Source organism: Leptospira weilii serovar Ranarum str. ICFT (assembly GCF_000332415.1).
Classification (GTDB): Bacteria; Spirochaetota; Leptospiria; order Leptospirales; family Leptospiraceae; genus Leptospira; species Leptospira weilii_A.
Genome location: NZ_AOHC02000018.1, coordinates 1 through 55,000, shown reverse-complemented (window position 1 = coordinate 55,000; position 55,000 = coordinate 1). Strand labels below are relative to the sequence as shown.

49 protein-coding genes and 1 tRNA gene (1 of these 50 cut by a window edge) are annotated in these 55,000 nt (G+C 43.6%); 37 read left to right on the top strand and 13 right to left on the bottom strand.

Translation table 11 applies throughout. From position 1 onward, the window contains the following. The 3 genes in view from LEP1GSC060_RS05145 to mdoH are tightly spaced (each overlapping or abutting the next) and all read left to right on the top strand, a layout consistent with a single transcriptional unit that may run on beyond the window. A protein-coding gene (locus LEP1GSC060_RS05145; protein ID WP_002997480.1) for an OpgD/OpgG family glucan biosynthesis protein crosses the window boundary here: on the top strand, positions 1-1,249 show its 3' portion. It extends 359 nt beyond the left edge of the window; the window shows 1,249 of its 1,608 coding nt (coding positions 360-1,608); the start codon falls outside the window, past its left edge; its stop codon occupies positions 1,247-1,249. After that, a complete protein-coding gene (locus tag LEP1GSC060_RS18900) occupies positions 1,233-1,655 on the top strand; it encodes a hypothetical protein (protein WP_002997358.1) in 423 nt (140 codons plus the stop codon). The genes LEP1GSC060_RS05145 and LEP1GSC060_RS18900 overlap by 17 nt, the downstream gene beginning before the upstream one ends. Further along, positions 1,652-3,787: a glucans biosynthesis glucosyltransferase MdoH gene (gene mdoH, locus LEP1GSC060_RS05135; RefSeq protein ID WP_002997491.1), complete on the top strand. Its 2,136-nt coding sequence runs from the start codon at positions 1,652-1,654 to the stop codon at positions 3,785-3,787. The genes LEP1GSC060_RS18900 and mdoH overlap by 4 nt, the downstream gene beginning before the upstream one ends. Here mdoH and LEP1GSC060_RS05130 read toward each other — a convergent pair. From LEP1GSC060_RS05130 to LEP1GSC060_RS05105, 6 genes are all read right to left on the bottom strand, one after another. Beyond that, on the bottom strand, positions 3,784-4,908 hold the full coding sequence (locus LEP1GSC060_RS05130; RefSeq protein ID WP_002997429.1) for a hypothetical protein: 1,125 nt from the start codon (positions 4,906-4,908) through the stop codon (positions 3,784-3,786). The genes mdoH and LEP1GSC060_RS05130 overlap by 4 nt on opposite strands. Beyond that, a complete protein-coding gene (locus tag LEP1GSC060_RS05125) occupies positions 4,905-5,768 on the bottom strand; it encodes a TrmH family RNA methyltransferase (protein ID WP_051061401.1) in 864 nt (287 codons plus the stop codon). The genes LEP1GSC060_RS05130 and LEP1GSC060_RS05125 overlap by 4 nt, the downstream gene beginning before the upstream one ends. Further along, entirely contained in the window at positions 5,735-6,715 is a 981-nt protein-coding gene (locus tag LEP1GSC060_RS05120; protein WP_002997461.1) for a class I SAM-dependent methyltransferase, read from the bottom strand. Before LEP1GSC060_RS05120 ends, LEP1GSC060_RS05125 begins: the two co-directional genes overlap by 34 nt. Beyond that, positions 6,687-8,117: a class I SAM-dependent rRNA methyltransferase gene (locus tag LEP1GSC060_RS05115; protein ID WP_002997364.1), complete on the bottom strand. Its 1,431-nt coding sequence runs from the start codon at positions 8,115-8,117 to the stop codon at positions 6,687-6,689. The genes LEP1GSC060_RS05120 and LEP1GSC060_RS05115 overlap by 29 nt, the downstream gene beginning before the upstream one ends. Before the next feature lie 38 nt (positions 8,118-8,155). After that, complete coding sequence (locus LEP1GSC060_RS05110; protein WP_002997381.1) at positions 8,156-9,445, bottom strand: citrate synthase; 1,290 nt, start codon at positions 9,443-9,445, stop codon at positions 8,156-8,158. A gap of 269 nt (positions 9,446-9,714) precedes the next feature. After that, complete coding sequence (locus tag LEP1GSC060_RS05105) at positions 9,715-11,964, bottom strand: lytic transglycosylase domain-containing protein (RefSeq protein ID WP_002997436.1); 2,250 nt, start codon at positions 11,962-11,964, stop codon at positions 9,715-9,717. A 57-nt stretch (positions 11,965-12,021) separates the two neighbouring features. Between LEP1GSC060_RS05105 and LEP1GSC060_RS05100 the strand changes: the two genes are divergently transcribed. From LEP1GSC060_RS05100 to LEP1GSC060_RS05070, 7 genes are all read left to right on the top strand, one after another. Further along, on the top strand, positions 12,022-13,383 hold the full coding sequence (locus LEP1GSC060_RS05100; protein WP_002997442.1) for a tetratricopeptide repeat protein: 1,362 nt from the start codon (positions 12,022-12,024) through the stop codon (positions 13,381-13,383). A gap of 186 nt (positions 13,384-13,569) precedes the next feature. Further along, a complete protein-coding gene (locus tag LEP1GSC060_RS05095; RefSeq protein ID WP_002997394.1) occupies positions 13,570-14,214 on the top strand; it encodes a hypothetical protein in 645 nt (214 codons plus the stop codon). A 409-nt stretch (positions 14,215-14,623) separates the two neighbouring features. Next, a complete protein-coding gene (locus LEP1GSC060_RS05090) occupies positions 14,624-15,391 on the top strand; it encodes a hypothetical protein (RefSeq protein WP_002997407.1) in 768 nt (255 codons plus the stop codon). Between the two features lie 109 nt (positions 15,392-15,500). Continuing rightward, positions 15,501-15,941 carry a bactofilin family protein gene (locus LEP1GSC060_RS05085; RefSeq protein WP_001229815.1) on the top strand — a complete coding sequence of 147 codons (441 nt, stop codon included), beginning with the start codon at positions 15,501-15,503 and terminating at the stop codon, positions 15,939-15,941. A 59-nt stretch (positions 15,942-16,000) separates the two neighbouring features. Beyond that, the gene (locus LEP1GSC060_RS05080) at positions 16,001-16,972 is read left to right on the top strand and encodes a PdxA family dehydrogenase (protein WP_002997493.1); all 972 of its coding nucleotides are present in this window, start codon (positions 16,001-16,003) and stop codon (positions 16,970-16,972) included. 88 nt (positions 16,973-17,060) lie between these two features. Then, positions 17,061-17,504, top strand: coding sequence for a hypothetical protein (locus LEP1GSC060_RS05075; protein ID WP_036095407.1), 444 nt, complete (start codon positions 17,061-17,063; stop codon positions 17,502-17,504). Between the two features lie 19 nt (positions 17,505-17,523). Beyond that, on the top strand, positions 17,524-18,024 hold the full coding sequence (locus LEP1GSC060_RS05070; protein ID WP_002997433.1) for a tetratricopeptide repeat protein: 501 nt from the start codon (positions 17,524-17,526) through the stop codon (positions 18,022-18,024). 318 nt (positions 18,025-18,342) lie between these two features. Here LEP1GSC060_RS05070 and LEP1GSC060_RS05065 read toward each other — a convergent pair. Beyond that, positions 18,343-18,414 (bottom strand) — tRNA-Arg (locus LEP1GSC060_RS05065). A gap of 122 nt (positions 18,415-18,536) precedes the next feature. Here LEP1GSC060_RS05065 and LEP1GSC060_RS05060 point away from each other — a divergent pair. Both LEP1GSC060_RS05060 and LEP1GSC060_RS20810 read left to right on the top strand, forming a co-directional pair. Further along, positions 18,537-18,917 (top strand): LIC10421/LIC12816 family protein, encoded by a 381-nt coding sequence (locus tag LEP1GSC060_RS05060; RefSeq protein ID WP_036095406.1) that lies wholly within the window; start codon positions 18,537-18,539, stop codon positions 18,915-18,917. Positions 18,918-18,948: 31 nt separating this feature from the next. Beyond that, positions 18,949-19,257, top strand: a complete 309-nt coding sequence (locus LEP1GSC060_RS20810; RefSeq protein WP_002997449.1) for a hypothetical protein — start codon at positions 18,949-18,951, stop codon at positions 19,255-19,257. 290 nt (positions 19,258-19,547) lie between these two features. Here LEP1GSC060_RS20810 and tmk read toward each other — a convergent pair whose 3' ends face one another. After that, positions 19,548-20,162, bottom strand: a complete 615-nt coding sequence (gene tmk / locus LEP1GSC060_RS05050; RefSeq protein ID WP_002997465.1) for a dTMP kinase — start codon at positions 20,160-20,162, stop codon at positions 19,548-19,550. A gap of 105 nt (positions 20,163-20,267) precedes the next feature. Here tmk and LEP1GSC060_RS05045 point away from each other — a divergent pair, with 105 nt between their 5' ends. The 6 genes from LEP1GSC060_RS05045 to LEP1GSC060_RS05020 all read left to right on the top strand — a co-directional run bounded on the left by LEP1GSC060_RS05045 (position 20,268) and on the right by LEP1GSC060_RS05020 (position 25,002). Beyond that, a complete protein-coding gene (locus tag LEP1GSC060_RS05045) occupies positions 20,268-20,903 on the top strand; it encodes a trypsin-like peptidase domain-containing protein (RefSeq protein WP_002997431.1) in 636 nt (211 codons plus the stop codon). 216 nt (positions 20,904-21,119) lie between these two features. After that, on the top strand, positions 21,120-22,283 hold the full coding sequence (locus LEP1GSC060_RS05040; RefSeq protein WP_002997332.1) for a S1C family serine protease: 1,164 nt from the start codon (positions 21,120-21,122) through the stop codon (positions 22,281-22,283). Beyond that, the gene (gene ruvB / locus LEP1GSC060_RS05035) at positions 22,284-23,309 is read left to right on the top strand and encodes a Holliday junction branch migration DNA helicase RuvB (protein WP_002997386.1); all 1,026 of its coding nucleotides are present in this window, start codon (positions 22,284-22,286) and stop codon (positions 23,307-23,309) included. Next, a complete protein-coding gene (locus LEP1GSC060_RS05030; protein ID WP_002997334.1) occupies positions 23,284-24,201 on the top strand; it encodes an energy transducer TonB in 918 nt (305 codons plus the stop codon). The genes ruvB and LEP1GSC060_RS05030 overlap by 26 nt, the downstream gene beginning before the upstream one ends. Before the next feature lie 55 nt (positions 24,202-24,256). Further along, positions 24,257-24,553, top strand: coding sequence for a type II toxin-antitoxin system Phd/YefM family antitoxin (locus LEP1GSC060_RS05025; RefSeq protein WP_002997410.1), 297 nt, complete (start codon positions 24,257-24,259; stop codon positions 24,551-24,553). Between the two features lie 11 nt (positions 24,554-24,564). Beyond that, positions 24,565-25,002, top strand: coding sequence for a PIN domain-containing protein (locus LEP1GSC060_RS05020; protein ID WP_002997426.1), 438 nt, complete (start codon positions 24,565-24,567; stop codon positions 25,000-25,002). A 13-nt stretch (positions 25,003-25,015) separates the two neighbouring features. Here the strand turns inward: LEP1GSC060_RS05020 and LEP1GSC060_RS05015 are convergent, their stop codons facing one another. The 4 genes from LEP1GSC060_RS05015 to LEP1GSC060_RS05000 all read right to left on the bottom strand — a co-directional run bounded on the left by LEP1GSC060_RS05015 (position 25,016) and on the right by LEP1GSC060_RS05000 (position 29,129). Then, a complete protein-coding gene (locus LEP1GSC060_RS05015) occupies positions 25,016-26,854 on the bottom strand; it encodes a sensor histidine kinase (protein ID WP_002997361.1) in 1,839 nt (612 codons plus the stop codon). Continuing rightward, the gene (locus LEP1GSC060_RS05010; protein ID WP_002997338.1) at positions 26,855-27,556 is read right to left on the bottom strand and encodes a response regulator; all 702 of its coding nucleotides are present in this window, start codon (positions 27,554-27,556) and stop codon (positions 26,855-26,857) included. It abuts the gene before it with no gap. Positions 27,557-27,665: 109 nt separating this feature from the next. Further along, complete coding sequence (locus tag LEP1GSC060_RS05005) at positions 27,666-28,106, bottom strand: LIC12806 family lipoprotein (RefSeq protein ID WP_002997345.1); 441 nt, start codon at positions 28,104-28,106, stop codon at positions 27,666-27,668. 24 nt (positions 28,107-28,130) lie between these two features. After that, positions 28,131-29,129 carry a hypothetical protein gene (locus LEP1GSC060_RS05000; protein ID WP_036095402.1) on the bottom strand — a complete coding sequence of 333 codons (999 nt, stop codon included), beginning with the start codon at positions 29,127-29,129 and terminating at the stop codon, positions 28,131-28,133. Between the two features lie 105 nt (positions 29,130-29,234). On the opposite strand from LEP1GSC060_RS05000, the gene LEP1GSC060_RS04995 reads away from it, so the two are divergent. The 9 genes from LEP1GSC060_RS04995 (at position 29,235) to LEP1GSC060_RS04950 (ending at position 41,462) form a co-directional block, all read left to right on the top strand. Beyond that, entirely contained in the window at positions 29,235-29,420 is a 186-nt protein-coding gene (locus LEP1GSC060_RS04995) for a hypothetical protein (RefSeq protein WP_002997487.1), read from the top strand. Beyond that, positions 29,417-29,998, top strand: coding sequence for a tetratricopeptide repeat protein (locus LEP1GSC060_RS04990; protein ID WP_036095400.1), 582 nt, complete (start codon positions 29,417-29,419; stop codon positions 29,996-29,998). Before LEP1GSC060_RS04995 ends, LEP1GSC060_RS04990 begins: the two co-directional genes overlap by 4 nt. Continuing rightward, positions 29,995-30,639, top strand: coding sequence for an RsmD family RNA methyltransferase (locus LEP1GSC060_RS04985; RefSeq protein ID WP_002997476.1), 645 nt, complete (start codon positions 29,995-29,997; stop codon positions 30,637-30,639). Before LEP1GSC060_RS04990 ends, LEP1GSC060_RS04985 begins: the two co-directional genes overlap by 4 nt. Positions 30,640-31,430: 791 nt before the next feature. Continuing rightward, positions 31,431-34,001 (top strand): sulfatase-like hydrolase/transferase, encoded by a 2,571-nt coding sequence (locus LEP1GSC060_RS04980; RefSeq protein WP_002997372.1) that lies wholly within the window; start codon positions 31,431-31,433, stop codon positions 33,999-34,001. A gap of 41 nt (positions 34,002-34,042) precedes the next feature. Further along, a complete protein-coding gene (gene carB / locus LEP1GSC060_RS04975; protein ID WP_002997389.1) occupies positions 34,043-37,363 on the top strand; it encodes a carbamoyl-phosphate synthase large subunit in 3,321 nt (1,106 codons plus the stop codon). An 86-nt stretch (positions 37,364-37,449) separates the two neighbouring features. Next, positions 37,450-37,986 (top strand): DUF1564 domain-containing protein, encoded by a 537-nt coding sequence (locus LEP1GSC060_RS04970; protein ID WP_002997472.1) that lies wholly within the window; start codon positions 37,450-37,452, stop codon positions 37,984-37,986. A gap of 440 nt (positions 37,987-38,426) precedes the next feature. Continuing rightward, positions 38,427-39,269, top strand: a complete 843-nt coding sequence (gene lp30, locus LEP1GSC060_RS04965) for a plasminogen-binding receptor Lp30 (RefSeq protein ID WP_002997485.1) — start codon at positions 38,427-38,429, stop codon at positions 39,267-39,269. Between the two features lie 395 nt (positions 39,270-39,664). Then, positions 39,665-40,216 (top strand): thioredoxin family protein, encoded by a 552-nt coding sequence (locus LEP1GSC060_RS04955; RefSeq protein ID WP_002997348.1) that lies wholly within the window; start codon positions 39,665-39,667, stop codon positions 40,214-40,216. A 4-nt stretch (positions 40,217-40,220) separates the two neighbouring features. Beyond that, positions 40,221-41,462 (top strand): hypothetical protein, encoded by a 1,242-nt coding sequence (locus LEP1GSC060_RS04950; RefSeq protein ID WP_002997463.1) that lies wholly within the window; start codon positions 40,221-40,223, stop codon positions 41,460-41,462. 166 nt (positions 41,463-41,628) lie between these two features. On the opposite strand, the gene thiL is transcribed toward LEP1GSC060_RS04950, so the two are convergent. Then, entirely contained in the window at positions 41,629-42,561 is a 933-nt protein-coding gene (gene thiL / locus LEP1GSC060_RS04945; protein ID WP_036095398.1) for a thiamine-phosphate kinase, read from the bottom strand. A gap of 41 nt (positions 42,562-42,602) precedes the next feature. Here thiL and LEP1GSC060_RS04940 point away from each other — a divergent pair, with 41 nt between their 5' ends. The 10 genes from LEP1GSC060_RS04940 to LEP1GSC060_RS04895 form a co-directional block, all read left to right on the top strand. Continuing rightward, positions 42,603-43,232 carry a YceI family protein gene (locus tag LEP1GSC060_RS04940; protein WP_002997439.1) on the top strand — a complete coding sequence of 210 codons (630 nt, stop codon included), beginning with the start codon at positions 42,603-42,605 and terminating at the stop codon, positions 43,230-43,232. A 188-nt stretch (positions 43,233-43,420) separates the two neighbouring features. Then, on the top strand, positions 43,421-44,872 hold the full coding sequence (locus LEP1GSC060_RS04935) for a DUF3375 family protein (RefSeq protein ID WP_002997474.1): 1,452 nt from the start codon (positions 43,421-43,423) through the stop codon (positions 44,870-44,872). Further along, positions 44,865-45,458 carry a DUF4194 domain-containing protein gene (locus tag LEP1GSC060_RS04930; protein WP_002997413.1) on the top strand — a complete coding sequence of 198 codons (594 nt, stop codon included), beginning with the start codon at positions 44,865-44,867 and terminating at the stop codon, positions 45,456-45,458. Before LEP1GSC060_RS04935 ends, LEP1GSC060_RS04930 begins: the two co-directional genes overlap by 8 nt. Beyond that, positions 45,427-48,792 (top strand): ATP-binding protein, encoded by a 3,366-nt coding sequence (locus LEP1GSC060_RS04925; protein WP_002997445.1) that lies wholly within the window; start codon positions 45,427-45,429, stop codon positions 48,790-48,792. The genes LEP1GSC060_RS04930 and LEP1GSC060_RS04925 overlap by 32 nt, the downstream gene beginning before the upstream one ends. After that, positions 48,789-49,958 carry a Wadjet anti-phage system protein JetD domain-containing protein gene (locus LEP1GSC060_RS04920; protein WP_002997454.1) on the top strand — a complete coding sequence of 390 codons (1,170 nt, stop codon included), beginning with the start codon at positions 48,789-48,791 and terminating at the stop codon, positions 49,956-49,958. The genes LEP1GSC060_RS04925 and LEP1GSC060_RS04920 overlap by 4 nt, the downstream gene beginning before the upstream one ends. A gap of 150 nt (positions 49,959-50,108) precedes the next feature. Beyond that, positions 50,109-50,558, top strand: coding sequence for a 50S ribosomal protein L13 (gene rplM / locus LEP1GSC060_RS04915; RefSeq protein WP_002997400.1), 450 nt, complete (start codon positions 50,109-50,111; stop codon positions 50,556-50,558). Positions 50,559-50,572: 14 nt separating this feature from the next. Then, complete coding sequence (gene rpsI, locus LEP1GSC060_RS04910) at positions 50,573-50,971, top strand: 30S ribosomal protein S9 (protein ID WP_002997318.1); 399 nt, start codon at positions 50,573-50,575, stop codon at positions 50,969-50,971. A gap of 85 nt (positions 50,972-51,056) precedes the next feature. Then, complete coding sequence (gene alaS, locus LEP1GSC060_RS04905) at positions 51,057-53,882, top strand: alanine--tRNA ligase (RefSeq protein WP_002997423.1); 2,826 nt, start codon at positions 51,057-51,059, stop codon at positions 53,880-53,882. Then, positions 53,879-54,370 carry a YajQ family cyclic di-GMP-binding protein gene (locus LEP1GSC060_RS04900; RefSeq protein WP_002997419.1) on the top strand — a complete coding sequence of 164 codons (492 nt, stop codon included), beginning with the start codon at positions 53,879-53,881 and terminating at the stop codon, positions 54,368-54,370. Before alaS ends, LEP1GSC060_RS04900 begins: the two co-directional genes overlap by 4 nt. Positions 54,371-54,646: 276 nt before the next feature. After that, positions 54,647-55,000, top strand: a 354-nt coding sequence (locus LEP1GSC060_RS04895) for a Uma2 family endonuclease (RefSeq protein ID WP_002997355.1), incomplete at its 3' end; no start/stop codon positions are given.

Below are 55,000 nucleotides of genomic sequence, written 5' to 3'. Positions count from 1 at the left end.
ACATCTCTACAATACGAACGTGACTTTGCACGAGATCCGATCGGATTACTCAAGACAAATTCCGTACGACCAATCCTACTTTGATCTTTCCAATTTGAAAGTGCAGGGGGAAACGCCTGAAAATCTGGGATATTCCGGATTTAAAATTCATTATCCGCTGAATACGGAAGAACATACGGACGAGTTCATGGTCTTTCAGGGCGCGAGCTATTATAGAATGGTTTCTAAAAAACAAGTCTACGGACTTTCGGCTCGGGGAATCGCGATCAATACGGGAATGCCCTATCCCGAAGACTTTCCGGGGTTTACACATTTTTGGATCGTACATCCGGACAAGACCGATTCTACCGTATTCGTATATGCACTGTTAGACGGTAAAACCGCGACGGGAGCCTATGAATTTCAAATCTCACCGGGAAAGGTTTCCTCCGTTCACGTAACCGCGGAAGTAACTCTTCGAACGAAAGTGGATCGATTCGGAATCGCACCTCTTACTTCTATGTATTGGTATTCCGAAACGAGAGGGATTCCGGAAGGAAAGATTTATCCGGAGTCTCATGATTCGGACGGACTGATGATCGAGTCGAGTAAAGGAGATTGGATTTGGAGACCTCTCGATAATCCGAAACGAGTTACGATGAATTCTTTTCAAGACGAGAGTCCCCGCGCCTTCGGTCTCATTCAGAGAGATCGAAACTTTGCGAGTTATCAAGACAATTCGATGAAGTATCATCTTCGTCCGTCCGCTTGGGTGGAGCCGGAAGGGAACTGGGGAAAGGGAAGCATACAACTTTTACAACTTCCCACGGTCAAGGATTCGGACGATAACATAGGCGCGTTTTGGGTTCCGGCGGCGTTTCCGGCCCCCTTACAACCGTACGAATTCAGTTACACCATACGCTGGTTAAACGAAGATCCTTTGCCGGATGAATTGGCAAAAACCGTATCGACGAGAATTGCGTCCGTTCCGGGAGAATCCGATATGCGCGTGTTTTACGTAGACTTCGTAGGGGAGAATTTAAAAGCCCTCGATGCCTACACGTATTTGCAAGCGGCGATCGATACGGGAGATAACGCAGAATTAACGGATTATAATATTCAAAAAATTGAAGAAACGGGAGTTTGGAGACTTACCTTTAGAGTCGTTCAAAAAAATAAGAATAAACCCGCAGAACTCCGCGCCGTATTGAAAAGAAATCAGGAAGACCTGAGCGAGATTTGGACGTTCACTCTTGAATCCACGATCTGACGTAAATCTACGTTTTTCAGAGAACCGGGAAAAACTTTCCAGAGTTTATTCCAAGGTTAAATTGTATTGCCTCGCGTCCGGGGTCGTAGATTCCATTGCGCTCCATATCAAACTCACTGAATTCTTAAACTTAGTGGAAAAAGAAACGAGCGGAAAAGAAAATTCCGATTTCGAAACGGAAGCGATGAAACTTTTTTTACGCTCCGGAATTCTACATTCCCAAAAGAATAAGTCTTTTGATCTTCCCGCTATCGAACCATCCAGGATGGTTCCAAATCCAGTCGACTTCGGGCCGCTTGGAGAATTGGCGGAGCCGAAGGAAAAACTGGAACCGGTTGCGGTCTTTCTCTCCGTAATCTTTTGGGGAAGTGTCTACGCATTTTTACTCTACGGACTTTTACGGTGAACGTTTCTGAAAAAGATAAACTGGGAACTCTGATCGATTCCAAAACACAGAGTTATCGCCGTTTGAGTTTTGGAGGTCTCGTATTCTTTTTCGTAATCATCGGGGTCTTTTTAGAAGTTCAGTTTTTATCCTTTCAATCCATCAGTCCCTTCGAATGGGCGACTCTGATTTTATTTTGTATTTTGTTTCCGATCATCTGTTTTGGAGCGGCAACAGCGATCATCGGATTCGTTCAGAAAATTCGAGGAGGCGATCCGCTTCGAATTTCTAAAATATTAGAAAAGAATACGATTCTGGAAGGCGATATTCCGCCGGTTGCGGTTGTGATGCCGGTTCACTGCGAGGAAGTTTCCCGAATTTTTGCGGGAGTCGAGCTGATGATGGATCAGATCACGGAAACCGGCCTCGGTCAGAAGACGGATTTTTTCATTCTATCCGATACTTCGGATCCGAATCTTTGGGCCTTGGAAGAAAAGGCTTTTTCGATCCTCAGTCAAAAGCCAGTAAACAAGGGAAGAATTTACTACCGAAAGAGAAGGGTCAATCTGAACAAGAAGTCGGGCAATATCGCGGACTTCTGTAGAAGATGGGGAAAACGATACAAATACATGATCATCCTGGATGCAGATAGCATTGTCACGGGAGAATGTATGAAAAATCTAATACACCTCATGGAAAAAATTCCGAGCGCGGGGATCATTCAAACCGTCCCGGAAGTGATCCGAGCCAAATCGATCTTTCAAAAACTTTCCGCGTTCGCGGCTTGGGCGGGCAATCCGGTTTTTGGAGCGGGTTCCTTTTTTTGGCAGCTTCGTTCCGGACCGTTCTGGGGACACAACGCGATCATTCGACTTCAGCCGTTTATGAAATACTGCGGACTTCCTGGATTGCCCGGAGAAAGCGCAATCGGCGGAAAAATTTTAAGTCACGATACGATCGAGGCTGCTCTCTTTCGAAAGGCGGGTTACGGTGTTTGGTTCGCGACGGATCTAAAAGGTTCTTATGAGGAAGCGCCGCCTAACGTGCTAGAAACTTTGAAACGGGACAATCGTTGGTGTCAGGGAAACCTTCAGCATTTTTGGTTTTTATTCGGGGGCAAACTCCGTTTTTCGAGCCGGCTTCAAATCTTATTCGGAATTTTTTCGTATTTCAGTTCTCCTCTTTGGGCCTTGCTCCTTGTTTCTTCTTCTCTTACCACGATCGAGGACGTGGATTTTTTCAGATTGGCTCTTTTGCCGGAAGACTGGATTGCGTTTCGAGACGATCTCTATCTTCCGGTCGCATATACGTTGCAGGCTTATACTTTGTTCATTTTGTTTCTTCCTCGGATCGTCTCCTTTTTGGATGTATCTTTTTTTCGAAGAAAAGAATGGGGATCCTCGTTTGTTTCTTGGGTTGTTTCTTTTATTTTAGAATTTTTCCATTCCGTTTTGCTTGCTCCGGTTTATATGGTTCAGTATTCGAGATTCATTTTTCTTACATTCTTAAATCGTAAAATAGTATGGGGACCTCAGAATCGGAACGCAGAATCCGGATTGGACTTGGGAGCGCTTGCATACACGGTTTTGCCGGCATGTTTTTACGGATTGGGAATCGGAGTATGGATGTTTGTGACGTATCCGATTTTATTTTTTTGGTTTTTACCTTTGCTCGCGGGTTGGATTTTTGCGTATCCATTGGCGGTGTGGACGGCGTCTGCGTCTTCCAAACTCGGTGAGTTTGGAATCTTATCCAATCCGCCCGAACTCGATCAGAAAGATTTATTGAAACGATTGAATCTCTATCAGGAAAAATATTCTCGGGATCTGGGAACGGATGAGAATCGGAGAGGAATTTTTTTGGCGATCGCGGATCCTCTGCTCAACGAGTTTCATCTTTCCAGATTGAGAAAACGAAAAAAGGAAACACCGGGCAGAAAAAAATATCTGGAAGAACTTCGGGCAAAACTCAAAACCGAAGGAGCTTCTTCTTTTTCAAATCAGGACTTACAAAGAATTTTATGGGATTACGAATCCGTATCGTATCTTCACTCCTGGTTTTGGACGGAAGGAATTCCGGGAAGATCCGCTTGGTGGAAAACTTCGTATCTCAACTATCAAAAAGAAATTCTGCTAAGAAAAATCGTTTCTTAAACCAACTTTAAAAAAACGGCAACCGCGTGTTTTACGTCCTCTCTTCCGTCTCTTTCAAATTGCGGGGACGTTTTTCCTTTCCAGGTTTTTGCGTTTCCAATCGCCTTATCCAACCGAAACGAAAACAATTCTTCGTTGGAGATATATGCGGAAGGAATTTCATCGTTTAAACTTTTGTGAAGATAAGGAACTTCGGGAAAGTTTCCGCGATCCGTGTAAAGAACCGGGGTTTTGGCGTAAACGGCTTCGCTCATAATTCCGTAACCCGGTTTGGTGATCACAAAATCGCAGGCGGTCAAAAGATCGGGATAGTGAACGTCGGAGAGTTTTAAAATTCCGTCTTTTTGTTTATTAGGGATTTGTGTTAAATCGAAATCGGTTCCGGAAAGAACGATCGTATATTTTTCCGGATCAAATCGTTCCCAATCAAACCGAGAGGTTTCCACGCCGTACGCACCGAACGAAAACAAAAGATGAATTTTGTTTTCGGAAAGTTTGAAGAATTCTTTCGCTGCGCTTTTACTTAAATGTGGTCTTCGGCCTACGAGTCCGATGGGTTTTTGTTCGGCCAAGGAAGGAGCGGGACAGGAAAACGGAAGCAATAATCCGAACGTCGCGTGATAGTATTCTTCGTAGAGAGTTTTTGCGGCCCGTTCAAAAACGGAGGATTCTTTCGTATAACCCGCGTAAATAAAATCCCAGGTAAAGTTTCCCACGAATAACGAAGGAATTTTGATCTTGTCCGCGATCATAAAGGGTAGGGACGCCGAGTCCGAGACGATCAGTTCAGTTTCGAAATCCAAACAGGATTCAATTTCAGAAATTTGAATATACGATTTTTTTAAATCGAATTCTTCGAGATTTGCTGCCGTGGCGCGGATATCGACGGAAAGAGAATCTTTTTGAACCATTCCCACGTCCAGGATCTTATTTCGGACGTGTAAACGTTCGAGGTTTTTGGAATCCTCCTCCGAATGTGAAAGAGTGGATAAAAATTCTTCCCGAACGGTTACGAGATCGATTTCCAATTCCGGAAAACTGCGGAGCAGATATAAAATGATTTCCATGGATCGGCTGATATGACCGAATCCGTGACCGCTAACGTAGTATGTGATTTTCATTTTTTGGAACCCTGCCGTATCGTTTCGTACATTACGATTCCCGCGGACATCGCGAGATTGAGGGAATCCGCTTCTCCGAACATCGGAAGGGAAATATACTCATCGGAATGATTTCTTGCATAAGCGGAAAGTCCGTACTGTTCCGACCCGAACACGAGGGCTACTTTGCCTTTGAGTTCGGCGTTAAAATAAAGTTTTTCCGCTTCCGGTGTTACGGCTAACGTTCTGTAGTCGTTTTTCCTTAAAATTTCGTAGATCGTTTCCGTTTCCCCGAGATAAACGTCCAGAGTGAACAAGGCTCCCGTCGAAGCGCGGATCACGTTCGGATTGAACAGATCCAATCTGGGATCGGCGACGAGCACCGTATGAAATCCGGCGCCTTCCGCGGTTCGAAGGATCGTTCCGAGGTTTCCCGGTTTTTCCACGCCTTCGATCACGAGAATCGGTTTCAAATTTTTGAATGTGTTTGATTCTTTTTGAAAAGTGTCGAGTCCGATCGGAAAAAAACGAGCGGTTGCGATGAGTCCGTCCGGTCTGTCCCGATAGGAGATTTTTTCAAAAATCTTTTTCGGGACCTTGATGTTTTTGGCGCCGATCGAACCGATGAGGGAAAATTCGTTTTCACCTAAAAAACATTCGGGAGAATAGAGTACATTTTGAAACCGAACCTTGCCCGATTTTTGCGCTCTGAAAATTTCACGATAACCTTCTATAAAAAAAAGCCCCGAAGACTCCCTGTGTTTTTTATCCTTGAGGTTGGAAATATATTTCAGCTTCTCGTTGGAAAAGCTGGTGATCTCCAAAAACGAAATGTCGGTCTCTTCGTTCAAAACGAAAGTCTCTCCGAAACATAAATACAATTCGAACCCGCAGGGTAAAGTCTACCGCTTGTTTCCGGAATGGAAAGTTCCCCGAGATGAAAGCGGCCTTGGTTGCGAATCCTCCCTTCCAAAATTCGCCGAAGCGCGAGCGGACTAAAACCCGTGGAGTGACAGGTAAGAACGATAAAATCAGGTTTGTTACCGCAGAGTTGCATCAGAAGATCCATGAGTTCGGGCAGATCTTTTTCGATCTTAAAAACTTCGCCGCTGGCGCCTCTTCCGAAAGTCGGGGGATCCAAAATAAAACCGCGATAGTCCTTTCCTCGTTTGATTTCTCGTTTTAAAAACTTCAATACGTCTTCCACCATCCACCGCACTTTTTTGTCGGCGAGACCGGAGGCGTTCGCGTTATCCCGCGCCCAGTCCACCATTCCTTTCGACGAATCCAGATGGCAAACCGAAGCTCCTCCGTCTAACACGGCCAAGGTGGAAATCCCCGAATACGCGAACAGGTTTAAAACCTCCTCCTCTTTTTTTAGCCCGGAGGAAAGTTGTTGGATCTTTTTCCAGTTTTCCAATTGTTCGGCGAAAATTCCGAGATGACCGAAAGGAGTAAATTTAATCTTAATAGAATATTCTAAAATTTGAATGTAAAATTCCTCCTCCGTTTTTTTGTTCCAGGCCCATGCGCCTCCTCCTTTGTCCGAACGGACGTATTCTCCGTCGGCGTTTTTCCAAAGCTGGGGTTTTGTCGCGGGCCAAGCGGAAACGGGGGAGGGACGGATGATCGTATAAGGGCCGATTTGTTCGAGTTTTCTAAAATCTCCGGAGTCGAGTAGTTTATAAGAACCTGCTTCTACCCCCGCGTTGTGACTTCTTGAAACTCCGGATCGTTCGGTGGGAGCTTCGGATCGTTTGGCGGAAGGCGGATTTTTTTCCGAATTCGTTTTTGATGGTTTAGGTTCCGTTCTTCTTACAGTTTTCATAGATATGTACCTTAAAATAATTTCCTTCGGGGAAGTTTTTTCTTACCGGATGATCCGCTTCCGGTTTTAAACTCGTAAAACGTTCAAAACTCCAACCTTTGGACTTGAAAATGTTTTTCGCGAGTGATTCCAATTCTTCCGATCCAATTCTTCCCGAACAAGAACAGAGAATGATCGTTCCCGATTCTTCCAAAGACGTAAGGCTGTTTTCAAAAAGATAAGAATAGGATTTGAGCGCGTTTGTTTTGGACTTTGCGTCCGGAGTTAGATTCGGCGGATCGATTACGATCAAACCGAATTTACGATTTTCTAATACTTCTTCCAATTCTTTGAATAGATTTTTTTGAACGAACCTGTGTTTGCAATGGCTTTGGTTTTTTTTCAGACTCAAAACTCTTTGAAATCCATCCAAAACCTCTTTCGATCCGTCCGCGGAAAGAACGGAAGCGGCGCCCGCTACGTCCATACAAATCGACGTTAGTCCCGTATGGGAAAAAAGATGAAGGCAGTTTTTATCTTGGCTCAGTTCCTTCTTTTCAAGTAAAAATCGGCGTAGGTTTCTGAGATCTAAAAAGATTCCACCCTTTTGGCCGGGGAGTTCCACTGGAAATCGTATGTCGTAAAGTTGGATCGTTTCTCGGATTTTAAGCGGTTCGTCGTCGGCGAGCGGCTTGCTTTGAGTCGACGTGTCTCGGCTTGCCGCTAAATCCGATTTTTTTTGGTTCGCTTTCGCTTCTGCATGGTTCGATTTTGTTTTCTGAACAGCGGGAACGGAGTTTCTCCCCCTCCACAATCTTTCTGCGGATTTTTTAACTTTTAAATTCGATTTTTTGAATGTATCATCTTGTAACGTTTCTACCGAATCGAAAATCGTTTGTGTAGAAGCCGTCCCATTCGCTTTTTTAGAACCGATTTTGTCGGTCCCGGTTTTTTCGGGAGGATCGAATAAGATCCGTTTCGGTTTCGGTTCTCCTAATTTAGAATTTTTGCATAGATCGTAGAGATTCCAAACGAGCCATCTTCCGTACGAAAGTAAAGAGGAAGAATAAATTCTCACAACCCAGGTTTCATTCAATCGGTCGATCGTTATACCCGGAAAAAAATCGTTTTCTCCGTGTAAAATTCTGTATGCGTTCGTGGTTTTTCTGAGTTCGTTTCTTTTTTGCAGAGAGGAGATTAGATTCTCTCGAATCTTTTTTTTGGAAAATTTCGGCAAAAACTGTATCACTCGAATTGCCACGAGTCCGGTGTTCGAATAGATTCCGGTTGCGATCGGTACGTTTTTTGTGGAAACGAGATTCAACCATTGACCGTTGACAAAAGGCGCGACCGCCGAGGAAATATTTCCGCTGAAGATCCAGGGATGTTTGCGTCGGATGGAAAGTTCACTCTTCCGGTTCAACTGGTATCTGCGGAACCGGAAGGTTTTCGAGGGAGAGTTCAGGCTTTTTTCTTGGCTTCTTTGTAAGAAGTTTCGGTGGCTCCGACGTAGATCTGTCTTGGACGACCGATTTTCATATCCGTAGATTCGATCATTTCCTTCCACTGAGCGATCCAACCCGGAAGACGTCCCATCGCAAACATTACGGTAAACATGTTCACCGGAATTCCCAGCGCGCGGTAGATGATTCCCGAATAAAAATCCACGTTCGGATACAGTTTCCTTTCCACAAAGTAAGGATCGTGTAACGCGGTCTCTTCGAGTTCTTTAGCAATATCTAATAAAGAATCCTGAACCCCGAGTCTTTTCAGAACGGAATCGCAGGCCTTTTTGATGATCTTGGCGCGGGGATCGAAATTCTTATAAACCCTGTGACCGAATCCGGAAAGACGGAAAGAATCGTTCTTGTCTTTCGCTTTTTCCACGATTTTTTTAACAGACAATCCGCTCGCTTGAATCTCTTGCAACATTTCTAATACTTCTTGGTTGGCTCCTCCGTGTCTCGGACCCCAAAGAGCGCAGATTCCTGCGGAAACCGCTCCGTAGAGGTTTGCGAGAGAGGATCCCACCAAACGCACCGTAGACGTGGAACAGTTCTGTTCGTGATCCGCGTGTAGGATCAATAATAAGTTGAGCGCCTTTACGATTTCGGGGTCCACTTTGTAATCTTCGCTCGGAACGGAGAACATCATGTTCATGAAGTTTGCGCAATAGTCGAGGCTGTTCAGAGGATGGATCGTAGGTTGTCCGATGGATTTTTTATACGCGAACGCGGCGATCGTCGGGAACTTTGCGAGAAGACGGATCATGGAGATATGTCTGTGTTCCGCGTTTTCAGGATCGTAAGAATCCTGATAGTAAGTGGAAAGAGATCCGATCATGGAAGACATGATCGCCATCGGGTGACCGTCTTTCGGAAATCCGTTGTAAAGACGTTTGAGATCCTCGTGAATGAGAGTGTGCATCGTAAGTTCTTCGTTCCACGTCTTTAGTTCCGCGTCCGAAGGAAGTTTGCCGTAGATCAGTAAGTAGGCGACTTCGGTGAAAGTGGAATCTTCCGCGAGTTGTTCGATCGGAATTCCTCTGTATCGTAATATGCCGAGTTCTCCGTCCAAAAAAGTCACCGCGCTCGTACAGGCTCCGGTGTTTAAGTAACCGTTGTCCAAGGTTACGTATCCGGTCTGTTGACGGAGTTTTGAAATATCGACTGCTTTTTCGTTTTCACTGCCTACGATGATCGGGAGTTCGTATTCTTTCCCGTCGATTTTCAGAATTGCTACCTCTGCCATTTTTTTCTCCTAAAGAAATTGTTCGTTGTTTTGCCGAGTTGTCGATCGTTCAAAAATTGCGTTCTAAATCGTTTCAGATTCCTATCCTATTCCTTCGGTTAGATAGACAATCTAAAAAATCAGAATGACTCAAGAACTTGATTGAAGATTCCATTTGTATTTTAGAATTTCTTAATACTATACAAATGAATAGTTTTTAATTGTAGAGAATTTGATAGAGTATAAAATCGGAATGTACCTCGGGTATTTGAAATCAACGGATCTTCACGTTAGAGGTTCTTATATCTCCGTAAATTCTGATAGTTATAGTAATTCGAACTAACGATTCTGCAATAGTCGCGGGGTTCTTTGACGGGGAGTTCCTCCAAGAAGTGATTGAAGTCGCCGTGATAATGATTTCGTTTCCATTTGCGGAGATTGCCCGGGCCGCCGTTGTAAGCGATCGAAGCCCACTGAAGATTTCCGTTCGAAGCGACAAGATAACGTAAAAATCGCGCGCCCATTTCGATCGAAACCTCCGGATCAAAAAGAGAATAAGAATTCAGATTCATTCTTTTGGCGATTTCTTTTCCGGTGGGCCCCATGATCTGCATGAGTCCTCTCGCGTTGGAAACCGAAATTGCATTCTCTTTAAAAAAAGATTCCTGACGCATGATCGCGTAAACGATGTCCTCGTCGATTCCTACGTTTTGGGAAACGGAAGCGACAAGTCCTCTATGGGGTCTCGGATAAATTCTCGCAGCGAGTTTGGACGGAAGAAGAATCACGTCGTCGCTGAGTTTTTCCTTTTTCATCAGGGCTCTTGTGTGAAAGACGGTCAGGTAAGGAGTTCCGGTTTGTTCGCCGAGAGCCGCGAGAATTTCTTCCTTTTCTACTTCACCGATTCCTTGCTGAACCTTATATCTCTGAACTAAAAAAAGAGCGTAGGCCATCTCTCCCACTTCCAGATATTCTTTTGCCGATTGCAGATAACGGTTCCCTCGAATTTTAGAATGAGCGGAATCGATTCTCACGTTCAACTGAAACGCCGCGGCCTGAGTCGCAAAGCCGAGATCCTTTCCTAAAATTTTACCGGAGAGTTCCGGAATTCCCGCGGTTAAGGAAAGATACTCGAAGAGATTGTCCCGATTCCAAGTCGGATCGGAGGGAAGCGGGAAAGAGGAAATCTCTTCCTGAAATTCCTCCCGAATGACGCGGGTATAATAAGAACCGCTAATGTGTTTGTAATACGATTTGAGCCAAGAGTTCAACTCTTCGGTTCTTCCGTTTTTTTTGAGAAAACGAAGATACCAATACACGAGTCTGCCTTTGACGGGAAGATCCGGAATTTTGCGAAGGGCGTCCTTCCAATACGCGTCGCCTAAAAAGTTCTCGTGATTTCCGGTGAGAAGATCGATGAGTTCGTCTTGTCGGATTAAATTCGTGGGATTTTTTTCGAGGGAGTCTATTAGATTTTTGAAATATAGATCCTTGTTCCCCCGTTTTTTAAAGGCTCTCGCGTAACTGTAAAGGACCTCGTCGTTTTTCTCCAAGCCTGTGTCGTTTAACAAATCCAGAGCCTTACCGGAAAAATTTTGGTTGGTCAGTTCTCTCGACATCGCCGCGGTAAAATCCGGATTGGATTTGGCGAGATTTGTATTTCTTTTAAAAAAATGCGGAAGCGATTCCGGTTCGTAGGCGACGATCGCCCTTGCGGTATTACGAAACGCTTCTCCCTTGGAAAAGGAAACGTTTGCGAGGTCTTTGGAATGGATCAGATGTTTTTTTTCGGAAGAATCCAAAAAGGGAAGGAACAAGGCCGCTCGTTCGGGAGTGAGAGAAACAAAATAGGAATTTCCCTTCCATATCTTCAGGTCTTCTTGGATGAATTTTTTGACGGAAGAAAGAACGGAAGGATCCTCCAGGATCGAATAAAAAACGGACTCTGCTTTTTCCGTGTTCCCCGATTTATAGAGAGATTTCGCATAACGGTACAAAATCATCGGAGAAAAAATTTCCGCCTGCTCCCGATCGGAAAAACTTTTGGCGAAGTCCAGACATTCCCGGATCATACCCGCCTCGTAGTAGATTTTAAAAATTTCGGAGATAGCGTTTTGACTGAGAGGATCGTTTTCCCTGGGAAACTTTTTTAAAAGACCGACGAGTTCCTCTTTATCCAAAATTTTTCTGTGAGAGGTTTCCTCGTAGAGTTTCCAGAGAGAAAGTTTCGTGATCACCGAGTTCGAGGGCAGCGGAGAATTCAGGATTTCGAGAAGGTCTTGTCTTCCGGGAGAAGGAACGATTCTCCCTTTGAGTAGGGAAACCAGATGGGAAAATCTCGCGTCCTTGTTTCCGTCCGGATGTTCTTCGTGATACTTTACAAGAGCGTAAACTTCCGATTCCGTACCGGGGCGGCGGTCCCGGAAAATACGATGGATTTTTTGAAGGTTATAGGATTTGATCAGGTATTTCAGATCATCGTTTGCGTAAAGGTTGCCGAAAATGAAGAGGACTAGGCTGGTCAGGGCGAATTTTTTCATTCGTATTCTTTACTTAACTTTTCGGCCTAAGGATTCAATCTCAAAAAGGAAATTCCCATGCAAATCCTGGAAAAAGAAAAAGGGAACGATTTGTGGCCCGAGATCACGTTATCCTCGTATGCGGAGAAAGTTTCTTTCGAAGGGAACGTTTCTTCCGAAGTGGAAGTATCGGTTCCGGAAAAAATTTTTCCCAAGAAAAAAAAGTCGGAAGGTCCGGCGCCTCGTAATCCCGAAATCATCCGGCTCAAATCCAAAATTTTGGAATATTTTTCCGGGGCCCTAAACAAGGTCCATTCTCCTTTTTTCAATCTGAGAATCGATTTGTTCGGAGAGTTTCGTTTTCAATCCGATAAAACTTCTCCTTTCGAAGAGGAAGGACTTTCGGAAAGGGAAAAAAATCTTCTCAAGATTTTTTTCGAGGAACTTTTGGACCGGGCCTTGGAAGAACACCAGGCCGATCCGGAGGTCTTTCAGGTTTTGGAATCCTTTCTTTTACACGAACAAAAACTGGACGAGTATCTGGAACTGACCGGAGTTTTCGACCCGGATCTTCCGTTTATCGTGGAAGCGAAACGGTTTTTGTCGCTTATGGGAAAAATTGAATATTCGGATTTTCTAAAGGACAAAAGTTCCTCTCGTTTTCAAAAATACGGAGCCCTTTGGAAATTCGGGGGCCTCGGTCTGGAAGACAGGGAAACGATCTACGATCTTGTCGTTACGGGCGAGGAGCCGGGTTTACTCGGACTTGCGTGGCTTCTTTTCAAACACGAGACCTCCGGTTTTAGAACCGTATTCCCGATCGAAAGAAGGATTCTTACCGTAATCGAAACGTTTAGCTCCGAAGAAAAAGAATCCTTTTTCAAAGCTTATTCTTCCCGTCACGGTTATCTGGAAAATTATTTCGTTCTGAGGAAGATTCGTCCTTTGGAATATAGAAAGGCCTGGCTCGAAGGCGAAAAACAAAAGAACGGCAGATCGGTTTTGTTGGGTTCTTTGCAGGAAAATATTTTAGCGGGTCAGGACGAATCCTTGGAGAAACGTTATGCGATCTTAAGACAAAATCGTCTCGTTTATACCTTGAGCCCTTTCGAACTTTTAATTCTGCTGAACTCCACGGAATCTTCTAACGTTCAAAAAGAAATCGGAGGAGTGGAGGAAAGGCTTCCGGATTCTTATCTGACGAGAAGGGCCCAGTCGGTTCTTCATTTTTTTAAAAAAGAATATGAGGAATTTTTAAAGTCTCTCGAACGTTGCGGCCGTTTCCGTTTTGCTCCGGAAATGCTCTATCTACAAGGTTCGGCTCTTGTAGAAATCGGTAGAACCGCCGAGGGAATCGGGCTTTTGGAAAGTCTTTTGATGAAGTTTCCCGACGCCGATTATCTCCGTTTGGTTTTGGAACGTTATAAGAAATTGTCTTAAACGTTTGTATAACCGAAAGAAACGTTATGACATTAAGAGTTTGTCCGCCAACCGTCCGATTTTATCGGAATGGCCGCAAATCTCTGCGATTGTTTTAAGTTTTGGGACAGGCTCTAAACTTTAAAGAAGTCGAATATTACGTTTAGAGATAAGCTCTTACTAAAAAAAGGAATTCGATTATATACGATGAAAAAAATCATACTCTCAGTCTGTCTTGTATCGTATTCGTTTTTATTCGCAAAGGACGTAAAAATCGATAACTTGTCCGGCGGAAAACTCTCCGACTTATCCGCGTCCGAAATCCTATCCCGATTGGAAACTGTGGAGCAGGATCCTAAAAAACTGAATTCAAATCAAATCGGATATTTGGATCGGTTAAAAGAATCCTTGGAATTTAGAACGGAAGAAACAATCGAGAATTATAAGAAAAATCATACGAACGATTTTTACTATTACGACCCTTCCGCGAGTTATATATACAGACGATGGAACGCGAACTTAGATTTGATTCGGAGAGGGGCTAAAAAAACGGAAGTTCTTAAATATTTAAAAAATGTATACCAATGGGATCGGTCGGAAGGAGAGGATAACGTAGATCCGGTTGCGATACCGGTATTATCCAAGAAGACGATTTATGAAAAATACTTTTATACCGAATATACGAAATACTTATATTACAAAGTGCATTGTAAAACAAAGGCTTTTGAGGCAGCGGGAGAAGATTGCGGACCTTGGCCTGAATATCAAGAGGAACTACGTCTTCTATTAAAAAAATATAAAATCAAAGAAACTCAACCCTTGGAAAAAGACTGCGAATGTTTCGGTTGTTAAACCGTATGACGACTGAAAAATTCGGCTTTCCGTTCTCGGATCCCTTTGTCTAACTTTCGATTTTTCGGCGCCATAGATCGGCTCGCCCTAGGCGCTCCCTGAAATCGGTTTGGAAAAGTTTTTTCGATCTAAAAAATTCTGACGAACTCTTTCGTGTTCGGGTTTTTCTAGAATTTCTTGACATAGGTTCCGAATCCATGAGAAACTACATTCATCCTTCGATGCGAGAGTAAGTTGTTGAGTTTTCAATACGATTACTCATAACGATACAATCAAAATACCTAATATTTTGTATTGAATCAATGTTTTGCGATAAAAATTAACGGTACTCAATTTTATAGAGATCAATATAAAGGACAAATCAGGAGCTTGCCCCGAGTGGGACAGTCCGTACCGAGGCGGAATCAGAATGGCAATCAGTCACGAACAAATTCTAGAATTGCAGAAATACCAGAAGATGATCCTCCAACTGGAAAAAATCGCGAAGGGATCTCAGAACGACGAACAACGTTATCGAGTTTCCAGAGATTTGGAAAAATATAAAACGAAGATGAAGGACATTTCTCCCGAAGGAATTCCGGACAATCTCGACGTGACGGCGGAACAGATAAAACGTTACAAGGAAAATCCGAACGAAGCCGGTCGGGTACTTGCAAAATATCCGATTATGAAAATTTCTCCGAACTCGAACGACCCCGAGGTCAATCAGATCGGAACCTGGATCAACGTGCTGGATCGGGAATATCTTCCCGTATTGAACGAAACCCACGTCCGTTTCGACTTTTCTCATACGAACGAAAAAGACGGAGTTGTGAAATACATGGAAAACATTCGAAGGAACGTCAAGGTTCTCACCGAAACCGTAGAAGAATTTCACGCTGCGGAAAAACAGGAGTTCAGAGAACAGTTGAGCAGGATGAAAAACAAACAGACCCGAATCTTCATCGCGGAGGCTTACGAGATGTTTCAAAAATTCAACGAATTTTTAAACAGGGTCATCAAAGAGGCGAAGGAAGTCGGAGGTGTCATCATGAATCTGGAAGATTCGATTCGGTTCAATCCGAGATTTGAAAGGGCCACCGAATTGGAGGGAAAAAGTATCATGGACGCTCTTAAGGAGTTTCAAGAGTTCACATCCGAAGCCCTCAGTCGAATCAACGTTCCGAATATCCGTTGATTTTCCTCTTCGCCAATTTTCAAGAATAAGTCCTGAAAAATCCTTTTCCGTTTGGCGGGATCTGCATATTTAGTGATTTTAACTCCCTCCGAAAAGGACACACAGGCGCATGGCACTCGTTAAAAATTCATCCGAAGTTACGAACTCCACCATCGGAGAAAATTCCTACTTCAGCGGAAAATTCTTTATCAACGGATCTCTTAAGATCGACGGAAAGTTCGAAGGTAAGTCCTTACAGGCCGAACAACTTTATATCGGCGTTACGGGTAAGGTAAAAACCAACATCACCGCAGCCAGTGTTATCATCGAAGGAATCGTAATCGGAAACATCACCGCAAGAAACAGGGTGATGCTCCTTCCCACTTCTAAAATTCTCGGAGATATCCGCACACCGGAATTGATCATCCAAAACGGAGTGATCCTTGAGGGACGTTGTATGATTTCGAACGACCTCAAACATTCCGCGAAAGACTTGATCGATCTCGAATATTCCAAGGATTCTCTCAGCGTTGAAAAAATCTTCGGAAAACAATCCGGGGCGAGAGAATAATTCGAAAGGTTTTCGTTTCGGGAAAGAATTTCCGGAATGAAAACCGACTTCCAAAAACGGTGAACCGGATCCTGATTACAGAAGGCGACCCTTGTGGAATCGGTCCGGAAATCTTCCTGCATACTTTTTCTCTTTTAAAAAAAATCTCCAGAACAAGGCCGGTCGTCTATTTTCATTCGGGTAAGTTTCCGCTTCCGAAAGAATTCGTTTCGATTGCGGCGAACGCTGCCACTGCGTCGACTTCCGTAGAGGCCGAAAAAAAAGGTCTGTTCGCGATTTCTCATAACGTGCTTTCCAAAAAGGAGATCTCTTCCTTGAAGTTCGGCAAACCTTCTTCTTGGTCCGGAAAATCCGCGTTAGCCGCTCTTTCACTCGCAGTCGAGTTTCAAAAAGAAGGGGGTGGGGATCTCATCACTCTTCCTCTTAGCAAAGAATGGGTGATCGCATCGGGGGCTGCAAACTTTCGAGGTCATACCGAATTCTTGGCCGAAGCCTATCGGACAAAAACGTTTATGCTCATGTCCGGAAAGGATCTTCAGGTTCTTCCGCTGACGACTCACGTTCCTCTCGTAAAAGTTCCCGAGTTTTTGAAAGAGATCGATCTGAAATCGCTTGCGGATTCCATTTTTTCCTGCGAGAAAATCGATCTTAAAAAGCCGATCGCTTTTCTCGGTCTAAATCCGCACGCGGGAGAAGGCGGTAGGGTCGGTCGGGAAGAAGCGGAGATTTTAGAACCGATGATCCGATTTTTAAGAAAGAAAGGTTTGAAAGTGGAAGGCCCTCTTTCCGCCGATTCCATGTTTGGTGAGTCCGCTCGAAAAAAGTTCGGTCTACATCTTGCTTGTTATCACGATCAATGTTTGATTCCGTTTAAAATGTGGGAAGGGAAAAAAGGCGTGAATCTGACATTGGGTCTTCCGTTTATCCGAGTTTCGCCGGATCACGGAACCGCTTTTGATATCGCCGGGAAAGGGCTTGCAGATTCGACCAGCTTTGTAGAATGTCTGAACCGGATTGTGGAAATTCCTTGAGGTTTTCCACGCAAACGTTCCAACGAAAAAAAGTTTGGCGGGATCGGAACGGAAATTTGTCGACGTTAAAAAACAGAAACGAGGGTTTATGCCTGGACTTTTAGAACAAATCGTATTTCCGATTTTCCTTTTTTGGTTCTGCGGATTGACTCTGGTTTTGTTTCGTTCCGACTTCGAATTCGTCTGGAAGATCGTTTTTGTTTTCATTTTTATCTTTTATTTCTTTCAATACTTTCCGGAATTGAAGGCGAGTTACGAGCGTCTAACGGTGAGTTATCCCGTGGAAATCGTTTCCTGGATTTACGGAATCGGAAAAGGTTTTTATTTTTTTCTTTTGTTTCTTTGGCCCGCAGCGTTGTTTCGAATTTTTTATTCCGCTTCTCCTCATGTAGGTAAGTCTCTTGCAAAAGCGCTTATAAGTGCGACTTTGATCTATTGGTGCGGTTTTATTCTTTACAATCACTTTTCTTCGGAAGTGGACGGCTTTTTAAATATCGGTTTTCTAAAATTCTTAAATTTTTCCGCAAAGTGAGATCCGTCTAAAGTATAGAATGAATCCGCTCTACTTACAGTCCTTCGGTGAATCGGAAGAAGCGAAGAAACACTTTTTGACCGCTTACGAATATCAGACCAAGGGAAATTTGAAACTGGCTTCCAAACATTATAGAATGTCCATTGCCGCAAAACCCACCGCGGAAGCTTGGACGTTTTTGGGTTGGTCTTATTCTCTCGCCGGTAAATTGGATCGTGCGATCGAATTCTGTAGAACCGCGATCGAGACGGATCCTACATTAGGAAATCCTTATAATGATATCGGGGTTTATCTGCTTCAACAAAAACGTTTCGAGGAAGCGCTTCCTTGGTTTGAAAGGGCGAAATCGGCTCCTCGTTACGAGGTTCCCGTATATCCGTATTTCAACTCGGGTTCTTGTTTGGAAATCTTAGGCCATATCGAGTTGGCTCGTTTGGAATATGAAAAGGCGATTCGGATTCAGCCGAATTATCCTCCGGCAAATCTCGCTCTGAAACGGATTTATATTCGTTACAATTGACGGAGCTCTCTCGCGAGAAAGCTTCGAGTCCCGCGCGTCGAGCGGTTAGTGATTAGAAATCAGAGGGATTTTTCGTAAAGATGGATCAGACTTTAACAAAGGCTAATTTTCCTCTTCTGTAAATGATTCTAACCCCTAGTACGGACTCGCCGTTACGCAATTCGTCATCCTGACGAATTAAGCTCCACGGCGTCTTTCTCGCTCATTCGCCATCCATGGCTCATGTCGCATTTGCGACGCTCTCTAAGGATCGCTGCAAATGCTCTCGCGAGAAAGCTTCGAGTCCCGCATAAATATTCTGTAATACAATAACTGAACTGTACCTACCGGGACTCGAACCCGGACCCCAGGCTCCGGAGGCCTGTACTCTATCCGTTGAGCTATAGGTACGTTTACAAATGAGTCTTTTGGAGAGGTTCGGGGTGTCAAATGCAAATCCCGGACGGGTTGAAAGGAAAGTCCTTGAAAAAGAAATCGGGCATGAAATCGTCCTCCTAAAGATAGAGGTAGGGATGAAGGTTTCACATTCATGGGAAAGGCTTTTTTTTCGGAAGGCCGTTTTCGTTTTTATATTGGTTTTGGTATGTGGAGTTTTTTCTCCGATCTTTTCGGTGAGCGAAGAGGAAGAAGAAAGACTTTTGGAAAAAGCGCTCGTGGAAAGTGCAATTACTCCGGGACAAAAACAAGCGATTGCGAATTATCTCAGAGCGACCGCACTCGCCAAAAGAGCCAGAGCCGAAGAACTTAGAGAGTTGGCAAAACTTTCCAGAGGAGAAAAATTTCTTCAGGCGAGAGTTCGAAAAGAAAAACTATTTAAAATGGCGGATTCCTTGGAACGTCAGGCGAATCGTCACGAAACGACTCTCAAAGAATTTCAGATCGAAAGCCGTTGATATTACACATCAAAGAAAAACGAATCTGAGAATGGCTTATAGACGACGGGCCGATCACGAGAAATTAAAAGTTTGGAAGAATTGGATCGATCAAAACCGTCTCCATTTAGAATCCATTGGTTTACCCCTAACTATTTATCAAGACATGGATCATTGGGAAGATTTTTTGGAAAACGGACATTTACATTGGCATATAGACGGCCCATCGTTTGACGTTAAAGATCTTACGATGGATTCTATAAAATTATTATATAACTTTCTTGAACGTAATTATTTGGAACAACCGCCGACGTTGTTACAAATGTTGAGAATGCGGTTAGGTAAGAACGAAATCATATAATACTTTGATTATATTTCAAGGAACCAACCAATCGGACTTGAGGCATCTCAAAGTTTTAAAAGAATACGTCAACCAAACGACAATTTTATGCGGGAATTTGATTGGGTGAATTATTTTTAGATTCTATAAAAAATTTATCCGGAACTTTAGAACGATCGTTTTTGAATCTTCAATAAATGTTGGAGTGCGCATAAAAACCGTCATATTAGGTAATTTAAAATTTTTTAATATTATAGTTCCTGCATTTATTCGGAAGCTTGATCTCTCGCTTTTGCGGTCACTCAACGATCCTAAGATTGCCTTTTGATGTTTGTAAGAAGAATTTCCAGACATTCCTGAACGATGGAATCCGGTCCTTTTTCACCGTTGACTCGAATCGTTTCTGCGGGAAGAATCCGCTCATAAGCGGAATGAATTTTTTCGAGTTGAACCAGGGTTTCGAATCTTTCCTTTTCCTCCTTTCTTCGGTTTAACCTTTCGAAGGCGATTGCAGGACTCAGATCCAAGTAAAATAGAAGATCGGGAATTTTAAAGTTTCTCTTTAAATTTTTTTCGATGATCGTTTCCGGAGATAAATGGTCTCCGCTCTGATAGGCGGCGGTGGAATACATGTAACGATCCAGTAGAACGTTTTTTCCGGAGTTTAATGCGGGAAGGATGTTTTGTCTTAAGGATTCTTCTCTATCGTTTAAAAAGGCTTCGATCTGTTCTTCCTTTCCGAGTTCGATTTCCCCTCTTAAGAATTTTCGGAGATACTTTCCGGTTTCCAAGTTTGTGGGTTCGGTAAAGGCCACGGAAGGGATTCCGCGTTCCACGAGTTTTTCGACCAGTGATTTGCAAAGAGTCGATTTACCGCTTCCGTCGATTCCTTCAAAAACTACAAAGATTGATTTTTGGATCTTCATTCTTACGGTTCCGATTCAATTCTTGACAAAGGAGGATTTGTACGAAATCATTCTTTCATCTACAAGAATTCTTTTGGAAATTAAGAATCCAATGAAAATTCCGTCATGAACTTATATTTTTCGCTTCTGAAACATTTCGGATTCATTTTTTATCTCGGGTTCTTTTCTTTTTTTTGTATTTCACAAACAAAGACGACCGAATCGGAAATTACAACCGTTCTTTCCGAAGAATCCGTTCCCGCAGATTCTCACCTTCCTTTTCGGAACCATCCTAAGGATAAAATTCCAGTGTATCATATCTTTGAAGAAGTTTATCCGAGTTCCTCGGCGAGTTCGGTTTCGATTCATACCGAAAAAACGGTTGAATCTAGGTCGGTTCCTTCCAAGGGCGGATCTCTTCTGGAAAAAACTTTGGTAACCCTCGGTTACGGAATCGTTTTGAATCCACAGGGTTACATTCTTACCAACGCTCACGTAATCGGAACTTACAATCATCTTATCGTAAAATCCAAATCCGGTAAATCCTACGAAGCGATCGTAGTAGGCCGGGATAAAAAAATCGATTTAGCGATTTTGCAAGTAACTCCGGACGAGGATATCGTTCCCGTGGAAAAGTTGGATTATTACACTCTTCAAAGAGGAGAGGCGGCGATCCGGAGATACATCAACGCAAAAAATCAGATCAAAAAAAATCGGGAATCCAATCATCCGAAATTCAAAACCCATGGATCCTCCATGTAATCTTCCGGTTTTGTATCGTGAAAACGGAAACTCTTGGATGGTGTTTCCGGTCTAACAGGGAGACGGAAGGGATTCTTTCTTTCGTCCAAATCCGATTCTTTTAACCGAATGTGTACACTCGAAGACTCGCTTCCAAATCTAACTTGACAGTCACGAAAGCGGGCCGATCCTTTCAGGTACCAAGCGGAAATTCATTTTCAAAAGGGATAGAATTCAATGAAAAACATGGAAAAATTGAAGTATGTTGCGGTCGTTAGTATTTCACTTCTGCTGGGAGCCTTCTTATCTCCCGTGATGTTTTGTGGAACCGGCCGAAACAGCCCGCTTTTTCTAAACGCGAAGGGGGATAAGGAGCCGAGTCCGGCGACTCGTCAGGCGATTACGATTCAACAAGCTTTTGAAGAAGTTTATCAAACCGCATCTCCGAGCGTAGTTTCGATCGCTACGGAAAGAACACAAAACGTTCCCGCTCATCCCGGACCTTTCGGGGATCCGTTTTTCGACCAATTTTTCGGCAAAGGTCAAGGCGGCGGTAGAGTGATGAAACAAAAACAAACCGGACTCGGTTCGGGGATCATCCTCAATACTCAAGGATATATTTTAACCAACGAACACGTTGTGCGCTCTATGGACAAGCTCACCGTTCGTTTGAAAACGGGTAAGACGTTTAACGCGGAACTGGTCGGCTCCGATCCTGTGATCGACTTGGCTCTTTTGAAAATCAAATCGGAAGCCGAGATCGTCCCGATCGAACTCGGAGATTCTTCCGCGGTAAAAGTAGGGGACTGGGCGATCGCGATCGGCGCTCCTCTCGGTTACGAACAATCTCTCACGGCGGGGATCGTAAGCGCCGTCGGTAGAACCGGAATCGATAACAGCGGGGTTCATTATTTGCAAACGGACGCCGCTATCAATCAGGGAAATTCAGGCGGCCCGCTTCTCGACATCAACGGTCGTGTGATCGGTATCAATCGTATGATCGCTTCTCAGAGCGGGGGTTCTGTGGGAATCGGTTTTGCAATTCCGATTAACGAAGCGAAGGCGATCATGGAAGAATTAAAAACCACGGGTAAGGTAAAACGTCCCGCACAAGCCTGGCTCGGAGTCGGAGTGGATTATCTTCATGAAGAAGACGCGAAGAAGTTGAATATTTCCGGAGGTGCGGTTGTCGTTCAGATTATGAATGATTCTCCTGCGGATCGGGCGGGGATTCAATTGATGGACGTGATCACTGAAATTTCCGGAGCTAAGATCAATTCTCCCGAAGAAGTGGTGAGCACGGTGAAAAAGAATAAGGTGGGAGATCGGATTACGGTTACGGTTGTGCGTCAAGGAAACGTTTCTAGACTGTCGATCCAACTCAAGGAAAGACCGAACTGATTGGCAAAATCCCATACGCTCAATCCTGAAGAAGAATTTGAAGAAGAGTCGGGCCTTCGTCCTTCTCTTCTTTCCGAATTTATCGGCCAGAAAGAAGTCCTCGATAATCTTACGGTTTACGTTCAAGCCGCTAAAAATCGAAAACGCGCACTCGATCACGTTTTGATTTCCGGTCCTCCCGGTCTTGGAAAGACTACTCTTGCGGGAATCGTTTCCAACGAACTCGGAACCAGACTTACCATCACCTCGGCCCCCGTGATTACCAAAGGTGCGGATCTGGCCCGCCTTCTTACGGGTATGGGTGAAAATGAAATCCTATTCATAGACGAGATCCACACTCTTCATAAAAAGTTGGAAGAGATTCTTTATCCCGCGATGGAAAATTACATGATCGACCTCGTGATCGGAGAAGGGGTCACCGCTCAGATGGTTCAGATTCCTCTGAAACCTTTTACCTTGGTCGGAGCTACTACAAGAAGCGGATTGATCAGCGAACCTCTCAAAAGTCGTTTTGGAATTCAACTCAGACTGGACTATTACAACGACGAGGAGATGAAAACGATCGTTTTGCGTTCTTCCAAAATTTTAGGAGTTAAAATCGATGACGATGCGGCTTTGGAAATCGGAAGGCGTTCTCGGAAAACTCCTCGGATCGCAAATCATCTTTTGAAAAGAATTCGGGACTTCAGCGAAGTGGAGGGAAATCTTTCCGTAAAAAAGAACCTCTGTCTCAAGGCATTCGAAAAGATGGGGATTGACGACCTGGGACTGGATGTTATGGATAGGCAGATACTCGGTTGTATGATCGATCGTTATAAAGGCGGTCCGGTCGGGCTCAAGGCGATTGCAGTCGTAGTCGGTGAGGAAGAAAAAACCATCGAGGATACTTACGAATCGTTTATGGTTCGGATCGGTCTGATCAATCGAACTCCCGCAGGTCGGGTGGCAACCGAAAAAGCCTATCGTCAATTGAAGCGGATGGAAGATTTTTCCGGAAACCATGGACAAGACCCGACTTTATTCTGAATATTCCGGAATCCCCGAAGACGATAAAAGGCTGATCTATGCGTCCTTTTTAGTTCTCGCGTTCGCGTCTTTTTTTACGGCGCATTTACTCACACGCAACATGCTCTGGAAAATTCTCGGCAGCGAACCCATGGTCAAAATGGAAAGCAACGAGGAAAAAGAAAAAATCTACGAGGTTCTTCTCGAACAAGACTTTGTGGATAAAAACGTAAAGGACGAATATAAGGCTCTTTCCAACGTGGACGCCGCCGGAGCCGGTGGAATTACAAAGAAGGAAGGGTTTCATTCCGCGAGTCCCTTTCGCGAATTTATCATGGGAAGTGTGGCGAGAAGAACCTCCGAAACTCAAAAACAACAATCTCAAGAAAAGAACGATGAAAAGGTTTTTGAAGTCGGGATTTATAAGATCGATCCGGTTCAAACGTCTAACACCGATAATACGAAACAAAACACTCAAACCTACGGAAGAATGACGAAGATCCCGTTCAACTATCGATTTGAACAGGACTTTCTTTTTCGTTGGGACGGAAATCAGGCTCTTTCGATTCCGAGAAAAAAACTCGCGGGTTACGAATACTTCAAACGGATGTTGAAACAGATCGAAGGCAGTTTTGCTCCTCCCGGCGGCGGTAATTACGCGTATCGTGACATGGCGGGAACCGTAGTTCGAGAAGGAATTCTTCCGGGGCAGGTCAAAGTTCTTTTTATGTTAAGCGAAGGCGGTCAAGTTTTGGATACGAAACTCGTTTCGAGCCAGGGTCAGGACGTGGTCAGTCAGGCTTGTGTCGATTCCATCCGAGGACAAAATTTCGGAAAGGTTCCCGATGAAGTGAAAGCGCAAGGCATGATCTTCGGAATCAATTTTATCTTTCCGATGATGCGGACTCGTTGATTTTTTTTTGCAAAACTGGTTGACTTAAATTTTTTCAAGGTAGCTTAATAGTTTTATGAAAGCGGTTGGAGCTAAAATACTCAAAGATAACTTCAACGACTTTTTACGTCTTGTAAAAGAAGGCGAAACGATTCTCGTCATGGAGCGCAATCAAGTCGTGGCCGAAATCAAAAAACCTTCCTCCGACTCTCTAAATTCGGATCTAACCGTCGAAAGTTATATTGAGAAAGAGCAAAAAAGCGGCCTTCTCTTAAAAGCAAAAAGAAAATCTACGGTTCTTCGATCACCTTCTAAAGTGAAAGAGAAGTTTCAATTGGATTGGATGAAAACATACTACCAAGATCGGGATTGATTTTCGTTTTCATGCCGATTTACATCGACACTAGCTTTTTTCTATCCATCATTTTTGAAGATACCGATTACGACCGATCCTATGAAAGTTGGACGCGAGACAATTACAGATTTTCCTCCAATCTGATCGAAATCGAATCCTTTGTTAATATTCATAAAATCTATCGAGAAAATCGCAAAGTTTTAGGTAAGGGTTGGCTGACCGAAAAACTCGCCAGACAACACGATCTTTTATCGGAAATCAATTTGAAAAGAATCGGTTCCGAGGTTTACGAAAGGATTCAGAAGGACGAGAAACTGACTTTTTTGAAATCCTTGGATGCAATTCATTTGAGCACCGCTTTGCTGATCGCAGACGTTTTGAAAGACCGGCTTACGATTTGCACTTACGATAAGAATATCAGAAAAATTGCATCCGATATGAATTTCAATCTTTGTAAAATTTCGTGACGGAGAAGTCGTATTAAGAAATTGGAATGCGAAGAACGAACGAGTTTTCAAGATTTTCGGATTGAAAATCGTAACTCGCTCCCAGTTTTTCGGATCGCATTCGGATGCTGTTCATTCCAATCCCCGAAGGTTCGTCCGAATCGATTTCGAATTTTTTTCCGTCGTCTGTCATTTTTAAAATCAGGGCCTTTCCTTCTTTATTCCATAAAATCTTAATGTTCTTCGCTTCGGAATGTCTGAGAATATTGGACGCGACTTCTAAAAAGATTTTTTGAACGTGCAGACATTGATCCAGATGAATGAAATCCGAGACTTCCTCGATTTCCATTTGTACTTCCATACTTCCCGTGCGTTGGATTCGTTCTCCGTATCTTTGGATTACGTCTTCCACGAGTTCTTTGTTGTTTCCCTGATGATGCATTAGGAATACGATATCTCTTACGTTTGCAATGAGCTGATTCACTTCCGATTTGAGCTTTTTTAATGTGGAATCGTTTTTGTCTTTGGATTCCAATTCGAAAAGAATGGCCGTAAGTTCGGAACCTATCGAATCGTGAATATCCGAAGCGATCCTGGTTCTTTCTTGCGCCTGTAGTTTGAGTTGTTCGTTGTATTTGATTTGGAGTTGCGCCAATTCTTTTGCCTTTTCCAAATCTTCCGCAAATCTCGAAGAAATAATATAAGAATTTAATGCGACAAAGGATACAAGTCCCAAAGGAAAACTGTAGGGATATAAGGCGTAAATTTCGTATAGGCCGTAAATTCCGTCGTTCATCATCGTAAACGCAAAAACGAAACCAGTAAGTAGTTCCTTGGTTTTGAATGCGGTCGCCGTGCCTATAATCAAAACCAACGCGTAAAGCGGCGGAAAATACATAAACCAAGAATAAGACGCGACTATATTACGTTCGTTTAATGAGAAAATTCCGAATAAAAAAATCGCACTCGTTCCGATCGCGATCCGGATCCATTTCCGATCGAACTGAGTCGGGAACATTTTTCGAAGCATCAGAAAAGAGGTGGGGAAGAACGCTACCTCGCAAAAAAATTTAATTCGTATTCTCAGATCCAAAGAAAGACTCGGGAGAGCCGTAAATTGAAGTTCCGAGGTGATAAACGAATATCCGGAAACTAAAAAACAAAACGCTGAGAAATATAAAGGAATTGGATCTTTTCTATAAGAAAAATAGAATACGATATGATAGATTCCGAAAGAAAAGATAACGACGATCAAAACGATCTCTCTCCATTCTTCCTTTTTTTCCTCCAAATCGATCGCATCTCCGGCTCCGATCCGGAACGGTTTTCGAATTCCACCTTTCAGATAATTTCCTTTGAAGGTGGAAACGGTTACCGTGATATAAAAATCTCCGGAAGGAACGGCGACGTTCGTAATCAAGGGATGAGCTGAAAACGTCGTGTCCGAAGAACCCGTTCCCGTAACACCGTTGGAATAAACTTTTTGTTCGTCTAAATAGACTTCGTAAACTCCGGGAAGCCTGGGAATTCTGATTTTTAAATCGGATCGTTTATTCTCGCATAACACGCGCAGACGATAGGTCGCATAACCTTCCGGAGTAAAATTAGGATCGTAATCTCTCCAGATTCCGGGAACCGGAAAGTAAGACGGGTTTTTCGCGATCGGACGATTTCCGTAAGTCGACTCCCTCCAATGGAATTCCCAGTTTCCGTTCAGTGCGGTAATTTTTTGATCTAGATCGAAGTTTCGGAGATCGATGACGCCTTTTTCCGCGATCGGAGCGTCTTTTGAGGTTTGAAAAAGGGAACATCCCGTCAAAATCGCAGCAAATATAAGAAAAACAGAAAGTACGAATATTCTCGCCGCGTACATTTAAGGATATCCGGGTACGTCTCGGATGATTCCCATTCTTCTTCCTCGGATAATGGCTTCGGATTTGGAATGTACTTCCATCTTTTTATAGATCTTTTCGATATGTCTGCTGACCGTATGACTGGAGATATCGAGTTCGTCCGCTATGTCCGGAACCGTCATCCCAAGCGCGATAAAGTTGAGAATTTGCAGTTTTCTTTTTGTGAGTCCCAGTGTGTTGACAATCGGCGGATTTTGGATTTCTTCTTTTTTTGTGAATTCGCGGATGATTTTGTCGGCGATTCTGGGAGTAAGCGGCGCGCCTCCCAATACGATGACTTTGAGTTCGGCGAGAAACAGTTCGGGAGACGTGTCCTTCAAAAGATATCCGGACGCTCCGCCTTGGATCGCTTCTACGATTTTGTCTTCGTCTTCAAAAACGGTAAAGATCACATATTTGGTGTTAGGTGTTTTTTTCTTGAGTTCAGCGAGACATTCCAGTCCGCTCCTTCCGGGAAGCCCTATATCCAAAATTACGATATCGGGTGCGTTTTCGGGAACGTGTTCGATCGCCTTTTGAGCGTCGGGATAGTGTTTTAAAAATTGAAAGTCGGAGGACTTGGAAAGAAGTTCCTGGAGATTGAGAGCTGTGTGTCGATTGTCTTCTACGATGGAAACCAGATAAGGTGATTTGGTTTCCTGCTGAATTTTTTGTCGTATCATCGGGTTTGATTATACGAATCCGTTCAAGTCGGTAAATTATTTTTTTCGGTCACAACAGGACCCATAGGGAGTGTTGTGGCCGAAAGCCGCCCTAACCTCTAATTCCCGATCATTCGCTACTCGAAGCGTTCGATCGAAACAAATCGTTCCATTCTTGTTTTGCTTTTTCCCATCTTCGTTTACGGTCCTTTGGATCTTTGATCTTAAGATACAGTCTAGGCTCTTTTCCGGGAAACGTAATTCTCACTCTGTGTTCGTGAAGGACTTCGATGAGAACGTTATGCTTGCTTTCAATGTCGATCTGATAGAGCACGACGCTTTTCATCCGCATGGGAAGGGCTCCTTGGCCTAAGTCGCCGATTCCGTCTCTAAAATTCAATTCCACACATTCGACGGGTTTGTGCCAGACGTCGCAGAACCTTCCTTCGGGAGGAGGAACCGGTTTCAGTCCGCAGAAAACGATCCAACTCGAAAGGAAACACGCGGATGTGATTGCAAAAAATCTTTTCAAGACTTTTCGGAGGAAAAAATCGTTCACTTCGTTTAACATTGAATATTAATTTTTCCGAAAGTTCTACCGATCCGATTCCAAATTGAGTTTGGTTTTGAGAGTCGGTTTTTCCTCTATGATTTCTTTTGCAAGTTTTACGATCTCCTCCCTTCTATCTTCGGACTTCGGATAAAGTTCCTCTAAAATTACAATCGATTTGGAATGTAGATTTTGAAGTCTGAAAATCTTCGCCTCTAAGATCCAGGATCCGATCGTGATAAAGTCTTCGTTTTCGTTTCTAACCTTACGGATAAAGTTGAGGGAAGAAACGTATTGGCCCGCGCGAAACTCGGATAGTCCGGTTAAAAAGTGAGCTTCTCTTTCGGTAAGAAGGATCGATCCTGTGGATTCGGGGCTTCCGAGATTACGTTTTAAAAATTCAGTATCTCCCGATAAGGACGCTCCTAAAATCGCAATCCAAGTATAACCGATTTTAAACTCGGGGCTGATCTTATCGTACGGAATCGAATTCAAAAGATGTGTGAGGGACTTTCTGGAAAGATGTTGTTTGATCGTTTCTCCGAACGCGATCATCGTTTCGTTATCCGGATTTTCGCTCATAACGGGATCGATCGCCTTTGCGCGGAGTGCGTTACGATACATTTCTTCCAAAATCGGAAGATACGATCCGTCTTCTTGGAGAAAGTCGTTGAACCCCGAGTAGGCGAGTTTTACCAGAGTTCCCGAATCGAAGGAAAATCCGTTGAGTAAAAACGAATTATAATTTCCTAATGCAATGTAAAAGTACCCCAATTCGTCCGAAGGATTCGCGTGAACGTAATCCTTGGCGGCGTTTTGAAAATTTTTCACGGCGCCTTCTTCGAGGGTTCCCGAGGAAATCTGCTGTTGAATGTTTTTTCTTTCTTTTTCGAGAAGAATTTTTCTATCACCTGCGAATAAATTCTTAATACTCTGCCGTAAAAAAAATCCCGTCCCGCCTAATAACAGCATAAGAGCGGCGAAAATATAAGGTTTATAACTGGTTTTCTTTTTGTAACTTTTCAGGCCGGATTGATACAACATACTTCGTCGATTTTTTATCCGCCTATTCAGGGTTCACGTATTTTTTGAATTCTGTTTAACCCCTAAAACTTGACACCGAAGGCTCCGCTGATTCCGTTGGATTCTATGCCTTATGATTACGATTTTGACGAAGATTTTGAAGTTGAGACCGGCGACTCAGGTTCTGCCGCCGGTGAAGAGGTGTTAGCGTTTGCTTGTGAGGATTGCGACCATCGTTGGGAAGAGGACTCTTACGAAGCCGAAGACGCGATTTGTCCGATGTGCGGTTCCTCCGTAGTCATCGAACTTTGAAAAATACCCGGCCGGTTCGGCGAAAGGATTTTGTCTTCCGGTTTTTCGGGTTGGTATTCGTTTCATTTATTTTATTTCCTCAAAGTCCTATCGCTCCGACCGATTTCAGCGACGTTTATGATTTTTACAAAAAAGGAAACTATGATACTTTAGTAAAGGTTTCTCGGACCGCTCTTCGAAAGGAGGAAGTCGATTATAGAATTCTGCTTTTATACACCGCCGCAGAAAAAGATCCGGAAGAAATCGATAAAACGTTAAGAAGCATTTACGAGAAGAAGGAATCTCATCCCGGAATTTTTTACAACGCGGTATTTTTGTTTTTGGAACGTTGTCTGGTATTGGGAGACGATTCTTCCGGGATTTATTGGGGAAAAATTTTTACAGAATACGGAACGTCTTCGGTGCGTTATGCGGAGGGTCTTTACACCTACGCTTGCATTTTGTACGAAGCCGGAAAATTTTCGGAGGCGAGACAGATTCTTTCCAAGCTCAAGGAATCGAAATCGACCGAAAAACTCGTGAAAAAAATTCGAATCTTGGAATTGAACATCGAAAAAAAAATGGAGGCGCAGACGTGAAAGTACTCAAAGTACAAACCGGAAAACTCAAAGGTAAGTCGATCGAAACGCCTCCCGCAGTCGCGGGTAATACGAACTTTACTCCAGCGGTAATTAAGAAATCCGTTTTTGATATTATAGGTTCTTTGGTTTTAAAAGGAAGATTGATTCCGGAAGAATCCGCCTTTGTGGATTTTTTTGCGGGTTCGGGGCAGATGGGTTTGGAGGCCGTAAGCCGGGGATTTGTTAGAGTCGTTTTGTACGAATTGGCCTGGGAAAGATCGGACGGTCTCCGAAAACTTTTTGCAAAACTCGAAAACAAATGGGAAGTTTATCGAAAAGACGTATTCCGTTTTTATGATAAACTGGATCTGCCCGAAAAGTCGAAGGTCTTTTTTTTGGATCCTCCCTATTCTTTTTGGGATAAGAAGAACGAAAAGATCAAATCTGTTTTGGATGGATTGTTAAACGACGAGACTACAGTGGTCGTTTTTGTTCAGTCCCCGACCGATCCGGGTTGGCCCGATTATCAAACCCGCAAGTTCGGAAAAAATTTTTTGACTTTCCGAGTGAACGGAGGCTCGTTTGCACAAGTGGAAATTTCCGAAACATCGGAAACGGATTTTTTGCAGGAGGAAGAAGGAAACTCGGAAGAAGAATGAGTTTGGAATAACCAATGCGAAGCGATTGTAGTTGAACGCAAGCAAAGCGCTCTCCACCATAACCAACGCCACAAGTTACTTGGATCCGAAGAAAATCTGTCGGAATTACGACAAATCTTCTGTGAAATCTACTCCCCACCCTGATTTTGGGTGGAAAACTCAATGAATTGCTTCCTGCCGAATGATCCTTAGAAAATGAGGCACCTATTTCAATAAATCGTTCTCAGAAGTAAGTGAAACGCTTTCTACGGATCGCGTTTCAGGGGCGCAATTCAGGGAAGAAACTCAATTTCGCTCTCTATGAGTCGCGAAAAGGGAAGAAACTCAATTTCGCTCTCTATGAGTCGCGAAAAGGGGTGGGAAGGCTCGGGAGGTTTTTCTTTATCAGAAAATCATACTTTTTGCAAGTAAAAAACTCCATTCTTGTCGAAACATTCTAGTGGATAGATTTCAGGGATCGGATTTCAGTGTAATTTACAGAAGAGGGAGATTGTACATTGTTAAAGTCTGATCCATCTATTAGGAAAATATAACTGAACTCTGATTTCTATTCACTGACTCCTAACACATGTGCGTTTTTGATTCTTCTGATTCCAAAAACATTCTTAACTTGTGGGTAACGTTATGACTCTCCACGGATCGTTCGACAGGCAGCAACACGTTAGTTTAAGCGCGTCCGGCCAAAAACCCGAGCGGCGCTGCTCTCTATGGATCGCAGCGCCGGGCTGGATTCGCCCAAACTTTCAACCGCCGAACTCACGTTTTCTTAGGATAAAATTTACAAAAGAATCATGTTGAAAAAAATCAAAGTTCTATTCGCCGAAAAATCGGTTCGACTTTATCTCCGATTTTTCGGGATCGGGATGGGAATTTCTTTTGCGACCTTGATCTTAAACTCCTCGTTTCAGGTCATGGGAGTGGATCTTTCCGAGTTTAAGTCCCTCTTTGTATCCTTATTACCTTTATTCTTAAAAGATTATATTCAAACTTTGTTTACGAGCGGGGTTTTGTTCGGTGCGATCGGTTTGCTCCTTTCTTCGGCGTTTTGGAGAGAAGATCAAAAAGAAACACAAAAGAATGAAATCCAAAAACAAAAAGAAATTCAAAGTAAGATAGGGGACATCGGAGAAAAACGAACGTTAGATCGCGAACATAAACGATCCGGCTCATTCAAAAAAGAACTTTTGATTTTTGGAATATTCATTTTTCTTCTTTGGTGTCACTCCGTAATTTTTTATCCGCAACTCTACGGGGAATTTTTCTTTTATCGATTTCCGTTTTTACGTTTCTTTTTGTTCTTTCTGACGGACTGGATTCGCCCCGAAGTTCCGCAATTTCTCGCGCTTGCAACGTTGGCGCTTTGTATCGGCGCTCGTTGTGTTTTTTTGATTTCCGATCGTGTTTGGTCGAAACTTCTTACGTTTTTATTCTTTTGTTTCTTTTTGTTTTACGCTCATTTATCGGGAAGTTCTCTCGGGATTTTTATCATTACTTTAGAATATCTTACTACTTTCATATTCTATAAACAAATCGTTCCTCCGGGCGGCGACGTTGAAGTCGCAAAACGAAATCGGATTCGACTCGTTTTACTTTTTATTTTTTGTTTGTTTTCGATTTATTTTTACTCTTTAGGGAGTTTGTTCGGAATTTTGATCGTGTCGTTCGCTTGTTTGGCGACTCTTCTATTTCAAAATACGAAAAGTTTGATTTTTGCATCCGGTATTGTCGCGCTATTTTCCATCTTTCCGTTTTGGAACGCAAAAAAGGAAACAAGTCCGAATTCTTTTCCGATCGTTTCTTTTTTAAACGTAAAAACGAGAACCAAAACGAACGTCCCCGAAAATCTCCCGAACATACTGATCTTGAGCGCGGACAGCCTTCGCGCGGATAGGATGGGTTACGCTCAAGGAAAAAAAGGTTTAACTCCGCATATCGATTCTCTATCTAAGGATTCCATAATATTCCAAGATCATCATACTACGATCCCTAGAACTTTTCCGGCTTGGGCGGATTTGCTCACCGGACAACCCGGTTTTGTACACGGGATCCAGGATATGTTTCCGGATGCAAAGGATCGCGGCGGTCTTACGGGGAACCATTCCAAGACGCTTCCGGCTCTTCTTTCCAAACTCGGATATCGTACGAACGTGGTTTCTTCTTTTGCGGGAGATATTTTCCCTCGGGCCGATTGGGGATTTCAATCGGTTAAGGCGCCGATCTTTCACGCGGGAACTCTGACGGCTCAGAGAATTTTGGAATCTCAGATTTTTTTGCTTCCGATCCTGACCGGATCGATTCCCGGAGCGGGAGAATATTTCCGTGTGATCCGCGGGTTTCCGAGTTTAGGAGACGATTCTAAAATTCTTCCGGATCTTTTTGGCGACCTTAAAAAAGACAAAAATCCTTTTTTTACCGTATTCTTTTCCTCGGTGACTCATTTTCCTTTCAGCCCGCCGTTTCCGTTTTACAAGAAATTTACGAATTCTGAATATTATGGAAATTTTAAGTATTTTAAGTTTGTGGATCCGAGCGATTCCTCCGAACTTGCGCGAGCCGATCAGGAACAGATCCGCGGACTTTTTCAGGCGTCGATCGCGTCTTTCGACGAATCGGTCGGTGCGATCGTTCATAAACTGAAAGAAGAAGGAACGTACGATTCCACGTTGATCGTTTTGACGAGCGATCACGGAGAATCTTTGTTCGAAGCGGATCATAGTCACGGACACGGAGAACATTTAAGGGGAGAAGGTGTGACTCGTATTCCTCTTCTCATTAAATTTCCGCAAAACGCCGGCGCCGGCCGCAAGTTCGGAGGAATCAGCAGTTCCCTGGATTTGTTTCCGACACTTCTTACTTTTGTTTCGGAAAAAATACGGGATGTTTCTCTAAGAAAAAATTTTTTGAACGAACTTACAAATCGATCCGGAAGGGATCTTTCTTTCGCTTTGAATTCGGCGACTTGGAAGGATTCCAGGAACGTCTACGGAGAAACGGGGATCTGGTTCAGCGACCTGGGAAATCATTTCTTTCAAAAGGAAAGAATTTTCTATCCCAATATTCTTCATCTGCATTCCATCGAACCGGGAGAAATTCCCTGGATCGTAATCGGAGATTCTTACGCAAAAGAAAGTGTCATCGTTTCCAAACATAGAATGTTTCAGAACGGAACCCGCAAGTTAATTTACATTCCCTCAGAGGACGGAGTTCGCTGGCGTTGTTACGATCGGATCGCCGATCCCTGGAACACAAAACCTCTTTCGATTTCCGAATGTTCTTCTTTGAAGGATTCTCTCGTTTCGTTTTTGACCTCTTCCGGAAAGTTCAAGAAAGCGGGGGAGTATTTGTTTCCCTTGTCAAATTGATGCTTGAAGGATTGAGTTAAACTAAAAATCTGTATTTTCGTATGCCAAGAAGAGAAGATATTCGCTCTGTACTCATTCTGGGTTCCGGTCCGATCGTAATCGGGCAGGCGTGTGAATTCGATTATTCCGGAACTCAAGCCGCCAAAGCCCTGAAAGAAAAAGGGATCCGTGTTATTTTACTGAACTCTAATCCGGCGACCATCATGACCGATCCGGATCTTGCGGACGCCACTTACATAGAACCGATGACGGTTAACGTGGTTCAAAAGATTCTCGAGAAGGAAAAACCCGACGCAATTCTTCCCACGGTCGGAGGTCAGACCGCTCTCAATCTCGCCCTCGCTTGTAACGCCGCGGGTATTTTAGAAAAATATAATGTAGAATTGATCGGCGCCAAAGTGGACGCGATCAAAAAAGCGGAAGACAGGGAACTTTTTAAAAAGGCGATGGAAAAAATCGGAATCAAAGTTCCCGCATCCGGTCTCGCAAACAATCTCAAAGACGCGGAAGAAATCAAAAAAAGACTCGGTCTTCCGTTAATCGTTCGTCCCGCGTTCACTCTCGGTGGAACCGGAGGTGGGATCGCCTACACGGAAGAAACCTTCGAAGAAGTCGTTTCCAAAGGTCTCAAGGCTTCTCCGATCAGTCAGGTTCTTTTGGAAGAATCGGTTCTGGGTTGGAAAGAATTCGAACTCGAAGTGATGCGCGATCTAGCGGATAACGTGGTTATCATCTGTTCCATTGAAAATATCGATCCGATGGGAGTTCATACGGGGGATTCCATCACCGTGGCTCCTCAACAAACTCTTTCCGATAAGGAATATCAAAACCTGAGAGACATGTCGATCGCGATCATCCGGGAGATCGGCGTTGAAACCGGCGGTTCCAACATCCAGTTTGCGGTTAATCCCGCAAACGGAGACGTGATCGTCATCGAGATGAACCCGAGGGTTTCGCGTTCATCGGCTCTCGCTTCCAAGGCGACCGGTTTTCCGATCGCAAAGATCGCGGCTCTTCTTTCCATAGGTTATACGTTAGACGAAATTAAGAACGATATCACCCGAGTGACTCCCGCTTCCTTCGAGCCTTCGATCGACTATGTCGTAACAAAAGTTCCGCGTTTTGCGTTCGAAAAATTTCCCGGCACCGACGACACACTCGGGGTTCAGATGAAGGCCGTGGGCGAGGCGATGGCGATCGGTAGGACGTTTAAGGAAAGTTTTCAGAAAGCGCTTCGTTCCTTGGAAATCGACCGTTACGGTTTCGGTTCGGACGGATACTTTCAAGAATTATTATATGCAAGAAGTTTAAACTCTGATCAAAGAAAGGAATGGATCGATTCTTTCTTAAAACGCCCGAACGACAAACGTATTTTTTACATCAAACTCGCTTTTGACGAAGGTTATACCGTGGATCAAATCCACGACCTCTGTAAGGTGGATCGATGGTTCCTCTGGCAGATGGAAGACCTTCTCAAATTGGAAAAGGAATTTTCGGAAAAAGGAAGTCTTCTACTTTCCAAGATGAAACAAGCCGGTTTTTCAAACAGACAACTCGCGTTCTTGAAGAATCAAAAACGGATTCTGGATTTGCTCGACGGCGGGCTTAGGGTGGATGTGAAAAAAACGGAAATTCAGAATCTTCTAAAGAACTCGGAAGAAGAAATCGAATCGGAACTCGGCTCGAAAAAAATTTTTCCCGTTTACAAAAGGATCGATACCTGCGCCGGAGAATTCGAGGCTTACACTCCTTATTTCTATTCTTCCTATGATGAAGAGGACGAGTCCGATGTGACTAACGCGAGGTCCGTGATAATCCTCGGAGGAGGTCCGAACCGGATCGGTCAAGGGATCGAATTCGACTATTGTTGTTGTCAGGCTTCTTACGCGCTCCAGGATTTGGGAGTGGAGTCCATCATGGTCAACTCGAACCCGGAAACGGTTTCGACCGATTACGACACTTCGGATCGTCTTTATTTCGAACCTCTGACCTTGGAAGACGTATTTCGCATTTATCAAAACGAAAAACCGGAAGGTGTGATCGTTCAGTTCGGCGGTCAAACTCCTCTCAAACTTGCGAAGGATTTGGAAAGAAAGGGAGTGAAAATTCTCGGTACAAGTCCGGACTCGATCGATCGCGCCGAAGACAGAAAACGTTTCGTAGAAGTATTAGAAAAATTGAAACTGAATTCTCCCGAAAGCGGAATCGCGACTTCCATGGAAGAGGCTAGAGAAATCGCACAAAAGATCACATATCCGGTTTTGGTTCGTCCTAGTTACGTCCTTGGCGGAAGAGCGATGCTCATCATCAACGAAGAGAAAGAACTGGATCGTTACATGGAAAAAGCGGAAGAGATCTCCAAAGACAGACCTCTTTTGATCGATTCGTTTTTGGAAGACGCCGTGGAAGTGGACGTGGACGCTCTTTGCGACGGAAAAGATGTTTTTGTCACGGGGATCATGGAACACATCGAAGAGGCGGGGGTTCATAGCGGGGACTCGGCCTGCGTTCTTCCTCCGCAAACACTTTCCAAAAAGATGATGGAAGAAATCCGCAAAGCGACGGTCGCGCTTTCTCTCGAACTTCAAGTTAAGGGTCTGATCAACATTCAATACGCGGTCAAAGAAGAAGTTCTTTATATCATTGAAGTCAATCCGAGAGCTTCGAGAACCGTTCCTTTCGTTTCCAAGGCCCTTGGACATCCGATCGTAAAGTATGCGACCCGGATCATGATGGGAGAATCTTTAAAGAGCCTGCCTCTTCCGAAAGAGATGGCCTTCTCTCAAGTTTGTGTAAAGGAAGTCGTTCTTCCGTTTAATAAATTTCCGGGAGTGGATACGATTCTCGGACCGGAGATGCGTTCGACCGGGGAAGTGATGGGTATCGCTTCCACCGCGGGCGAGGCGTTTTTAAAATCCCAATACATGGCCGGGGACGAGTTGCCTTCTCAGGGGACCGTGTTCGTGAGTATCAACGATAAGACGAAATCGGAACTTCTTTCTTATATCAAGGACCTTTCCGAACTCGGTTTCAATTTGATCGCCACTTCGGGAACTCATAAATTTCTTTCGGACAACGGTATTCTTTCTTCCAAGATCAATAAGGTCTACGACGGAAAATTTCCGACCGCCCTCGATTATATTCGCGAGAATAAAATTCATCTCATCATCAACACTCCTCTTTCCAGGGTTACGAGAGACGATAGTTTTACGATCCGTCAGGCTGCGATTCGGTTTAAAGTGCCTTGTTTGACTACGTCTAACGCGGCTAAGGCGCTCATCAAAGGAATGGTGGAAATGAAAAACAAGGGTTTTACGATTCATTCTCTTCAGGAAATCCACGCGATGCCGAAGGTTCTTTAAGTAGAATTTTATAATATTTTTAAGTTTTACCCGTTTTTTTCTTTATACGGCATCCCCTGAGAGCGATTGGCGGAACCGCTTCGGGTATGGACATTCTTTTGTTGAGTTCCGATAAAAAGATTCAATCCGCTTTGAACGAGGGGTTGGTCGGTTCCGATTCTCTTTTGATTCCTATGAGTTATTGGAATCAGTTGAACGCGGTTCAAAGAAAAGCTCTTTCTAAGAAACTTCCGTTTTTGCTCAAGAGGTATACGAAATACGTCGCCTCCTTGAATCGACTTCACTGGAGAGGCGGTAAGATCAAGTACAATTGGGGCGTTGGTGAGCTGAAGAAAATGACGATTCATGTGAATTCGGGCGTTTGGGCCGTTTTGGGGGTTTTGGCTGCGGCGCACGGTGTTTCGAGGTGTTATCTTTTTAACTATCTTCTGTGGCTTGAAGAAACTGGAGTCGGGGATTCTATCGAAGATACGATGAACCGGGGAGTTCCTCGGTTTCATGGAATTTACAGAATGATCTGGACCTTAGATCTACGAAAAAATCAAATTTCTAGAAAGTTACATTTCAAACCAAACCCGTTGAGTAGCGAAGATATTTACTCATTGCCTCAGCCGGACCTCTAAAAAAGCAATTCGGCAGAATTACAAACGAAATCGCCTCGTTAAATTCCGAAAAATGGGCGTTCGGTAAATGTTGTCTTTTGGCTGTCTCGCTCGACATGCCCAAACTTTCTTATACCGAACTCAGGATAAACTATTAAAGTTATGATAGATTTGAATTTCAGAATATACTCAATTCCTAAAGCGCGCCGACGAGGAATTTTCGAAGATTGTCGTTTCCCGATTGAGAGATATTTACTTGATTTATCGAATCCGGATTTACGTTGCTCCGAAAATCACCGACGTTTCTTGCAATCCGGGGCCGAGTTAGGGGGAAGTTCTTTTACGGTTGCCGTTAGACAACCTTGTAAAAGAAAACATATAAGGATAAAAAGGACTCGATTTTTCAAAATGATTGGCTTCTAAGACAAAATGATTTTCATTGGTAAAAAGGAGACAGGTTAATGACAAGCTTTTTAAACAGATTTGTATTAGTTGCATTTTTTGTAATGTTATCCGATTGCACGAAAGATGTCGTGCGTGTATACAATCCTATAACGGATAAGGATAAGAAATCTTACGGAATTATGGCATTCGGACTTTATGCGTACAACCAAAATCATAAAAGTATATTGAATCTATTCGGTAAGGATTCGGGGACGGTATTTTTCGATCTTGAAAGACGAGGGGTCAAGTTTTCCGAAATCCTTACAAAAGACGCAAAAAAAAATCCACAGAACATAAGTCCGTATCCGATTGAGGAACCTGTGATGGCGGAAAAAACGGATTCCATTCAGTACTTTGATGGAAGGGCGGGATATATATCTCCGTTTTATCTTTTACTTTCCCTGGATCCAGCGAAAGAATATGCGATTACCGGTGTAACTTATACTTACCAAGTAAGTTGCGGTCAGAAATGCCGACGAACGGTTTTCCGTGATTTTCCGGTAGATCCGTCCAAATCGTTTAAGACCTTTCCGATCAAAACAACGGCGGGGGAAATAACTTTTGGCGGGATCTTAATGGCAAGAGTGCTTCCCACAACGAAAGACGATCCTTATGGAATCGGAGACGACATGCCGAATCTCAGCGACCTTTTCGCCGGAAATAAAGTATCGGTGAATCTGGAACCCGGGGAGGAATATATCAAAGGAATGGAGTCCGATTCTTTGAGGGAATTTTTTTACGGCGGAGTGGTGGATCTTAAGAACGCGGAAAAATTGTTTTATGAGAATCTAATCAAGGCTTACCCGGAAGGTTATTGGAAAACCCTTGCGGAAAAAAAGAGAGCCGCTTTGGGCAATTGAATTTTATCCGGAGTTTGTCCCAAAACGAAAACGATTGCGGAGATTTGCGGCCATTTCGATAAAATCGAAACCTTTGAAAACGTTCGCCCGTTTTTGGAAATGCGGGAGGCAAACCGAAAAAAGAAAATTCCCGGAAACACAATCGGGTTTTTAGGGCGTCGTTATTTAGGAAATAAAAACCGGAAGCTCAAGCGAAGGATTCGTATCGGTTGTTAGACGAAATCGAAACAAAAGCGCAAAATAAAATTTAGAGAAGAGTCGATTTAACGCGGAACAAGGCGTCGGAAAATGAAAAACATACGAAAGAGCTCCTCGTCTTTTGTAAAAAACTTATTATTTAAAATAAAAAAAATAATTTCATGAAATGAGGCGGATTTCACTCTAAGATTAAAACGATGTCTCTTCTTGAATCCGAAAAATTACCTTTAGGAAGTTTACTTCCCGACTTCCGTTTGGCGGATCCGAACGGAAATATGTATTTGTCCGATCAGTTATCGGGTTCGACAGGATTGTTGTTGGTTGTTACTTGCAATCATTGTCCATATGCCCAAGCGATTTGGCCTAGACTGATCCGTTTTGCCGGAGAAATTCTTTCCCTTGGGGTCAGAACGGCCGCAATCAATCCGAACATACACCCCGATTATCCGGACGATTCTCCCCGGATGATGCTTTCGAAAATTAAGGAGTGGGGAATTTCCTTTCCTTATTTGGCGGATGAAACTCAAGAAGTCGCCAAAAAGTTAGGGTCGATTTGTACTCCGGATATATATCTTTATGACGGGGAACAAAGGCTTTATTATCACGGAAGAATGGATGATAACTGGAAAAATGAGAAGCAGGTATCGAGAAGGGAACTCGAATACGCGGTCCATCAACTCGTAAAAGGAAATCCCGCTCCGATCAATCAAATGCCTTCTATAGGTTGTTCCATCAAATGGAAGGAATAAATTCTTGCCCTCGATAACACCCGATCATACTCCGATCACTGCGGAATCCTTTCAAGACGCGGACGTAATTAGCGAACACTATCGCGAGGTCGAAACGAAAACGCTGGATCATTTTAAGAATGAGTTTAGAAAAAACGAAAGTTCTTTGGACAACGTTCCCACTACCGCTCTGACAATTTTTTTGAAAAGGAGCGGGAATCTATATCAGGATTGGAGAATATTAAAAAAGAATCTTACGGATAAATACGCGGAACTTCAGAAAAGCCGGAATGCGGAATACGAGTTGATTTATCGTAAGCTTGTGGCCAATAAAAGCCGTAAGATGAAACCGACGGGGCTGATCGGGGATATTTTTCAGTCCGTGGTCGACGGCGTTTTAAATACCGTATATATCTGGTTCGATTTGGAAAAAAAAGCGGAATCCGGACCTCCGCCCCGACCGATAGACCCCCGCGTTTCATCCCCAACGGACGAGAATGTTAAAAAACTTTATCGGGAGATGATTCAGAAAAAACTGAAAGAGAGAGATCGAAGTTTTTCGTTATTTCAGGATTTATTGAAGGATTCGGCTCTGAATTGGAACCGATCCTATCGGAAAAAATTCCATCAAAGTCTCGCCTCCACGGTCGAACGATTGGAGTCGTCTAAGGCGAGTAAGGCGGAAATCTTAAACAAAAAAAAGACGGCTAAAAAAGTGATTCTGGGTTTTCACGAGGAGGATACGATCCAAAGATATTCCATTTTTATGATAGACTTTTTTTTGGATCGTCTTCTTAAAAAGGAACCGATCCTCGAAGACAAGATCGTCGTATTTGAAAAGCCGGAAAACACGAAAGCGGAAGAATCTAATAATCAAGAAAACCGCAAAGGCGCCGTTGCGACCGAGAAAAATTCCGAGGTTCCAAGGACGTTTGATCCGATCGCTCCGAAAAACCAAAAATCGAATTCTTCTAAAAAAGAATGTCCGATCACCGATCTTCCCGATCACCTGATCAAAGAATGTTATTCCGACTATTTGATCGTGGATTTATCCACAAAGGAAAAACGTCTCGAATTACATCGAATCCGTTTAGGAAAGGAAAATCAAAACACAAGAGCCGAAGCCATAGAATTCTTCAGTCAATGCACAAACAAGGATTCCGCCGCGGTACTTTTGGCCGAGTCCGTTCTGAAAAAACACAATATCACCCGGGAAGAAGAGAGTAGGCTGAACGAAATGATTCGCAAACAAAGGGCCTGCAAGTAGTAAGTCGACTCTTGTAAAGTCCTAAAATCAGGTTGACAGAAATCATGATGCTTGATGAACGAATTCAGAAGTCAGATTTCTGAGATTTTACAGAAGAGGAAAATCAACCTTTGTTAAAGCCTGATCCCTCTCTATTAGGAAAATATAACTGAATTCTGAATTCTATTCACTGACCCCTAAAATGTTCGAATCCGGGATGTTCGAAGGTTCTTTCCGAGTTTCCTTGGAAGAACTTCACTCCTTTCCAATCCGTGGTCGCGTATCCGATTTTTGTGATTGAAATTTCGTCTAACGTGTTCGGCAATTCGTCCGAGCTTAAAAAGAGAAGTTCCAATTCTTCCCCCGAGCCTAGGGCCTCGTCTAAACTCAAAAAGGCGGAAGAACCGGAAGGAAGAGGAATTTTTTCCAGATCGATTTTGAAACCGAGTTCCGAAGAAGAAGCCAACTTGGGAAGATCTTGTAAAAGCCCGTCGGTAAGATCCATACAACAGGAAACCGAAAAACGTTTTGAAAGCGCTTTGGCAACGTTCAGTCTCGCTTTGGGTGTGAGATGTCTTTCCAGGGCCGGACTTCGGAGAGGTTCCGGAACGTCCAGGCGTTCCTTCAAAAGTTTGTAACCGAGCAGAGAAAGACCGACCGAACCCGTGAGGTATAGAAAATCTCGATTTTTACCGCCCGAACGTTTCCAGGCTCGGGTCGTAACACCGATCAAGGTCAGGGTCAGATTAAGTGAAGGAGAACGATACGTATCACCGCCGCAGAGTTCGATGTCGTAAAAGGATAATGTTTCCCGCAAAGAAGAAGAGAAGGGGAGAATCCATTCTTCCTGCGAACAGGGGGAGCTGAGACCGAGATTTAAAAACGCCTTGGTCGGAACTCCACCGCCGGCGGCGATATCGGAGACGTTCACTTCCACGAGTTTTTTTGCGATTTCTTTCGGGCCGCTCCACTCGGTTCTAAAATGAGTTCCTTCGCAAATCGTATCGGTGGTAAAGATCCGACCTTCTTCGTCCAGATAACAGTCGTCAGTCTGAACGATTCCGGGAGGATAGAGGATGCGGATGATATCCGATTCTTTCAAATGTAAATTTTCCTTCAAAAATCTTGACTTTCTTCGATTTCAAGCCAGTCTGAAAGACTATGAAACGAAACATTCTATTCTATTGTTTGATCCTACTTCCTTTTGTCGCCGGATTTTCTCAAGGCGCGGATAAAAACCAAACTTGTACGTACTCGTATGATCACACGAGTACGAAGTTCGGTTGGAAGGCGTTTAAGTTTACCGAAAAAACCGGGGTCGGCGGTTCCTTCGATAAGATCGAAGTGGTCGGAACTACGGCCGGAAATTCACCCGAAAAAGCCATCCAAGGACTGAAGTTTACGATCGATCCGAACACCGTCAACAGCGGGAACAACGATCGGGACGCAAAGATCAAGTCCGCGTTCTTTTACCCGTTGAAAAAGAACGGAAAGATCGAAGGAAAGGTCGTTTCAGCGAAATTGAATTCCGACAAAACTACCGGTAAAGGAGTGATCGCACTCACTTTCAACGGGGTTGTCAAAAATTTGGACGTAAGTTTTACTCTTCAAGAAGGAAACCGGCTCGACGCGAATGCAAAGTTGGAACTCGGAGATTTTAAGGCCCTGACTGCGGTCGAGGCGCTCAATCAAGTATGCAAAGATTTGCATAAAGGAAAAGACGGAGTCTCCAAACTCTGGCCCGAAATCGAACTTACGATTTCCACACAATTCAAAGCTGACTGCAAATGATTATCAGTGGAAAGGTTTTAGTCCGACCAACCCCGCAAATGACAAAGAGTATCCTTCTAAAACCTGGGAACTCCTGTAAAGTCCTAAAACCTATTTCACTAACCCTAGTCACCGGAAACGTGTAAACTCCTAACATCTAAAATCTAACCGCTGACTCCTAATACTCTGACCCTAATTACATAAGCGAAATGGAATATTCTAAAATCAAATACTTGCTGAAGTCGTCTGCAATTCGGATTTTGCGAAAGGATTTCGCCGGGGTAATCGTATCGTTTCTTTACGACCAATTCAAAACCGGAAACCGATTTTGGATTCCCACAGCCGAAATGAGTCTAAACCTACGAAATTTTTTGGAAGATCTCAAAGACGAGGGAGACGTGGAACCGACCGATTTTGTCAGGAGTTCGGACGTATATATAAACGAATGGGTTAACGAAGGTTTTTTAACCAACCGCGTACAAATCGTGGACGGGTCGGAGGAAATTATCCTGGAACTCACGCCCGAAATGGAAAAATTATTTTCCTGGTTGGAAGACTTAAGGGATTTGGAAAGTAACGAGATCGTCGGAACGGAATCCCGATTTTTTTCGATACTCAATAAACTCAAGGAAATCGTAGAGGAGACCGTATCCGGACCCGAGGAAAAAATTCGACAATTGGAAAAGAAAAAAGAGGAACTGGATTTGGAAATAGCACAAATACGGGAGAGCGGTCGTGTGGACGTTTTTCCGAGCGAAAGAATTCAGAGTCAATTTTTGTACGCAAAGAAGGAAGCCTTAAGTCTGTTAGGCGATTTTAAACAGGTGGAGAGTAATTTCCACGATATGACACAATCCATTCATCGAAAGTATTTGGAGATCGCCGAAAAAGGGGATATTTTGGAATTCGTTTTGGGAGAAGATACGGAACTGTTAAAATCCGCACAAGGGCGAAGCTTTCAAACTTTTTGGGAGTTCCTTCGTTCCGAAAAACACCAGGACTTTTTGGAAAAGCTGATTCAAACTTTGTATTCGATGACGGATGTTCTTACGGTGGATCCCGAATATTTTTTTAAAAAGTTAAGAAAAAATCTCAGGGAAGCGGGCGCCAGAGTCAATACGGTCGTTTCTCAGATGTCGGAACAACTCAAGAAAACTCTCGTGGATCAAACTATATTAGGAAATCGTAAAGTTAAGGAGTTGATAAACGAAATCAAAAATTCCGCGTTGAACTCCGATTTTTCTTCCGAGTTTGCCTTTTACGGTTTCGAGGAGCCGGAAGTTCGGCTTACGATGGAAAGACCGATTTGGAAAGGGGATGATTTTGATTCTTCCCGAACCGTATTTGTGGAAGAACAGCAGGAAAGTTTTTTTGATTGGGAAACGTTGTATCCGATGATTCGAGGAATCGATCCGGAAGAATTGGAAGGGAATATTCGATCCTTATTACGGTATAAACCGGAGATCGGGTTGGAAGAAGTTTTACGGCAGTATCCGGATCAGACGAGTTTGGAGGAAATCGTGATTTATCTTTGGATCGCGAGCGTTCGGGAGACACATTCCATCGACACACAGGATTTCTTTCGATGGATCCGAGATCGGGAAAAGGAAATCGTATATCGAATTCCTAAAGTGATTTATAGAGTGAGGGAAGATGGATAAACCGCTCGTTTATGCTTCTTCGATCCTGAAACTTTTACGCGGACCGATCAGTCTGGACGAAGACCCGAAAGCATGGGATCAATTGTACGGTAAAAAGGAAGAGGTCCGCAAATATTTCGAACAGATCGGACTGATCCTTTATATGGACGAGGTGGATTGTTACGCATTTTTAAGGCAGACCTCGGACGAAGACGACGATGATGATAAGGAAAAACTTCCCAAACTCACGAGAAAAATCGCGATCAATCGAAGGGAAACTTTACTTCTGGTACTTTTGCGGGAAGTGATTTTGGAAAGGGAGGAAAAGGATCCGTCTTCTTCCGCGATCGTCCGAAAAGAAGACATATACGAACTTTTGAAACCGTATTTTCCGAAAACGACCAACGAAGTGGATCTTTACAAGGATTTCGATCGGATGATCCGGGCCGTGGAAAATCTGGGATTTATCCGAATGATGGACGGTTCGGGAATCAAAATCCGAAAGATTTTAAAGGCGAAACTCTCCGTGGCCGACTTGGAACGAATCAAATCGAAATTTCGGGAAGGAGGCGCCGATGACGAGTCTATTCAATCTCAAAACGAGTGAACTTCCGAGCGGCTTTCGTCTTCAAAGTCTGGAAGTACTCAACTGGGGAACATTCAACGGCAAAGTTTGGAAACTCACTCCGGAAGGGGATAACTTTCTTTTGACCGGAGCGAACGGCTCGGGCAAATCCACGTTGGTCGACGCGGTTCTTACTCTATTAGTTCCTTCTAATAAAAGAAATTATAATATAGCTTCCGGATTTGAGAGCAGGAGAAAGGACCGAAGCGAAAAAACCTACGTTGAAGGACATTACGGAAGGGAAACCTCCGGCGTGGAAGGAATTTTGAAGGTTCGTAAAAATCAGGAGGATTGTTATTCGGTACTTTCCGCGGTTTTTTCCGAACCGGAAAAAAAAGTCTTTGTCGCTTTGGCTCAGGTTTTTTGGTTTCAGGGAGGAGAGTTAAATAAGTTTTTTCTAATCTCGGACAAACCCCTTTCCGTCCGGGATTCTCTTCTGCTCAATCGACGGTCGATAAAAAATTTGAAAGCGGATTTGAAAAACGACGGGGTTCGTATATTCGATAATTTTAAAGCGTATTCGGCTGAATTCCGCAACTTAGTGGGGCTTCGTTCCGAAAAGGCGATCGATTTGTTCAATCAAATCGTAGGAATCAAATCGCTCGGCGTATTAAACGACTTCGTTCGGGAACATATGTTGGAACGTATCGACGTTCGGTCCAAAATCGAAGAGTTGGATAAAAGTTATTCTAATTTGACGGAAGCGTATCAGGCGATCGTCAAAGCGCGGGAGCAATTGAAACTTTTGGAGCCGATCGGAGAAAAGGCCGGGGATTTGCGTCAGGTTCGGACAAAAATAAAATTTGCGGAAAAACTCCTAAAATCCCTGGTCCCTTACTTTTCAAAACTTCATCTGGAAATATTAGCCAAGGACGAAAAGGAAAAAGAATTAGAACTTTCTAAAATTCAAGATCAATTGTATTCGATCCGTGCGGACGTCGAGCGACTTCGGGAGGAGGAACTCAAAATCGCAATCAGTCTGGAAAATAACGATACGGTTCGAAGAATCGCCGACCTCAAAAAAAGAATCGAGGATTTGCAAAAGGAAAAATCGATTCGAGACCAGTCTTGGAAACAATATTCCGGCCTTGCTTCCCGATTGAATCTGCCTTATGAAAGAAAGGAAACCGATTTTTACGAAGTGTTTCGACTTTCCGGAGTTCGTCTGGAAGAAAACGAATCACACAAGGAAATTCTCCGAACGCAGATCACGGAATTGGAAGTGGAAAATGATAATTTGAAAAAGCGCAATCGAATTACGGAAGAGGAGATTGCCCATCTGAAAAGAAACAAACATCTGCTTCATCAAGACAAGGTGAAAATCAGAAATCAAATTTCCGAAACTTTGGGAATTTCCGTTCAGGAACTCCCCTTTGTCTGCGAACTCATTCAAGTAAAGGAAACGGAAAGACCTTGGCTCGGCGCGATCGAAAGATTACTTCATAGTTTCGGATTGCGTATGCTTGTACCGGAAATTCATTATATAAGAATAACAGAATATGTAAATCGGACTTTTTTAAATTCCAAATTCACTTATTTTCGAATGTTACCCGTCTCCGGATATTCGAACGAATCACCCGCAAATAAAAACGAATTGTTTTATAAACTCGAGATCAAGCCGGAATTGGATTCGGAGAAAAGACGATGGATCGAATCGCAGATTCTACGGGATTATAACTATGTTTGTTGCGATATCGATTCTTTCTATAACTACGATAAGGCGATAACGACCGAAGGATTGATCAAAACCGGAAAGATCCGTCATGAAAAAGACGATCGTTCCAAGGTAAGCGACGGAAGAAATTTCATTTTAGGCTGGAACAACCTGGAAAAGATCCGCGCTTTGGAGGAGGAATTTGTGGAGACCGGAAAACGAATCTACGAGCTGACTCCCAAGTTAAAAGAATATCGAACACAAGAGGACACAAACTCGCAGGAACGGTCGGATCTGAATCGGATTCGGGAGTTCAACGTCTTTTCCAAAATCGACACCGAGGGGATCGAATCCGATTTGCAAAAGTCGAACGCGCATTTGGACGAGTTGGAACGTTCCTCGGAAGATTACAAAAAGCTTAAGTCCCAACACGATACGGTCAAAAAACGTTTGGGCGAATCGGTCCTACTGGAAAAAGAAGCCGAAAAAACGATCACCGTTTTGGAACAAAGGATCGCCCAAATCCGCGAAAAACGTTCGGAGTTGTTACGAACCGTTTCCGAATATTCCCTCGAAGAACTTTCGGACGCTTTCGAGGAAATCTCCGAAAGAACGTTAGACGAAACTCTCACCGGCGAAAATCTCTATACGATTCGTAAAAAATTGGAAGGACGGATGGAATCCGAAAAAACCGAGTTGGTTTCGGAAGAAGCTAAAATCGCCGACGCTTTAAACAAACAATTGGATAAGTACGTAAAAAAATTTTCCGAGGATTCGGAAAGGATCGGGCTTGTCGGTAACGTCGATTATATCGAATCCTTTGAAGAGGAGTTGGAAAAGATCAGAAAAGAAAGATTGCCCGAATTTGAAAACAGATTTCGAACCATGATGGACGATAAGGTTTCGAAACAGATCATAGAATTTAAGATGGGACTGGAAGACGACGTTTTGGAAATCAAAGAACGGATCCAAGAGTTGAACGAATCCCTTCGTTGGTTGGATTACGTAAAAGATAAAACGTACATTCAACTGGAATTCTCGGATACGAAAAACAAGGAGATCGTCGGAGAGAACGGGTTTAAGTTTTTATTGAAAGAATGTATACCGAATGTGGGAGACGGATCTTCCAACGAGGATAAATTTCAGAAAATCAGAGAGCTCTTGGATCGACTGAAAGTTCAGGACGGAAACGATCGTTGGTCCAAGTCGGTAACGGACACAAGAAACTGGTTGGACTTTCGGGTTGTGGAATTCGATAAGGAAACCAATAAACCGAAGGAAGTGTACGATTCATCCGCGGGAAAGTCGGGAGGTCAGACCGTAAAATTGGCTTATACGATTCTTGCGTCCGCGATCGCCTATCAATTCGGTTTCAGAAATAAGAAATCGTTTCGATTCGTGGTCATCGACGAAATGTTCAATAATTTGGACAATCCGAATTCCAAATACGCGATGGACTTATTTCAACAATTGGGCCTGCAACTCCTGGTGGTTACTCCCATGGATAGAATCGGGGTGGTGGAACCTTATATATCCTCCGCAAATTTCGTAAGTATCAATTCCGAAGGGAACGGTTCGAGTGTGGTTCCGATTACGAAAGAAAAATTAAAAAATAATAAATTAGAAAATTATGTTTTAGAAAACGGTAACGTTTTATCATGATCTCCCCCGAAGAGATCCGAAAAAAGGCCGAAAAATATTTCCCCACCGTACTAAAAAATTCCATCTTAAACGTAACCTCGTTTCCTTGGGAGATTTCCGTCGGAAAGGTTTTGCCGGGCGAGTTGTTGCGTTTTGCCGAACCTCTCAGAGTTTTGGAAAAAAACTCCAAACAAGAAACCGGATTCGGATATCGGTTGTTTTCTCTTCCGAAAGAAACCCGTAAATTCGGAACTCAGACCTTGCCCGAAAGTATCGTATTCGATACACAATCGGACTTTTTGATTTATATCGGAAAGGAACAAGAGTTCGAGTCCTATCAAAAAAACGTAAAGTTAATCCTGAATTCCATTCCCGAATTACACGATTGGATTTTGGAGTTTCCGATGTTTGTGATCGAAAAGGAAAATAGTTGGAAAGAACTATTGGAGGTTTGCGATTACTTTCGAAAAAATCCTAAGTCGGGACTTTATATCAGAGAACTGCCCGTTCGTGTTCATACGAAATTTATAGAAGAGAATAAAACGATCTTAAGAAAACTATTGGATTTTTTAATACCGAACGAAGTCCTCGTAGAGAGTTCCGTATTCGAGGACAGATACGGATTAAAAAAGGAAGAGGGGCTGGTTCGGTTTCGGATTTTGGATTCGGAAATATCCAAAAATTGTTTCGGAGGTTTGTCGGATATCAGCGTACCGATCGGAGAATTCAGATCGCTTCGGATGGAAGGTTGTAAAAGAATTTTACTGATCGAAAATAAAACTAATTTTTCGAATATTCATAATTTCTTAACCGTTCCGAGATTACAAAGAACCGTCGCCATTTTCGGCAAAGGGTGGGGATTGGGAATTTTAAAGGATTGTGAATGGCTGAAAACGAAGGAACTTTTTTATTGGGGAGATTTGGACGTTCAAGGTTTTGAAATTTTGTCCACCCTCAGGGAGATTTTTCCGGCGGCTCGTTCTTTTTTGATGGATCGAAAAACATTTCATACCTTTCGCGAGTTTGCGGTCGACGGAGTTCTCGGAAGGATCGGCGAACTTCGTTTTTTAAACGAGGAGGAGCGCGCCACCTGGGAATTTCTAACTTCGCTTTCCGAAAAAAATCGTTTGGAACAGGAAAGAATTCCGAATTGGTACGTGGAAGAGGTTTTGAACGAGTTATTTTAAAGTTCATTCCGGAGATTCATTCGTAGACGCGTTCTTCCGAACCCAATGGATTGAGAAGGTGAATCGCCTGCTCTGACCGCAAGGGACAGGCTCTTTTTTCTTGACTCCGAGATTCAAAGCGAAACGCTGGCTTCTACAGGACGATTTTTCATGTCAGTATTATCAAAAGCGCATAAAACTCCTTCTCTTACGAAAGAAAACGCCGTAAAAGGCTGGTTTGTAGTGGATGCGGAAGGAAAAACTCTGGGAAGACTCGTTTCCGGAATCGCCGCAAGACTTCGCGGAAAACACAAAACCACCTTTACTCCGAACCAAGATTGTGGAGACAATATCATCGTTATCAACGCTTCCAAAGTGAAAGTGACCGGAAACAAAGAAACGCAGAAGAAGTATTATCATCACTCTCGTTATCCGGGCGGGATGACTGAAACCGTATTCAAGGATCTGATCGCAAAACAACCGGAAAAGGTAATCTACGAGGCCGTAAAAGGAATGCTTCCCAAAAGCAAACTCGGAGATAAAATGCTCACCCATTGTAAAATTTTCTCGGGCGCTGAACACAACCTCCAGGCGCAAAAGCCCGTAAAACTGGAAATCTAAGGAGACCGATTCAAATGGCACCCGCAAAAGAAATCTGGGCCGTAGGAAGAAGAAAAACCTCCGTTGCCCGCGCAAAAATCAAAGAAGGTTCCGGTAAAATCACCGTAAACCATAAAGATATCAAAGATTATCTTCAAAATCGCAAATCTATCATCGATGAGGCGACTCGTCCTTTAACTCTTCTGAATGTATTGGATCAGTATGATCTGAATCTAAACGTTTCCGGAGGTGGAATCACCGGACAAGTCGGAGCGATCCGTCACGCGCTTGCGAGAGCGATTTGCAGGATCAAACCGGAGTTCCGTCCAGCCGTAAAAAAGGAAGGATTTTTAACAAGAGATCCGAGAATGGTGGAAAGAAAGAAATACGGTCTACACAAAGCGAGAAGAGGAACTCAGTTCTCCAAACGTTAAGTTTCTTTTTCATTTCATTTCGTTTTTGAAATGCCTGAATCTCTTTCGTCCAGAGTTTCAGGCATTTTTTGATTTTAGAGGTATCATGAAACGCCAATCCGTAGCGGAAATCCGCGAAATCTTTTTAAACTACTTCCAAGACAAATCCCACAGCGTAGTTCCGTCCTCCTCCCTCCTTCCTGCGGGAGATCCCACACTTTTGTTCACCACGGCCGGAATGGTTCAGTTCAAACCCCTCTTTACGGGGGCCGTGGAGCTTCCCTACACAAGAGCGACCTCTTGTCAAAAATGTCTTCGGACCACCGATCTCGAAGTGGTCGGAAAAACCGAACGACATTGTACCTTCTTTGAAATGTTGGGGAACTTCAGCTTTGGGGATTATTTCAAGGAAGAAGCGATTGAATACGCACTCGATTGTTCCGTCAATCATCTCGGTTTTGATCAAGAAAAAATCTGGGTTACGGTTTATACGGACGACGACGAGGCCGAAAAAATCTGGCTTTCCAAGGGAATCCCCAAAGAGCGCATAACGCGTCTCGGAAAAAAAGACAACTTCTGGGGACCGGCCGGGGATAGCGGAGCTTGCGGGCCCTGTTCCGAGCTTTATCTGGATCGAGGAATTGCAAAAGGCGGACCGGATTGTGCGACAAGCGGAACCTGCAAACCCGGATGCGACTGCGATCGTTTTTTAGAATTTTGGAATATAGTATTCAACCAATTCAATCAGGACACGGAAGGAAATCTGCATCCACTCAAACAAACCGGAATCGATACGGGTTCGGGTTTGGAGCGGGTTGCGTTATTGTTACAAGACGTGGATTCCGTCTACGATACGGACGAACTTCGTAAGATCATATCCTACGTTGAAGAATTATCCGGGATTTCCTACACGAACGAAAACAAAATTCCTTCCGGGGTTCAAGTTCAAAAAAATGACACCGAACTGATTTTCGATTCTAGAAAAACCGCATTTCGGGTCGTAACCGATCATATTCGTTCGGTTCTTTTTTCGATCGGAGACGGAATTTATCCGGATAGAACCGGAAGGGGTTACGTGATCCGACGTTTGATCCGTCGTGCGACTCTTTTTGGAAGAAAGCTGAACTTTAGAGAACCGTTTCTTTATAAACTCGTGGATAAGGTTGTGGAAATCTACAAAACACGTTATCCGGAATTGACAAAGAACGCCGGAGCGATCGGGAAAACCATTCTCGCGGAAGAGGAACTTTTCTTAAAAACCTTGGAGTTGGGACTCGAAAAAATCGAATTCCTCGTACAAAAAACCGAAACTTCCGGCAAGTTGATCTTTTCCGGAGCGGACGCATTCTTACTTTACGGAACCTACGGTTTTCCCGCGGAGATGACCGAAGAAATCGTGGCGGAGCGCGGTTTTTCCTTCGACAAAAGCGGGTTTCAGGAAGAACTCGAAAAAGACAGACAATTTTCCAGAGAATCCTGGAAAGTTCATAAGGTTTCTCTAATGACCGGACTGAACGCGGAAAAAACCGAGTTTCTCGGATATTCTTCTCTATCAGGAAAAGGGAATATTACACATTTATTTTATGAAAACAAATCCGTCCCCGCTTTGAAAGAAGGGCAGGCCGGTGCGATCGTTTTAAACAAAACTCCTTTTTATCCGGAAGGAGGAGGGCAGATCGGTGATACCGGATTTTTACGCCAGGGTAAAAACGTATTCAAGGTTTTGGATACGCAAAAAGAGAACGACGTTATCCTTCATTTCGGAGAGGTTTTGAGCGGAGAATTCGTTTCCGGCCGGGAACTGGACGCTGAGGTGGAAACGGTTCGAAGGGAAAGGCTGAAGTTCCATCACTCCGGAACTCATCTTTTGAACGGTGCGCTTCGAAGTATATTAGGAAATCATGTTTTACAAAAAGGGTCCGTCGTTTCTCCGGAATATCTTCGTTTCGATTTTTCTCATCCTTCCGCTTTGACCGCGGGAGAAATCCGGAAAATCGAATTCCAAGTCAACGAATCGATTCGAAACGATTTTCCGGTGGAAACCAAGGAACTCGGAATCGACGACGCCAAAAAAACCGGAGCCGTTGCCACCTTTGGAGAAAAATACGGGGATAAGGTCAGAGTCGTTCGGATGGGGGACGCGTCGGTGGAGTTTTGCGGTGGAACCCACGTTTCCCATACGGGAGAAATCGGTTACTTCTTCATCAAAAAAGAATCCTCTCCGGGCGCGGGAAATCGTCGTATCGAAGGAGTCTGCGGTCCCGCGGTGATCGAAACCTTTCAGAATCGTTTTGCGGAAATTACGGAGTCGGTCCAAAATCTGAACTTAAAAATCAAATCGGAGTTAGGCGGAGAAGGAACGAAACTGCTCGTTACCACCGTTGTTCCGGGGCCCGATGAGATTCGGGAAAAACTCGAAAAAGACGGAGCGACTGCGGTCACGTTTTTCCGGGATCTTTCGGAAAGTTTTTCGGCTAAAATCGAAGAAACCTCTTCCTTATTTTTAAAAACAAAAAAAAGTTTGGGTGAAAGAGACTTTGAAAACAACACCTCCGTGATTGAAAAAGTTTTTTCTTCTTCCGTAGAAACCGGTATCGGCAAGATCGTTTCGGCGATTTTCGAGGACAAAGATCCGAATTCCCTGAAAGGTCTTTCCGATAATCTTAAAACGCGGGAAAAGAATCTTCTCGTGATCCTCGGAAGTAAGAACGCGGATAACGCGAGTGTGGTAATCACTTGTTCTTCCGAACTCGTTTCCAAGGGAATTCACTGCGGAAATTTGGTGAAAACCGCCTGCGAGATGTTAGGTGGAAAAGGCGGTGGAAAACCGGACATGGCCCAGGGTGGAGGCAAGGATAAACAAAACTTGGAACCTGCAATTTCGTCCGTGATCTTACTGGCAAAACAAACTTTAACCGGAGAAAGAGTATGAGCGACCCTTCTTTTGACGTTGTTTCCGAAATCAGCAGACCCGAGTTGATAAACGCGGTGACTCAGGCCCTGGGAGAAATCAAAAATCGTTTTGATTTCAAGGGTTCCAAGTCCGATATCCAGCTCGAAGACGAACAACTCGTTTTAACTTCCGACAACGAATCCAAACTGGAAAGTGTGATCGACGTCCTCGTTTCCAAAATGGCAAAACGCGGAATCGGTCTGAAAAATTTCGATTTTAAATCCAAGATCGAACCCGCAACCGGCGGCACCGTTCGGATGAAGGTGAAAATCCGGAAAGGAATGGAAAAGGAACAAACCAAAGAAGTCACTCGAGTCATTAAGGATTCCAAACTCAAGGTCAATGTTACGATCATGGGCGAATCCGTTCGAGTTGTCGGTAAGAAAAAAGACGACCTCCAAGAGGTGATTCATCTTTTGAAAAACGCGGATCTTTCCTTCGACGTTCAATTTACGAATTACAAGTAAGTCGTTCCCAACGTCCGCGGGTTTTTCCGTTGGAAACAGAGTGTGAACCTCCGGCCGGAAGGTTTTCATCACTTTTAAAAATCCCTTCTTCTTGACAGAGCGGCTTTCGTCTGTCACACTTTGCTAATAAGAAAACGAAGAGCGTGTCTTAAAACCTACAACAATCGGAGAGATTTTGCCGTCATTCCGATTGAATCAGATGGTTTGGGGACGGACTTTATAAATTCCGAGGTTTTCAAAACCGATTCGAATCCAATTTAGAATGAAACGAATACTATGATACATACGAGCGATTTTAAAACGGAAACCGATTTCAAAACGGATAAGGATTTTGCCGAACTTCCGGAAGGAACGTTGGCCGAACTTTTGGAGGGTGAAATATTTATGGTTCCGGCTCCGATTCCAGAACACCAAAGAGTCATTCGCAAATTTTCGAATGCGCTTTCTGCACACGTGGACAAACTTAAACTCGGCGAAGTTTTTTTTTCTCCGATCGACGTATTCCTGGACGAACACAACGTGGTTCAACCCGATCTGATTTTTATTTCCAAAGCGAAGAGTGCGATCATTCGACAAAAAAGAATCGAGGGGGCTCCGGATTGGATCGCGGAAATTCTTTATACTAGGTGT

Bases quoted from the DNA above. Each gene is read 5' to 3' on its own strand.
- LEP1GSC060_RS05025 (WP_002997410.1), top strand. From the start codon at position 24,257: ATGAAAGCGGTTGGAGCTAAAATACTCAAAGATAACTTCAACGACTTT.
- LEP1GSC060_RS05045 (WP_002997431.1), top strand. From the start codon at position 20,268: ATGAACTTATATTTTTCGCTTCTGAAACATTTCGGATTCATTTTTTAT.
- LEP1GSC060_RS05085 (WP_001229815.1), top strand. From the start codon at position 15,501: ATGGCACTCGTTAAAAATTCATCCGAAGTTACGAACTCCACCATCGGA.
- LEP1GSC060_RS04930 (WP_002997413.1), top strand. From the start codon at position 44,865: ATGGATAAACCGCTCGTTTATGCTTCTTCGATCCTGAAACTTTTACGC.
- LEP1GSC060_RS05070 (WP_002997433.1), top strand. From the start codon at position 17,524: ATGAATCCGCTCTACTTACAGTCCTTCGGTGAATCGGAAGAAGCGAAG.
- LEP1GSC060_RS05120 (WP_002997461.1), bottom strand. From the start codon at position 6,715: ATGAAAACTGTAAGAAGAACGGAACCTAAACCATCAAAAACGAATTCG.
- alaS (WP_002997423.1), top strand. From the start codon at position 51,057: ATGAAACGCCAATCCGTAGCGGAAATCCGCGAAATCTTTTTAAACTAC.
- LEP1GSC060_RS05095 (WP_002997394.1), top strand. From the start codon at position 13,570: ATGAAAAAAATCATACTCTCAGTCTGTCTTGTATCGTATTCGTTTTTA.
- LEP1GSC060_RS05015 (WP_002997361.1), bottom strand. From the start codon at position 26,854: ATGTACGCGGCGAGAATATTCGTACTTTCTGTTTTTCTTATATTTGCT.
- LEP1GSC060_RS05010 (WP_002997338.1), bottom strand. From the start codon at position 27,556: ATGATACGACAAAAAATTCAGCAGGAAACCAAATCACCTTATCTGGTT.
- LEP1GSC060_RS05130 (WP_002997429.1), bottom strand. From the start codon at position 4,908: ATGAAAATCACATACTACGTTAGCGGTCACGGATTCGGTCATATCAGC.
- tmk (WP_002997465.1), bottom strand. From the start codon at position 20,162: ATGAAGATCCAAAAATCAATCTTTGTAGTTTTTGAAGGAATCGACGGA.
- LEP1GSC060_RS04900 (WP_002997419.1), top strand. From the start codon at position 53,879: ATGAGCGACCCTTCTTTTGACGTTGTTTCCGAAATCAGCAGACCCGAG.
- LEP1GSC060_RS05105 (WP_002997436.1), bottom strand. From the start codon at position 11,964: ATGAAAAAATTCGCCCTGACCAGCCTAGTCCTCTTCATTTTCGGCAAC.
- lp30 (WP_002997485.1), top strand. From the start codon at position 38,427: ATGACAAGCTTTTTAAACAGATTTGTATTAGTTGCATTTTTTGTAATG.
- LEP1GSC060_RS05040 (WP_002997332.1), top strand. From the start codon at position 21,120: ATGAAAAACATGGAAAAATTGAAGTATGTTGCGGTCGTTAGTATTTCA.
- LEP1GSC060_RS05060 (WP_036095406.1), top strand. From the start codon at position 18,537: ATGAAGGTTTCACATTCATGGGAAAGGCTTTTTTTTCGGAAGGCCGTT.
- LEP1GSC060_RS04955 (WP_002997348.1), top strand. From the start codon at position 39,665: ATGTCTCTTCTTGAATCCGAAAAATTACCTTTAGGAAGTTTACTTCCC.
- LEP1GSC060_RS04935 (WP_002997474.1), top strand. From the start codon at position 43,421: ATGGAATATTCTAAAATCAAATACTTGCTGAAGTCGTCTGCAATTCGG.
- LEP1GSC060_RS04920 (WP_002997454.1), top strand. From the start codon at position 48,789: ATGATCTCCCCCGAAGAGATCCGAAAAAAGGCCGAAAAATATTTCCCC.
- rpsI (WP_002997318.1), top strand. From the start codon at position 50,573: ATGGCACCCGCAAAAGAAATCTGGGCCGTAGGAAGAAGAAAAACCTCC.
- LEP1GSC060_RS05005 (WP_002997345.1), bottom strand. From the start codon at position 28,106: ATGTTAAACGAAGTGAACGATTTTTTCCTCCGAAAAGTCTTGAAAAGA.
- LEP1GSC060_RS04995 (WP_002997487.1), top strand. From the start codon at position 29,235: ATGCCTTATGATTACGATTTTGACGAAGATTTTGAAGTTGAGACCGGC.
- rplM (WP_002997400.1), top strand. From the start codon at position 50,109: ATGTCAGTATTATCAAAAGCGCATAAAACTCCTTCTCTTACGAAAGAA.
- LEP1GSC060_RS04940 (WP_002997439.1), top strand. From the start codon at position 42,603: ATGAAACGAAACATTCTATTCTATTGTTTGATCCTACTTCCTTTTGTC.
- LEP1GSC060_RS05020 (WP_002997426.1), top strand. From the start codon at position 24,565: ATGCCGATTTACATCGACACTAGCTTTTTTCTATCCATCATTTTTGAA.
- LEP1GSC060_RS05030 (WP_002997334.1), top strand. From the start codon at position 23,284: ATGGACAAGACCCGACTTTATTCTGAATATTCCGGAATCCCCGAAGAC.
- LEP1GSC060_RS04970 (WP_002997472.1), top strand. From the start codon at position 37,450: ATGGACATTCTTTTGTTGAGTTCCGATAAAAAGATTCAATCCGCTTTG.
- LEP1GSC060_RS05100 (WP_002997442.1), top strand. From the start codon at position 12,022: ATGCAAATCCTGGAAAAAGAAAAAGGGAACGATTTGTGGCCCGAGATC.
- LEP1GSC060_RS05075 (WP_036095407.1), top strand. From the start codon at position 17,061: ATGCCTGGACTTTTAGAACAAATCGTATTTCCGATTTTCCTTTTTTGG.
- carB (WP_002997389.1), top strand. From the start codon at position 34,043: ATGCCAAGAAGAGAAGATATTCGCTCTGTACTCATTCTGGGTTCCGGT.
- LEP1GSC060_RS05110 (WP_002997381.1), bottom strand. From the start codon at position 9,445: ATGGCAGAGGTAGCAATTCTGAAAATCGACGGGAAAGAATACGAACTC.
- LEP1GSC060_RS05000 (WP_036095402.1), bottom strand. From the start codon at position 29,129: ATGTTGTATCAATCCGGCCTGAAAAGTTACAAAAAGAAAACCAGTTAT.
- LEP1GSC060_RS05090 (WP_002997407.1), top strand. From the start codon at position 14,624: ATGGCAATCAGTCACGAACAAATTCTAGAATTGCAGAAATACCAGAAG.
- LEP1GSC060_RS20810 (WP_002997449.1), top strand. From the start codon at position 18,949: ATGGCTTATAGACGACGGGCCGATCACGAGAAATTAAAAGTTTGGAAG.
- LEP1GSC060_RS04980 (WP_002997372.1), top strand. From the start codon at position 31,431: ATGTTGAAAAAAATCAAAGTTCTATTCGCCGAAAAATCGGTTCGACTT.
- LEP1GSC060_RS04925 (WP_002997445.1), top strand. From the start codon at position 45,427: ATGACGAGTCTATTCAATCTCAAAACGAGTGAACTTCCGAGCGGCTTT.